Origin of the sequence: Mesorhizobium sp. M0018, assembly GCF_040323955.1 — a bacterium.
Taxonomy (GTDB): domain Bacteria; phylum Pseudomonadota; class Alphaproteobacteria; order Rhizobiales; family Rhizobiaceae; genus Mesorhizobium.
Genome location: NZ_JAMYVL010000003.1, coordinates 1 through 54,560 on the forward strand (window position 1 = coordinate 1; position 54,560 = coordinate 54,560).

Below are 54,560 nucleotides of genomic sequence, written 5' to 3' on the forward strand. Positions count from 1 at the left end.
CTGCGCGAGCACAAGAAGGAGAGCCTGAGGGCCTTGGCCGCCTGAGCACCGTCATGTGTCCGCCGCTCCGCTAAACACGGGGGCTGCGCGGCGGACACGCCGATGTCACCGCAATGCCACGCCATTTTGCAGAACTTGACGCACACAACTTTCCCTCCCCCTTGTGGGGAGGGTTAGGGTGGGGGTCCATCTTCGTAAGAATCCAAATGCGATTGCCCTGCCCCTTGAGGGGGGATGTCCGGCAGGACAGAGGGGGGCGCCGTAGAACGCTACGGAACGACTTCAAGCGGTATTTCGCACAACATCTGCGGTATCTCGCACAGCCTCTACGCGGCGCATGGCCCATCCTCGCCGCTTCCAGGAGGCACCCATGAGCATCGTCGTTTTTGACCCCGACAGCACCGAGGATGTCGACTTCAGGGATCGCATGCGCCATCCGGCGGCGGCGGATCCGGCCGGCGGCATGTGGCTGTCGGACACCGAGCCGTCCTTCATCGACGCCGACGCGCTGCGCAAGGGCCGGCTGGCCAGGCTGCGCGCCTGGATGCGCGAGGCCGGCTATGGCGGCGTCGTTTTGTTCGATCCCTACAACCAGCGCTACGCCACCGGTTCGCGCAACATGTTCGGCTATTTCCTGCGCAACTCGACGCGCTATTTCTTCATACCCACCGAAGGGCCGATCGTGCTGTTCGAATATCCGCAGAGCTACCATGTCTCGATGGTGCTCGACACGATCGACGAGGCGCGTCCGTCCAAGCTGGTCTGGTCGTCGGTGTCAGGCCGCGACGACGAGACCGCCGGCCCGTTCGCCGATGAGATCGCCGAATTGCTCAAGGTGCATGGCGGCGGCTCGATGAAGCTCGGCCTTGACCGCTGCAGTCATCTGCAGGCACTGGCGCTCGAAAAGCGCGGCTGCGAGGTGCGGGATTGCCAGGGCGAGATTTTGGCGGTGCGCGCGGTCAAGACGCCCGAGGAAGTAAAATGCCTGCAGGTGTCGATGGCTGGTGCCGAGGCTGCGGTCTATGCCGTGCGCGAGGCGATCAAACCTGGCGTTTCCGAAAACGAGCTGTTCGCCATCATGTATGGTGAGGTCATCCGGCAAGGCGGCGAGTTCATCGAGACCCGGCTGCTGACCTCGGGCCAGCGCACCAATCCGTGGTTCAACGAGGCGAGCGGCCGCAAGATCAGGCCGGGCGAACTCTTGGCGCTCGATACCGATACGATCGGCTGCTACGGCTATTATTCGGACTTTTCGCGCACCTTCCGTTGCGGACCTGGCAAGCCGACGGATTATCAGAAGTCGCTCTACCGCATGGCGCACGACCAGGTTCAGCACAATATCGGGGTCGTCAAGCCGGGCATGGCGTTTCGCGAGATTGCCGAAAGGGCCTGGAAGATACCGGACCGCTTCGTCGACCAGCGTTATACCTCGGTCATGCACGGCGTCGGCATGCATGGCGAAACGCCGTTCATAGCGCACGCCATGGACTACGAGACCTATGGCCGCGACGGTTTCATCGTGCCCGGCATGGTGGTCAGCGTCGAAAGCTATATCGGCGAGAAGGGCGGCCGCGAGGGCGTCAAGCTGGAAGACGAGATCCTGATCACCGAGACCGGCACCGAGCTCCTGTCGCGCTTCCCCTATGAGGATGATTTCCTTGACAGACACGTTTGAGTGCTGACAGGCAGTTTTGCATGAAAAGCCCGATCTCGATCAAGCGCGGCAAGGCGGCGGCGGTGTTTATCGATCTCCAGGAGGAGCATCGGCGGGACAAGCGCTATCTGGTCGAAGGCTATGGCGATATCCTCGCCAACGTCCAGCGCCTGCAGACAGCAGCACGGGCCAATCATGTGCCTTTGTATCACTGGGCCTATATCGTCGATCTCGCCACGGCGCGGCCGTTCCACCCGGTCGAGGCCAGCGGCAAGTCGGCATTTTCCGACAAGGACGATCCGCTGACTGCGATCTGCGCGGAAGTGGGCCCGGCGACAGGCGAGATGATGTTGGTCAAGACCGATGCCAGCGCCTTCCGCGCGGGGCCTGCCGCCGAGCGGCTGAAGGCCGATGGCATCGAGTGGCTGGTCGTTGCCGGCGTCTGGACCGAGGCCTGCATCGATGCCACCGTCAAGGATGCGGTGGCGCTCGGGTTTCGAGTGCTGCTGGTCAAGGATGCCTGCGGCAGTGGCAGCACGGCGATGCACCAGACGGCCATCCTCAACCTTGCCAACCGGCTCTATGGCGGTGCCGTCACCACCACCGACGGCGCCTGCCGGCTGCTGGCAGGCGAGACGGTCGAAGCCTGGCAGGTCGAGGGCTCGGTGCCGCTGCGCTTCAGCTATGAAAATGCTGCCCGGCTCTACGCCGAGCTCTGAGCGGGATCGCGCAGCGATGATCACCGAGGCCGAGCGACCCGGAACGAGAGGGCGCGGAAAATACCAGACGCTGCTCGATCCGGAGCTGTGGGCCTATATCGATCGGGTCAACGAGTGGTATCCGCCCGAAATCGTCTACATGCCGATCGACAGGCAGCGGGCGGTCTATGATGCCATGTGCCGGGCGTTTCGCGAGCCCTATCCACCCGGCGTCAAGGCCAGCGACAGCGCGGTTCCTGCCGGCGACCGTGCGATCCCGGTCCGGCGTTACCAGATGGCGGGCACGGCGCCGCAGGCGATGGTTGTCTATTATCACGGCGGCGGCTTCGTCCTTGGCGGCCTCGACAGCCATGACGACATCTGCGCCGAGATATGCGCCGGCACCGGCTTTGCCGTGCTGTCCGCCGATTACCGGCTGGCGCCCGAGCATCTGCATCCGGCCGCCTTCGACGATGCGCTGGCCGTATTCGAATGGGCGACGGCGACGGCCGGCCTGCCGATAGTGCTCTGCGGCGAAAGCGCCGGCGGCAATCTGGCCGCTGCGGTGGCACAGGCGACACACCGCCATCCTCGCCATGCGATCGGCCAGGTGCTGATCTATCCCGAGCTCGGCGGCCCGGAACCAGTTGGCAAAGAGAGCGCCGGCTCCTGTGTCGAGCACGCCGAAGCGCCGCTGCTGACGTTGCGCGATATCGAATTCTATCGCAACGTGCGCTCCGCAAAGGCACAGTCGCCCGACGATCCGACCTTTTCGCCACTCCGAGGCAGCAATTTCTCCGGCCTGCCGCCGACCTTCATCATCACGGCCGAGTGCGATCCGCTGTCCTCCGACGGCGAGGCCTATCGCGACTGCATCCTCGCCGCCGGCGGCCGCGCCTGGTGGCGCGAGGAGCCGCGTCTGGTGCACAGTTTCCTGCGCGCCCGCAAAACCGTTCCGCGCGCCGGTGAAGCCTTCGCCCGCATCATTGCGGCCATCGCCGCGCTTGGCAAAGGCGACTGGCCTTACTGAGGTTGCGAAGGCCCCCTCATCCGGCCGCTTCGCGTCCACCTTCTCCCCGCTGGCGAGAAGAGCCTGGCATCAACGCAGGCGACCTCCTCTCCCCCCGGGGGCGAGGTCGGATTGCCCCGAACTGCCCTTCGCAATTCGGTTGGCGATCCGGGTGAGGGGGACCTTCCGCTTGCGGAACAGCGCACAAGAACTGCGGAAGTCCGAACACTCCCCCACGGGCGCTCGCCCTATCATCCCCGAGGCAATGGCGCTCCGGCGATCGCATCCGTCCCCCGCGTTTGGCGATCGGCAGAGGTGCCCAACAACAGGGGAATGACGACAATGAAGTTCATGCTGACCGATCGAAAACTGCATCCGCAGGCCGAGCCCGTCGCCGATGGCTTCAAGAAAGGCCAGATGAACCGGCGCGAATATCTCGCCACCATGGCTGCGCTCGGTGTCAGCGCTGCCGGCGCGCTGGCGCTTGGCGGGCTTGCTCCGTCACCGGCCAGGGCCGAGGAGGCGAAGCGCGGCGGCGTCTTGCGCGTTGCCATGAATGTCAAGGGCTGGAAGGATCCGCGCACCTTCGACGGCGTCGAGATGTCCAACGTCGCCCGCCAGTGCAACGAATATTTGGTGCGCTGGAAGCGCGACTTCACCTTCGAGCCATGGCTGCTCGAGAGCTGGGAGACCAGCGACGACGCCCGCGTCCTGACCCTGCATATCCGCAAGGGCATCACCTGGTCGAACGGCGACACCTTCAACGCCGACGACGTGATCCACAATCTGACGCGCTGGTGTGATGCGTCCGTCGCCGGCAATTCAGTCGCCGCGCGCATGGGCGCACTGGTCAACGCCGATACCAAGAAGCCCGTCGACGGCGGCATCGAGCGCGTCGACGACGTCACCGTGCGGCTCAATTTGCCGAAGCCCGACATTTCGCTGATCGCCGGCATGGCCGACTACCCGGCGCTGATCATGCACCGCAGCTATGAAGGCGACGGCGATCCGCTGAAGGCATTGGCGATCACCACCGGGCCTTGCGAACTCGTGGCATGGGACGCCGAGGTCGGCGCCGAAGTCCGCCGCAAAGACAAGCCATGGTGGAAGGGCGAGTTCTACCTCGACGGCATCAAATGGGTGGACTACGGCTCCGACCCCAATGCGATGCTGTCGGCCTTCGAATCGGGCGAGATCGACACCGATCACGAAACCGCCTCCGACACGGTTGCGCAGACCGACTCCATGGGCCTGAGCAATTCGGAAATCGCCACCGGCTCGACCATCGTCGCGCGGTTCAATATCGGCAATCCGCCCTATGACGACATCAAGGTGCGCCGCGCCGCCCAGCTCGCCGTCGACAACGCCGCCGTGCTGAAGATCGGCATGGACAACCGCGGCAAGCCTGCCGAGAACCATCATGTCGGGCCGATGCATCCCGAATATGCCGATATCGGCCCGGCCGTCCGCAACATTGATCAAGCCAAGGCCCTGCTCGCCGAGGCCGGCAAGGCCGACCACGAATACGAACTCATCTCGGTCGACGTGGACTGGCAGAAGAGCTCCGGCGACGCCATCGCTGCGCAGATGCGCGAGGCCGGGCTGAAGATCAAGCGCACCGTGCTGCCGGCCGCGACCTTCTGGAACGACTGGAGCAAATATCCTTTCTCCTGCACGGAATGGCTCGGCCGGCCGCTCGGCGTCCAGGTGCTGGCGCTCGCTTATAAGTCTGGCGCCGCGTGGAACGAGACCGCCTACGCCGATCCGGAATTCGACAGTCTGCTCGACAAGGCGCTGGCGATGCCCGATCCCGGCGCCCGCAAGGAGCTCATGGCCAAGATCGAACAGAATCTGCGCGATTCCGGCGTCATCATCCAGCCCTACTGGCGCTCGGTCTACCGCACCTACCGCAAGGGCGTGCATGGCTGCGAGCAGCACCAATCGCTCGAGCAGCATTTCGAGAAGGTCTGGCTCGAGGCGTAGCCTTGCAGACGACCAATTGTCGGGGCCAGCGCCGCTCTTTCTTCCTTCTCCCCTTGTGGGAGAAGGTGGATTGGCGCGCAGCGCCAAGACGGTTGAGGGGTGCGGACGGAGTGCCGTCAGTATCAAGCTGGAACACCCCTCATCCGGCCGCTTCGCGTCCACCTTCTCCCGCAAGGGGAGAAGGAAGAGCCACGCCCGGCCTTGAAATCTCCAGTCCAAGCCGCACGGTCTCCCGCACCAGCAGGTCCAGATCGTCGCGCCGGGTGCGGTGGTTGTTGATCGCCACCCTGAGGCTATGCTGGCCATGCACCGTCGTGTCGGAAATGGCGGCGATGCCTTCTTCCTGCAGCCTCAGCATGATCTCGGTATTGAGCGCTTTCAGGCGCTCCCCGCCCAGTCCGTCCGCGCGGTAGCGAAAGCACACGATGTTGATGCTCACCGGCGCTACCAGTTCGAGTGCCGGTTCGGCCGCGATCAGCGCGCCGAGATAATGCCCTTGCGCGATGTTCTGGTCGATCAGCCGGCTCCCAAAATCGCGCAAGCTGTGTGCGCTGCTCGCCTATCTGGCGCTGGCGCCGCATCCGGTCGGCCGCAGCCGCCTCTGCGAGCTTTTGTGGGATGTGCCGCCCCCACTGTGCCTCTATTTGGCACTCCGCAGCGTTGAAAAGTCGGGCAAAGGGCACGTTTCTTTCGGCCCTCGCAAGGGTTGGCTGGGTTCGAAAAAATACCACAATAGATCGCGATTGGGGTGGGTTCGTCGCGCCCTTTTTGTAGAGCTGGCGCAAAATTCACAACAGCATAGAATATTGCTTGTACTAACTCGGCTTAATGAGAACAAACCTAAGGAAGCATTCCGGAATCTTGCTGCTGGTCATATTTCAGTATCTGCTAAGATAGCCCGTGCTGATTCCGAATTATTAAGCATTTGCAAAATTCAATCATGCGATATTGGGATTTGTCCTTGTCATAGGTTGACTTGGATGCATTTCTTGGAAGCACAGCCGCGTCAGCGGATCGTTGAAACATGCTTGGGCGGACGGGGCACTAAGCATGGAGAGGAATATTGACACTCGCTAATGCGGCGGCCCCCGCTGGGAGCGTTCCCTCCCACGTAAGAGATTACGGCAACCGTCGGCTAAGTCGTCGAATGCATCGCCCGCAGCCTGGCTCTCGTTTGATGGCCGGCGAAGCTTTGCCCTCCTCCGATTGGCGCCAGCCTTCGCGGCAAAGGCGGGGATCGCCGCCTGCAATGGCCTTCCGATATGGACGATGTCCGCCGCCAGCCAGTCGGAGGAATGAATCATGAAACTCGTAATCTGTGCGGCCTTGGTCACTGCTTTGATGGCGATCGTCGGTTGTACCACCGACGACTACGATGGTTGTCGCGGAAAGGGCTGCCTAGTTGATCGGTCCCATAAAGGGAGCCGGAAGATAGACGACCGGCCGCAGTTCGACAGGAACGGCAATCCCAACTTCGATACCAGGGGCCGTTACATCGGCTGCCATGGGCTCGGATGTAAAGTCGACGATCCTGATGACAGGGATCAAAGCATCGACGACAGGCCGCAGTACGACAAGGAAGGCAATCCGAACTTCGACACGCAAGGCAACTACCAAGGCTGCCGCGGCATCGGCTGCGAGGTCGATACACCGGACGATGACAATTCATCCGACGATGACGATTCCGATTAAGGGACTCGGGGGCGAACAAGGAGGAAGCCAATCATGTCTGAATTCAGCGGCCTGGTCCGGCGACATGCCAAAATCGTTATGGTCGGCCTTGCGGGGTTGGGAATGGCGCTGACGTCCGCTTTCGCTGCGAATAACGCCTGTGACGGTATAAAGGTCGAAGTGACGAAGGCGCGCAAGCAGGAATATGCCCCTCTCGTCGTCTCGGCGATGACCAATAAGTTCAAGCCCGCTCAGGCAAAGTTCTTCACGATCATGGAGAGCGGCAGCTGGAGCGCCGCCTACGTCTCCACGCCGGTGAGCGACGACGGCGTGATGTTCTTCCAGACAGTCGACGGAAAGAAGCAGTTTCGCGACGTGTGGGGCGGCTATGCCGAGCCGTCGGAAAAACCTGAACTGGTATCCTGGGCGAAGAAGCTCGGAGCGCCGCAAGACCTGGCAAAGTGTTTTGCCGAGGAAGTTACGGAACGACGGTGATGATCGCTGGAAATTGCCGCTGACCGTTGGTGCAGGGGGAGAATGATTGGTGAGCGCTCCGGGGCGCCGGGGCTCTGAGATCGACTCCAATCATCAGCTGCAGGATGTGCAAAATGCAAACCGTTCGAAAATCCAGACTGATAATGCAGCTCGCCCGTGCATTGGCAACTTCAGTGAAAATGACGGCTGTTGTGAGTGTAGCTGTCCCGCACACGATCAATGTTGCGTATGCCAGCAAATATGATCTGCCGAAACCCTATGTTTCCCGGGCTCTTAACGCGGTTCTGATACCGATCAATCACGCCTCTCGGCACCGCTACCAGATCCCGCCCAAGCTTCGCGGCGTGTATGTCCTGGCCGTTGCACCCCACGGTGTTGCCGCGCGGCAAGGCATCCGACCGGGTGACGTGCTTGCCACAGTGCGGCATCAACCGATTTCGACGCCGCGCGATGTCGATAGGTTCGTTTGGGCCGCCCTTGCCGCGAGTGCCACCAGTTTCCTGTTTGGCGTGAATCGCGGGACAGAAGTCGCAGATGTCGTCGAGGTCAACACCAACATCACCGTCAACAACTTCAACACCAACATCTCGGTCAACAATATCTCCCAATGGACGAGCGTCGACAATCGAGAGGAGTGGACGCAGATCGTCGATGAGTATGACGACGAGATGGAGACGGGCCTCAATGACACGAGCTATCGCGAGGACGAGTCGCTGCCCGGCGACGCCAGTCCAGACGCAAATGTGTCTTCTCCCGATGCTGACGACGACGATACCAGCACCCACACTGACGACAATAACCCGGCCGACAGTACCGACGACAACAGTTCCGATCAGGACGATTCGAGCGATCAGAACGACGATGAAAACTCAACAGACGGTGATGATGACAAGAACAGCACCGACACCGACGACGATAGCACGGATGACGATGCGTCGGATGACAGCACTGACAACAATGATTCCGATGATCAGGACGATTCCAGCGATCAGAATGACGATGACGACCCGTCGGCAGATGGTGAAGACGAAAACAGCACCGACAGTAATGACGATACGTCGGATGACAGTAACGACGCTGACGGATCGGACGATGACAATGCCAACTAGCGGCGACCGTGCCGGCAGTTCTAGACCGAGGACATCGATGAAAACCGCGATGCTGACCGCTGCCATCGTTCTGGCCATGCCGGCTTTCGCATTTGCCCAGGACAAGTGCAACGACGCCGCCAAGGATCAGTCCGCCCCGAACGAGTGCGCCGATGCCGCGTCCAGGAAATCCGACAAGAAGCTCAACGAGCTTTACAAGCAGATCGAACCCCGCCTGAACGACGACGCGGATATCAGGACGCTTCTCGTTCAAGCACAGCGGGATTGGGTCAAATTTCGCGACGCAGAGTGCAGTTTCCAGACCGCAGGAGCGGCCGGAGAAAGCGCAATTCCAACGCTCATCGCGGAGTGTATGGACGGCCTGACGCAATCCCGTGTCAAAGATTTCGAGGGTTACCTGCAATGCAGGGAAGGCGATGCGAGCTGCCCCGTTCCGGCAGCGAACACATCACATGCCGTACCTGCCGTGGCCGAGGAGAACGGCCAGACCGGCCTTGCCCAGGCTGCCGACCCGATACCCATTCCATTGCAACATGTTGTTGGGCACCTCGGAACCGGCAGCGATGAAGTCATCTACCACAAACTCGGGATTGCGTTGGGCATCAATGGTGCCAAGCCTCGTCTGTTCGAATTCGACACCGGGTCGGATGAGTTCAACGCTGAGATCGATTCGAGTGTCCCTGGCGTAGAGCCGGTGCGCGGCAGCAAGCCCGAAATGTACCCCTATGGAAACGGCACCTATGGAGGTTGGGTACAACAGGCCCGGGTCGACAGCCTGTCCTATTACGATCCAGATGATCCCTCGGAGCCTGCCGTAACCTTTGACGGCGGCTTTAGCGTAGGTCGGGTGGTGGATTACGTCTTCACCAAGGATTTCGGCGACTTCGAGGATGCGAATGTGACGCAAAAGCCCGTGGGCCACCATGGCGATACGCCGGTTTATGCGGATCTTGATGCGCGCAAGAGCATGAAGAATGGCGAACCCGGTAACGAGGCGCCGTTTTACGGCGTCTTTGGAGCCGGTGATTTTATCGATAAGGGGGACCAGACCGCCGCTCCTGGCAGTCAGACGCAAAGCGGCTATGTGGTCTCCGCCAATGCAAATCTTGGAAAGAGGACGACACCGGGCTGCGCTCCCTGCCTGACGCTGAATTTGTCCCCCAGTCTGAGATCCCAGTTTACGGCCCTGATACCGTGGGGCGAACTGGATTACGAATTCCTCCAGAGACGATTCCCGCGATCAGGCGCGAATGCATCCAGTCAGTACGAAGGGTCTTACCGCTATAAAATTTCCTTTGATCATAAGGGAAAGAAGCAATCGGTTGATTTCAGTGGACCTGTTTTATTGGATACAGGCACGACAAGCTTTATTTATATTACAACAGGATCTATTTTGAATAAGCTTCAGTCGAGAGGATTTCATATTGCTGAATTTGGTGATGAGATAGTCGACTTCAAGTTTTTTGGATTCGATGATGGTATAAATAACCGTGAATATGATGATGTCGACATTCTCCGCCAAAGCGATGAGATGAAAGTCGGCGGTCTCATTCTCGGTCTGCCATTCTTCGAGTCCAATTCCATAATGAATGATCTGGAAAACAGGACGACCGCATATTCACCTTATTTTGTCAGCGCTGCTAACTTTACGACAGACGCGGCTGCCAAGGATCAAGTGCAGCTGAATCGCGCGACCAGCGATGCTGGAAGCAACGGATGGCTCGGACTGGCCGGCATCGTCTCCGGCGCCGGCGACTTCACGATCGAGAAGGACGCGGACGTGCGCATGACCGGGGCCAATACCTACACGGGCACAACCCACATCGCGGCCGATGGCTATCTTACTCTGGCCGGGCCGGGCAGCATCGAGCATTCCTCGCGCGTCATAGTCGACGGTGTGCTCAACATCGATCAGAAAGGAAACCACCTGAAGCCCTGGGGAGTGGCGCACTCCCTGAACGATACGGCCATTCGCAACCTTGGTGGTAAAGGCAATGTGTATCTGGGTGCGGGCAGACTGATCCTGACAGAAGCCGACGGGCAGTTTGATGGAACCATCGCGGACTTTGATGACGCCGGCGACAGCGGCGGCCTCGTTGTTGCCGGTGGCAAGCTGACGCTGAGCGGCAAGAACAAATATTCGGGCATGACGGAAGTGGTGGCGGGAGCGGAGTTGCACGTGACCGGCTCTTTGACCGGTGACGTTTCCGTCTCGGGACTGCTTGTCGTTGACGGAGAGGTCTCCGGCGAAGTCATGGTCAAGGAGGGCGGCACGCTGACCGGCTCAGGAAAGGTCGGCAACGTCACGGTCGCCGAAGGTGGCAAAGCTGATCCAATGAAAACCAGATAATCGGGCCATGGGCCGATCGTGGCAATAACGGACAGCTGACGAGAACATAGGGCGGGGCTGAGCAACTTAAGAGCTTGACTGCAATCGGAAAGGGAAATCGATGAAAATAGCGATATTGACTGCTGCCGTGGTTCTGGCTGCGCCGACATTCGCCCTTGCCAAGGACAAGTGCGCCGATGCCAAGGATCAGGCCACCATGAATCAGTGCTTCGGTGCCGAGTTCCAGAAATCCGACAAGAAGCTCAATGAGCTTTACAAGCAGATCGAAGCCCGCCTGAAGGACGATGCGGATACCAAGAAGCTTCTTGTTCAGGCACAGCGGGATTGGGGCAAGTTTCGCGACGCGGAGTGCAGTTTTCAGACTGCTGGATCGGCCGGAGGAAGCGTAATACCGATGCTCATCGCGCAATGCATGGACGGCCTGACGCAATCCCGTGTCAAAGCCTTCGAGGGTTACCTGAATTGCAAGGAAGGCGATCTGAGTTGCCCCGTTCCGGCCGCGAACTGACACGTGCTGCAACTTATTTGATCATGATGAAGCCGGCTGCGAGCATGACGTCGCTGCCAGATATGAACAATGCGAGGGGCATCATCACTGCGTGGGGACTTGAAGGAGGTGGATTGTGAAACGCTGCGGATCATCGCTCGCAATGGCGATTGCGGCATCTGTGCTGCCGGCATCTGCCGTGCCGGCAACAGCCCAGGATGACCTGGGCTTCGACGTCAACGTCACGCTGTCCAAGAAAGCAGCCGCCAAGCTCGCGGCTGAAAAGGAGGGAATCGTCGTCTTCGCCTCCTATTACGGCGACCCCAAGCCGAGCGCCGCGAAGCACGCCAACGAAGTCGGCCTGATCGATCTCACACCGCACGACGAAGAGGTGGAGATACCGGGCACAGGCGGCCACGCCCGCATCAGCGGCGCCAAGGTCGACGCAAAGCGTCTCGACTGGCTTGCCGGCCCTCCCGATGTCAACGTCAACGTTGCGTCGGCGCGCAAGAGCAGCTCGGTCAATCTGCTCGGCTGCGATTTCATCGACGGTCCACTCAGCAACGTCCAAAGGGCGCCCGTGACGCTTCATTGCGGATTGATCGAAGAACATGTGGACACGAAGTTGAAGCCATAAGGCTCGCAAAAGTCATGCGCGTCCCCGGCGCCAACGGATCGGCGGCACGACCTGACCTACTTCAGGGAGGAGATATTCATGCGCCCACTGTTCGCTATCTGTGTCTGCCTGGCTATCATGTCCTTGTCTGCAGCCGCCCATGCCGAGCGCCGTTGTGGCTGGTACTCCAGCCCGACCCCCGGCAACCTCGTCCTGACCGACAGTGACGGGGATTGGTGGATCCAGATGCAGGGACGCCCGGATCCCAAGGGCATCGACAATGTGCCGGCCTTTGACGAGCGGCAATTCGTCGAGACCAATGTGCCTGGTTCGGGTCACGGCTACGGATGTGCGTGCATGAACGTCGTAACCAACGCCAAGCAACAGAAGATCACCAGAGTGATCTCGGGCCAAATCCTTCCGCTGCTGCGCTGTCGCAACGACAGATCGCTGCCTAACCCGGACGGATAATTGTTGGATATCTTGTGGATACCACGGCTGACGGTAGGCAGCTTAGAGCATTGGATCAAGAAAAAGCCCGGCAAACCGGGCTTTTTCTTGGGTCTCTGAAACCGCATCAATCGGTTCGAAACGGGAATTTGGTGCCCAGAAGAGGACTCGAACCTCCACTCCTTGCGGAACACGGACCTGAACCGTGCGCGTCTACCAATTCCGCCATCTGGGCTGGTGCGCGCTCATTAAGCGGGCGAGGGATGAGTGTCAACGCGCTTTTTTGAAAGCCGCGTTCCTTCTCCGGCTCAATGCTCCAGCACTTCCTTCGACGCCACCGTGGAATCGGCGTTGAGCGTGTAGATGATCGGCACACCGGTGCCGAGCTCGAGCTTGACGATCTCCTCGCCCGATTTGCCGTCCAGCGCCATGATCAGCGCGCGCAGCGAATTGCCGTGCGCCGCCACCAGCACGGTGCCGCCGCGCAGCACATGCGGTTGCAGATCGTGCAGGTAATAGGGCCAGACGCGCGCGCCGGTGTCCTTCAGGCTTTCACCGCCGGGCGGCGGCACGTCATAGGAGCGGCGCCAGACATGCACCTGCTCCTCGCCCCATTTCTTGCGCGCATCATCCTTGTTGAGGCCGGAGAGATCGCCATAGTCGCGCTCGTTCAGCGCCTGGTCGCGAATGGTCTCGAGGTCGCTCTGGCCAACGGCGTCGAGAATATGCTGGCAGGTCTTCTGCGCCCGGATCAGCGACGACGTGAAGGCGATGTCGAACTTCATGCCGCGCGCCCTGAGCTTGGCGCCGGCCGACTTGGCCTCGGCATGGCCCAGTTCGGTCAGGTCGACGTCGCGCCAGCCGGTAAATAGGTTCTTCAGGTTCCATTCGCTCTGGCCGTGGCGCACGAGCACGAGAGTTCTCGACATATTTGCTCCTTCAAATCTTGTGGATCAGCCAAATCTTGTGGATCAGCCAAATCTGTGGATCAGCTTGTCAGGCCGAGCACGTCCCGCATCGAATAGAGGCCCGGCTTGCGGCCGCGCGCCCACAGGGCTGCCTTGACCGCGCCGCGGGCAAAGATCGCCCGGTCCTCGGCATGATGGGCAAGCGTGATGCGCTCGCCGGTACCGGCCAGCACCACACTGTGGTCGCCGACCACCGAGCCGCCGCGCAAGCTGGCGACACCGATCGAGCCTGCCTTGCGCACGCCGGTATGGCCGTCGCGCACGCGAACATCGTTGCCGGCAAGTGCTACGCCGCGCCCGGCAGCGGCGGCCTCGCCGAGCAGCAGCGCCGTGCCCGACGGAGCATCGACCTTGTGCCGGTGGTGCATTTCCAGGATCTCGATGTCGAAATCGTCGGCATCGAGCGCGCGCGCCGCCTGCTCAACCAGCACCGCCAGCAGATTGACGCCGAGGCTCATATTGCCTGACTTGACCACCGTCGCGTGCCGCGCCGCCGCCGCGATCCTGGCATTGTCTTCAGCCGAGCAGCCGGTGGTGCCGATGATATGGACGATGCGCGCCTGCGCCGCATAGCCGGCGAATTCGACGGTCGCTGCCGGCGTGGTGAAATCGAGCACGCCGTCGGCCTTGGCGAAGGCCGGCAGCGGATCGTCGCCGATCGCCACGCCGAGCCTGCCGACGCCGGCCAGCTCGCCGGCATCCTTGCCGAGATGTGGCGAACCGGCCGGCGCGATGGCGCCGGCGACACGCGCGCCCGGTATCGTGTGGATGGCGCGGATCAGCGCCTGGCCCATGCGGCCAGCCGCGCCCACCACCACCAGGCCCATTTCACTCACGGTCGGCGTGTCGCTCATGAATGTCTCCCGACCGCCTTTTTCGCGTGATCATTTTGCGCCGCAGTCTGGATTGGCTTGGCGTCATCGACAAGCCCCAGCCCTTTCCTGCCTTGCACCCGATGGAACCGCGCATAGACGCTGTGCGGGTCGGCCATCAGCGAGGCATGCGTGCCCTGTTCGACCAGCCGGCCCTGCTCCAACACGATGATATGATCGGCATTGACCACCGTCGACAGCCGGTGCGCGATGACAATGGTGGTGCGCCCTTCCATGACATGGGTCAGCGCTTCCTGGACGCGGGCCTCGGCCTCGTTGTCGAGCGCCGAGGTGGCTTCGTCGAGCAGCAGGATCGGCGCCTGCCGAACGATGGCGCGTGCAATCGATACGCGCTGGCGCTGGCCGCCCGACAGCGTCACGCCGTTCTCGCCGACCGGCGTGTCGTAGCCTTGCGGCTGCTGGCGGATGAAATCGTGTGCCGCGGCCTGTTGGGCGGCGCGTTCAATCTCTGCGTCGGTGGCGCTCAGCCTGCCGTAGCGGATGTTGTCACGGATGGTGCCTTCGAACAGATAGGGCTGCTGCGATACATAGGCGATCGAGCCGCGCAGCGAATGCTTGGTGACCTTTGAAATGTCCTGGCCGTCGATTTCGATGCTGCCCGACTCGACGTCATGGAAGCGCTGCAGCAGCGCAACCAGCGTCGTCTTGCCGGCGCCCGAGGCGCCGACGATGGCGGTCACCTTGCCGGCGGCGGCGACAAAGGTCAGATCGTGCAGGACCGGCGCCTCTTCGACATAGCGGAAGGACACGTTGTTGAAGCGCACTTCGCCAGAGGTGAATTTCGCCTCGGCGGCTCCCGGCACGTCACCTTGCTGCGGCTCGAGGTCGAGAAGCTCGTAGATCATGCGCGCATTGACCAGCGACTTTTCCATGCCGACCTGCATACGCGCCAGCCGCCTGGCCGGATCATAGGCAAGCAGCAGGGCGGTGAGGAAGGCAACGATGGCGCCCGGCGGCTGGCCGCCGACGGTCGCCCGGTAGCCGGAATAGGCGATGACGCCGGCGACGGCGAAGCCGGCCAGCATGTCGGAGATCGGCGTCAGCCGTTCCGAGACGCGGGCGATCTTGTTTGCCCGCTGCTCGGCGCCGGCGACGAGGCCGCCGATGCGGCGCGACAGCTCGTCTTCCAGGGTGAAGGCCTTGACGATGACGATGCCTTGCGTCGCTTCCTGCATGGCACCGATCAGCCGCGAGTTGATCTGTACCGATTCGCGGGTGATGCGACGCACCCGGCGCATCAGATAGGTGACACTGTAGATCAAGGGCGGGCCGATCAGCAGCGACATCGCCGAGAGCATCGGGTCCTGCCAGATCATGACGCCGACTAGCGCGACAAGCGATACCGCATCGCGCGCCAGCGATGTCAGCGTCATCGACAGGAGATCGCGGATGCCGTTGACGTTCTCGTTGATCTGCGCGGCGAGCCGGCCCGAGCGGGTGTCATTGAAGAAGCCGACGCCGAGCTTCATCAGATGGTCGAAGATGCGGCGTTGATAGCGCGCCACCAGATTGTTGCCGATCTTGGCCAGCGTCACTGCCTGGCCGTAGCTGGCCAGGCCGCGCAGCATAAAGGCGGCCAGGATGGATACGCTGATCAGCGCGATAAGATCGCCGCGCTGCTTGTAGAAAATCTGATCGACGACGTCCTTCATGATCCAGGCGGTGAAGGCGGTCGTCGCCGCGATCGTCACCAGGCACAGCACGGCAAGAGCATAGTACCAGCGATAATCGCGGCTGTTCTCGGCGATGATGCGGCGGATCACCGCCACGATCTCGCTGGGACGGACTTTCCCTTTGGTTGGTGCTGGAATTGTCACGTTGGAGCGCTTTGTGGTTTCGGTTCGGCCGGACTGCAATTCGGCAACCTCTTAACGCCCCGATGGCGGCTTGCCTATGGCCGGGGACGGCGAAACTTCGTCGCGGCGCAGCTTGTGTCCTAAACCCGCCAGCGCCGCCCCGCCGTCTGCACGCCGAACAGCGACGGATTTCTGGCATAGGCGGCCAGCCCTAAAAGCGCCGCAAGCGGATGGGTGATGACGTAGACCGGCATGCCGCGCATCAGGGCGCTGTGCGGCGCCTTGTCCTCGAAGGCGGCGCGGAAATTGCCGGTGCGCAGCGCCGGCAGGATTTTTTGCGCGATGCCGCCGGTGAGAAACACGCCGCCGCGGCTCATGAACACCAGAGCGAGATCGCCGGCGGTGCGCCCAAGGCAAGTGACGAAGATCGACAGCGCCTCTTCGGCCACCGGATCGTTCTTTGCCAGCGCCGCGGCGGTGACCTCGGCAGGCGTTGTAAAGGGCGACGGCTTGCCGTCCGCCTTGGCCACCGCCCGGTAGGCATTGACCAGGCCGCGTCCGGACAGGATCTGTTCGCCGGAGATGCGGCCCTCGAGCTTCTCGATATGCGGAAACACCTGGAAATCGCGCGGTGAGCGCGGGCCGATATCCATATGGCCGCCCTCGCCGGGCACCGGTATCCAGTGATGCAGCGCATAAACCAGCCCGGCGACACCGAGCCCGGTTCCCGGGCCGAGCACCACCCGCCCGGAATTCGGTTCCGGCTCGTCGCCGCCGATCTTTTCCATATGCTCTTCGCCGAGCGCGACGACAGCCAGCGCCTGTGCCTCGAAGTCGTTGAGCACCACGACGTCGCTGAGACCGAGACTGGCGAACATCTGTCTCGGCTTGACGATCCATGGGCAATTGGTAAGCGGGATCTCGTCGCTTTCGACAGGACCGGCTACCGCCAGCACAGCTGAATTCGGCCGGACCGACGAGCGGTCGAGCACGGCCGACTGGATCGCCTCGTCAATCGTATTGAAGTTGGCGGTCTGGACGATGGTCGGCTCGCCGGCCTCGGAATTCGCGTCTAGTACGATCGAGAAGCGCGCATTGGTGCCGCCTATATCGCCGATCAGGATCGGAAATCGCAACAGAGTGTCGTCGTCGCTTACGCCTGGCATGCTCTCGTCCGTTCCCGACGCGTATCGCCGTTCTCTCGTTGACTAGCGCATGACCGCAAAAAGGGAAATCGGTTTTCGAAGTGGAGATGCACGGATGCAGACAGCGAACACGCTGCCCGCATCAGTGCCCCGGTCGTGGCCGCGGCAGCGGAATGCCGATCTCGGGCGTCGCCACAAAGGCGTTCGCCGAGGCCGGAAGCGCTGCCGCGCCGGCTGCGACCGTCGGCGGCGGCGAAGACTCTGCCGCGGGAGCAGGTACGGCCGCGATCGGCACGCCGTCGCCATAGTAGGTGACTGCTTCCGCCGACGGCGGAGCTGGCGCGTCGAGCACGAACTGGCATTGCCTGGGCAGGTTCGCCATGGTCATCAGGTCGCGTGCCTTCGGCTTGTCCGGGTTCTTGTTGGGGCGCCACGGCTCCTCGGTGAACCACCAGGCCAGCGCCTGGTCGCAGCCATCGCCTGGCGCCGTCGCTTCCTGTGCCTTGCAGTCGGGTGATCCAGCCTGGCAGCCGATGCGAATGTGGAAGTGGTAGTCGTGGCCCCAGAACGGCCTGACCTTGCGCAACCAGCTACGGTCGCCTTTGACCGTGTCGCAGAGCTTCTTCTTGATCCCGGGATTGACCAGGATGCGCTCGACTTCGGGATAGCTCGCGGCGCGCTTCAACAACCGCGTGTGCATCGGCGTCCACAGCCCGTCCTTCACCAAATGGGTCTTTTCATCGACCATCAAGGTAGCGCTGATGTTTTCGCGCTCTTCGGCCGAGAGCTTACGGTCGGGCATCGGCGTCAGCCAGATGTCGGCGTCGAGGCCGATCTGGTGCGAGGCATGGCCGGTCAGCATCGGACCGCCGCGCGGTTGCGAGATGTCGCCGATCAGCAAGCCCGGCCAGCCGTCGGCAGCGGCATCGCGCGACAGTTTCTCGATCAGCGCGATCATTGCCGGATGGCCCCAGCGACGATTGCGCGACGGTCGCATCACCTCCCAGTGCCGGCCGTCCATGGGTAGGGCGACGCCGCCGGAAAAACAGCCTTTGGAATAAAAGCCGATCGATTGCGCTGCTGCGAGTGCCGGCAGCTTTTTGGCGCCGAACAGGTCCTTTGCCCGTTGCTCGGCGCTCCCTGGCTGCGTTGCAAGCGCCGCCAAGCCGGCGATGGCCAGTACTGCCGTCAGCAGCAGCGTTTTGCCCGGCAAAGCTCGCGCTAACGTCTTCCCCAAGCTGGACCCCTCCGCGATTTGAACCGCATCATACCATAGCCCGCGCAACGTATCGATCATGACCGTTTCATCGGGCTGCGCGCCTCGCCGTCGCGCCAGTCGCCGCTCGCCCACATGGCATCGAGCGCCGAGCGATAGTCGGGAAAGCGAAAGCCATAACCGGCCGCCTTGATTGCCGCGTTGGCGACACGCTTGTTCTCGCTGTAGAAAGACCGCGCCATGGGCGAAAGTTGGGCGGTCTCGAACGGAATTTCGGGCGGCGGCTCGATGCCCATCAATTGGGCGGCATAGGCGACGACGTCCTGCGGCGGCGCCGGCAGGTCGTCGGTGACGTTGAAGATGCCGCCGCGATTGCCCTCGGCGAGATGCCAGAGCGCACCGGCAATATCGTCGCAATGGATGCGGTTGAACACCTGGCCCGGCTTGACCAGCCGCCGCGCAGTGCCGTTTTCCAGGTTGACCAGGGCGTTGCGGCCCGGCCCGTAAATGCCGGAAAGCCGCAGGATCGCCACCGGCCGGTGGATGTCATGGCCCAATTGTAGCCAATCCTGCTCGGCTGCAACACGCATCACCGACCGCTTCGACAACGGCCGGCATTCGGCGGCCTCGTCCACCCAATTGCCGCCACGGTCGCCATAGACGCCGACGGTGGAGAGATAGACGATCCATTCGAGCTCCGGCATGTTGGCCGCGATCTCCTCGCGTGCCGCGCCCAGCATCGGGTCGCCGGCCTTGTCCGGCGCGACCGAGACGACGAGATGGGTTGTCTTCCCAAGGGCATCGCCGATTTCGGAGGTCAGCGTGCCATCGAAACGCAGCGGCACGATACCGGCTTGCCGCAGCGCCGCGAATTTTTCCAGCGACCGTGTTGTACCGAAGATCGTTGTGTCGGCATCCCTGTTGGCGCGGGCGAAGGCCCTGCCCGAATAACCGGCGCCGAAGATGAAAATCTGCTTTTTTGTCATGTATGCGCCTCGATCGGCTTTGGCAGGGCCAGAAGCCATTCGCCTCTCACCGCCTCGTCATGTTCTGCTTGCAAAGCGGCTGCGGCACGTTCGGCGAACTCCCGACCCGGCACCAGCCGCGACAGCGCCCATACCGCAGCTCCGCGAACCAGGGGCGAGGCGTCGTCGAGCAGCGCGCGAACGGCGCCGGCCAGCGACAAGTCCTGGGAATTGCCGGCCGCTATCAGCACGTTTCGGATAAAACGGTCGCGGCCGATGCGCTTGATCGGCGAGCCCGAAAAAAGCGTGCGGAAGGCAGTGTCGTCGAGACGCAGCAGCTCGGCGAGCGGCGGTTCGCGCAAGTCCGCGCGGGCGGCAAGCTTTGCCTCCGAAGCGGCTTGGGCGAACTTGTTCCACGGGCAGGCGGCCAGGCAGTCGTCGCAGCCATAGATGCGATTGCCGATCTTTTCCCGGAACTCATGCGGGATCGGTCCTTTGTTCTCGATGGTGAGGTATGAAATGCAGCGCCGCGCATCGAGCCGGTAAGGCGCCGGAAAAGCGTCCGTCGGGCAGGCGTCGAGGCAGGCCCGGCAGGAGCCGCAATGATCGTTCTCAGGCGCGTCCGGCACCAGCTCGGCCGTCGTGAAGATGGTGCCGAGGAACAGCCAGGAGCCATGCGCGCGGCTGACCAGGTTGGTGTGCTTGCCTTGCCAGCCGAGGCCGGCCGCCTCGGCCAGCGGCTTTTCCATCACCGGCGCGGTGTCGACAAACACTTTCACGTCCCCGCCGGCGCGCGCCACGATCTTGCCGGCGATCTCCTTCAGCCGGCCTTTCATCACGTCATGATAGTCGCGGTTCTGCGCATAGGCCGAGATCGCGCCGCGGTCGCGCTTTGCCAGGATGTCGCGTGGGTCGTGGTCGGGCCCGTAATTCATCGCCAGCACGATGATCGAGCGGACCTCTGGCCAAAGCGTTGTCGGTTTGCCTCGCCGCTCGAGCGTTTCGGCAATCCAGCCCATCGAGCCGTGAAAGCCGTCGGCAACGAATTCGGCCAGCCGTTCCGGCGCCTGCGGAATCGCGTCGGGCGTGGTGACGGCAACGGCGTCGAAGCCGGCATTTCGCGCCTCGCGGTCGATCAGCGCGCGCAGCTTTGCCGTATCAGAAATCGAGATCCGCATAATGTGACACCGGCGACAGGCCGCGCACCCGGTCGGACAGAAGCGGCCGGAACGAAGGCCGTGATTTCACCCTTGTATACCATTCGCGCGCGGCGCTGTGTTCGCGCCAGTCGATCTCGCCGAGATAGTCGAGCACCGACAGTGCCGCCGCCGCCGCGAGATCGGCATAGGTGACCTTGTTGCCGGCCAGCCAATGACGGGTGCCGGCCAGCCAGTTGGTGTATTTCATGTGCTGGCGGATATTGGCGCGGGCGGCGCGGATCGCCGCCGAATCGGGCGAGCCGCCGCCTGCCGTTTCCGGCATGACCGGCTTCAGGACGCGCTCGCGCACCAGGTGCCGGGTAACCTCGCTTTCCGCCTTGTTGAGGTACCAGTCGGTCAGCCGGCGGATTTCGGCGCGCTCCATCGGATCCTCGGCGAACAGCCGCTTGTCGCGCTTGAGTACCCCGCGCGTCTCGTCGAGATATTCGGCAATGACCACTGCGCCGACGATCGGCACGTCGCCTTCGGCGAGCAGGATCGGCAGCGTGCCGGCCGGGTTCAGTGCCAGGAACTCCTTGCGCCGCGTCCACGGCTTCTCTTCGATCAGCGCCAGTTCCTCGCCATACTCGCCAAAGGCAAGGCGGACGAAGCGGCAGCTGGCGAACATCGGATGGTGGAAAAGCGTCAGCATGGTCCCGCGATAATAGAGCGCACTGGCAAATCGCCGGCTGCGCCGGTAAGTCTTGGCCGCCCGATTCAGCGGGCTGTCAGGGTGCTGCGTCCTATAGGGGGAGTTCCGCGCCGTGACAAGCAAGCCCTTTTCTCACGCCCTCACTCCAACGCCGAGGTTGCCATGGAAAGCCAGACCGTCGTCGAAGCGCTGCTGCTCGGCATGCTCGAGGGCCTGACCGAGTTTATTCCGGTGTCTTCAACCGGTCATATCCTGCTTGCCGGCCATTTCCTCGGCTTTCATTCGACCGGCAAGGCCTTCGAGATCCTGATCCAGCTCGGCGCCATATTGGCGATTCTCAGCGTCTATTTCCGCCGTCTCTGGAAGATGCTGCTCGAGCTGCCCTACGATCGGCTGACGCGGCATTTCGTCCTTGGCATCCTCATCGCATTCCTGCCGGCGGCCATTATCGGCGCGCTGGCGCACGATTTCATCAAGACGGTGCTGTTCGAATCGCCGCGGCTGATCTGCATCATGCTGATCATCGGCGGTGTCATCCTGCTGCTGGTCGATCGCATGAAGCCGAAGCCCTATTACCACGATGTCGAGCGGTTTCCGACCAGGCTTTATCTGCAGATCGGGCTGTTTCAGTGCCTGTCGCTGATCCCCGGCACGTCGCGCTCGGGTTCGACCATCGTCGGCGCGCTGCTGCTCGGCGTCGACAAACGGGCGGCGGCGGAATTCTCCTTCTTCCTTGCCATCCCGACGATGGTCGGCGCCTTCGCCTTCGACCTGTTCAAGAACCGCAATGTGCTGAGCAGCGCCGACCTGCCCATCATCGCCGTCGGTTTCGTCGCCGCCTTCGTCACCGCGCTAATCGTCGTGCGCTTCCTGCTCGACTACGTCTCGCGCCACGGCTATGCGCTGTTCGGCTGGTGGCGTCTGGTCGTCGGCATCGTTGGCCTGGCGGGGCTGGCCATCTGGGGATGAGCCGGCGCAGCTATAAGACTGAGATTGGCGGTGATTCTAAGCCCCTGTCGGAACGCAATCGATGCGGCACGACAGGAGCCCCGGATTGGGGCCTGCCTAGTTCGCTGGCTGGAACTGGATTTCCCCCTTGTTCAAGAAGCAAGTCTTGTCAAACAGCTGCAAATCCAGAGGGTTCGGTAACCGGACATCTCGAATATCCGGGCACGGCTTCTTCAATGGATCATATGATCGATCGATCTGAGAAATAAAGACGATGATCAGCCCTCGATCCCGCGCAAATACCCTCAGCGCGCGGACCTGCACGGCCAATTCGGGATTTTTGCGCTTCTGGTCGAGCAATTGCAGATAGTCTACGACCATCAGGGTGCCGCGAGGCGCTGACGCGGACGTGTTGACGATGTAATCGGCACTTATGGCGTCGGAGCAGTCGAATTCGAACAGCCTATCGAACTGCGCGTACTCCGCCCCGATTGCTTCGAAGCGCTCAACAACGTCTTTTTTGGTGTATTCCAGCGTGAAGAACATGGCTCGATTGCCGGATTTCATGGCCTCCACGGCGAGTTCGAGGCTCATTAGGGTTTTGCCTTGCCCCGGCCGCGCGCCGAGTAGCACCAGGTCACCGGGCTTCAATCGCGCAATCAGCTTGCCGGCCGGCCTTGCAGCGGACAGTTTCGCGGCAAGGAGGCTCCAATCATTGTAGCCTTCCTGAAGGGCTATGCGGTTAAGCGCTTCATGAAGTGGGATTTTTTCTTCGCGGGATAAGAGCCTGGCCTTGCGCTTCAGATGGTAAATTGGCGCCGACAGCTTCATTCCAACCTCCTATTGCGAGCAGTTTTGGCAATCCCTCCTTATGCTTGGTGCTCGAACAGTCGGTTTGATGACTAGGTAGCCCCGTATGAATTATACTTTCCCGAGCGGAGGGAGGAGGCGTGGGCCGCACCCGAATCGGAAGATAGCGCAATCCCAGCGGGAACTCTATTCTTGCCCGAAGCCGAGCCACACGATCTTGTGGACGTATGGTTGGCAGGGGAATGCATGAGCGAAGTTCTTGACGCCCTCGTTATTGGCGCCGGTCCGGCCGGGACTCGGCGTCAGCTACTTCTTGAAACGGCAGGGCCGCGACCACCGTGTGCTCGATCGAGGCCGGATTGGCGAAACGTGGCGAACGCAGCGGTGGAACTCGTTTCGACTGAATTCGCCGACCATTCGCTCCATCTTACCCGGTGATTCCTACGAGGGGCCCGAGCCGTGGGGCGCGATAACCCACCACGAATTTGTCGCGTATCTCGAAGGCTATGCCGAGCGGCACCGCCTGCCGGTAAGCACCCAAACTCCGGCGCAAGAGCTGACGAGAGACGACGGGATCTTTCGCATCACCACGACGGACGGGGCATTTCTGGCGCGCAATGTGGTGATCGCCACCGGCGACCAGAATCGGCAGGTCCGGCCAGCAGGGTCGGCGGATTTGCCAACCGCAATTCGCCAAGTCGATTCCTCGGCTTATCGCAACCCGGCCGAGTTCGAGAGTGGCGCGGTGCTGGTGGTCGGCAGCGGTCAGTCGGGCGGCCAGATCGCCGAGGATCTGGCGCTGTCCGGACGTGCGGTCTTTTTGGCGACCAGCCGCAACGGCCGTTGGGTGCGGCGCTACCGCGGGGGCAACATACTTAAATGGCTGACGCTGTCCGGTTTTCTCGACGTTCCGCGCAAGGAACTCGTCCTCCCCTCCGGCAAGCTGCAGGCCCGCGCGCTGGTCGGCGCGACCCATACGATCAGCCTGCAATCGCTGAGTGCACAGGGCGTGGTGCTGCTCGGCCGCTTTAGGGGTGTGGAGAACGCCAACCTCGTCTTCGGCGACGAGCTCGACGACCATATGCGATTTGCCGACGAGGTCTCCGCGAATGCCAAGCGCCTGGTTGACGAGTACATCGAGCGCGCCGGCCTCGATGCGCCACTGGCCGAGGATGATCCAGCCGAGACGATTGAACCGCGCTTGCCCGATCCTCCGATCCGCTCCCTCGACTGGACGGCGAGCGGCATCAGATCAGTGATCTGGTGCACGGGCTTCACTGGCGATTTCTCATGGGTTCGGCTTCCCGGCGCGCTCGATGCCGCCGGCCAGCCCGTCCACGAGGATGGCGTCGGCGTTGTTCCAGGTCTCTTTTTCGCCGGCCTCGATTTCGGATCGACGCGGAAGTCGGGCACCATACCGGCCATTCCAGAGGAGGCGGCCGCCGTCGTGGAGCGACTCGTCCAAGCGGGAGCCGACTTGCCACGGAACGACGTCTAAACGAGCCGTCGAACGCGGGTTCTTGAACGTGCAAGAACATGACAGCTCTGGCGCGATCAAGACGACGCACGCTGCCTTTTGTCGAAGCGCACCGACAATTTTCCGTAGTCCGATTGGTGCGACAGCCAGAAATCGCCGGCACCTTCGATACGGCGCTCCGATTCGTGGCCGACTGCATCCATTGCCTCCATCAACGTGCGGCGGCCTTGACCTCGGCGTCTTGACCTCGGCTGGTCGTCGTCGTGCTGACAGCACTGGCAATATGGGGTGAGCCGGCGCAGTCGTTCGGAATGGTCGACCCGGAGACGCCAAAGGAGGTGCATCAAGGCGCGCGATCGGTCAGCGCGTTCGCACCTTCCTCCGCGGCGCAATGTGCGCAGCAGTAGATGATGTCATCCTGTTCGACGCCATGTCCGATGATCCGGCATCCGCAATGCGGACATATCGGAGCAAGTTTCTGGACCGCGCATTCGAAGCTGTCGAACGTGTAGGTCTCCTCGGCCATCGTCACTTTGAAAGCCTTGTCGTAGTCATTCCCGCATTGATCGCATCTGGCCATAGTTCGTTTCCTTCTTTCACGGCTTCAAGCTCGACCAACCTGTCGCGCGGCGATAGGTTCCCGCCAGGATCAGGGGGCCGTCCTAAGGCGGAGACGAGCGCGAGCCTACGCCACGGCGCTGTTCGATCGCACGGATCACCTCGTCGATATCCCGCGGCTCGATGTCGAGTTCCTTCAGGCCAGGCGCGTCGATTGCTGCCACATTGTCCTGACGCATAAGATCGATCTGGTTGCGCGTTATGGGGGCAGCCGGGAGGAGTTCCGCGACGCCAGCCAAGGCGTTCCATACCGCAAACGGCACCGGCATCAGCTTGACGTGCGTATCGAGCTGTCGGGCGATCTCCCGAAGCAGTTCCTTATAGGTATAGATGCGCGGGCCACCGAATTCGAATATGGATGAACCCGTGTGGGTTCGCCCGTCGATCAGCCGGCTCACTGCTTCGGCGACGTCTGCCACATGGACCGGCTGAAGCCGTGTGCCACCATCGCCGAACAGCGGATAGACCGGCAGGAGGCGTATCATCCTCACAATGGTCGTGAGGAAAGCGTCGTCAGGTCCTGTCATGACGGCGGGACGCACAATGAAAGCGCCGGGAAATGCGCTTTCCACGGCACCTTCTCCGCGCCCACGCGCCCTTATGTAATTCGAATCCGATTGAGGATCGGAGCCGATCCCTGAAATCAGGACGAACTGGTCGATCGCGCGGTCGCGCGACGCGGCAGCGAGATCGGCCGCGGCTTTCACATGCACGCGTTCAAAGGTCTGGACGCCGTGCTCGACGTAAAGACTGACAGCATTCACGACCGCCTGTGATCCGGTAATGGCCGACCCGATCGAGGACGCATCCAATATATCCGCCTCGACTGCCTCGGGCATCCTTGTAATCGAGGAAAAGACCAGGGCCACGCGAGCTGGATGGCGAGATGCAGCGCGCACCGTGAAACCTCTTTCCAGGAGCCGCTTCACGATCCTGCGCCCGAGAAAGCCGGTTCCGCCGAACACGGTGACGATCCGTACCGGGTTGAGATCGTCGGGATCCATTTGCCTCGCCATCCCTTTGTCCTCGCATAGCTGCCACGAGGATTGCCCTGGCCGGCATTTGAACCAGCCCGTCGAACATCAGGACGATTGGGGAACAACGCAGGAACGCTTTTGTTCCAGTCAGCGCTGGGCGGATGCTTGACAGATCGGCAAACCATGATCTGAACCGCAGGCGCAGCAAAACGGCCCCACTTCGGGAATAGCCTAGTTCCGCCCGTAGAAAACGTTCTCGACATGCACCGGCCAGCGCCACGGCAGCACCGCCACCATGTCGAAGCGCACCGATAATTTTCCGTAGTCGGATTGGCGCGACAGCCAGAAATCGGCGGCGCCTTCGATGCGGCGATTCACGGCCGACTGCTTCCATTGCCTCCATCAGCGTGCGGCGCGCCTTGACCTCGACGATCAGCACCAGATCGCCGCGCCGCGCGATCAGGTCGATCTCGCCGAACCTGGTGCGGTGGCGGCGGGCCAGAATTCGGTAGCCTTTCAGCATCAGCGCCGCCGCCGCCAGCCATTCGCCGTGATGGCCGCGCCGGTAGGCCTTTTGTCGGCTGGCGCTCGGCCGTTCAGCCATCGCCGTCTCCGCCGGTCCCGTCTCTTCCGGCATTCTTGAGGTCGAGGAGCCGACGATAGAGCGCCTGCTTCTGGCCACCCGTCATCTTGGCGGCTTCCGCCGCTGCCTTGGAGGCCGGCATCTCGGCGGCGAGCGAAAGCAGCAGCCGGTCGATGTCTTCTGGCTCATCAGCGACCGCATCGGCCGGGCCGACGCAGATGACGATTTCACCCTTGGGCGTATCGGCTCCCGCATAATGGCTGGCGAGCGATTGCAGGGTGTCGGTCCGCATCTCCTCGAAGGTCTTGGTCAGCTCGCGGCCGATCGCCGCCTTGCGGGCACCGCCCAGCACCTCGACCATGGCACTGAGCGTCTCGGCCAGCCGGCGCGGCGATTCGAAGAAGATCAACGTTGCCGGCACCGCCTTCAGCGCTTCCAGCCGCGTCAGCCGCTGCCCGGTCTTCACCGGCAGGAAGCCGGCAAACAGAAACGCGTCCGAGGGCAGGCCGGATGCCGTCAACGCGGCAAGTGGCGCCGACGGTCCGGGGATCGGCACGACACGAATGCCGCGATCCAGCGCCTCACCAACCAGCCGGTAGCCGGGGTCGGAGATGAGCGGCGTGCCGGCATCCGAGCTCAGCGCTACGCTTTGGCCGGCCAGCAGCGCCGCGATCAGCTTCGGTCCGGCCTCGCCGGCATTGTGCTCATGGTAGGCGGTGGTGCGGCGGCGGATGCCGTAGCGGTCGAGCAGCACGCGGCTGACACGTGTGTCCTCGCAAGCGACGATATCGGCGGCGGCGAGCGTTTCCAGCGCGCGCAGCGTGATATCGGCGAGATTGCCGATAGGCGTCGCCACCAGGTAGAGCGCCGGCTCGAGCGGCCGGGCGGCGATTTCGGTCTGCCCGACCACATAACTGCGTTTGGCCGATTCGCCGGTCACCTGCACAACTCCGTTCGACCCTGTTTGGCACGGCTCACGCTTGGTTGCAAAAGCCTGGGTTGCAAAGGCCCTGGTTCCAGAAGGGATGCCGACGTGAACCGGCCGCCATGCCTTCGCCACAGTAGGGAACGAAACCGTTGCCGGCGAATTTTACCCCTGATCTCGGGAGGAGTAGGATGGACAGCCTGACGATACAGGACGTTTTCGAACCCTACTATGCCGGCCGCAAACGCTTCGCCGCACCATGCGACAAGAGCCGGCCTGCCGAAGCCGCAGATGGCAGAGCCAAGAAGCCGCTTGCACGCCAGCGATCGGCAGAGAGCAAGCCCGCAAACGAAACCGACCGCACGATGGAGCACTGACCGGACGATGCCCAATCGCTTCGACATTTTCATCACCCGCCTCGAAACAAAAAGCGCCCGCGATGGCGCAGCGTCACATTCCACAGACGACCAGCACCATGCCTCACGCGACAAAAGCGAGATCAAGCCGGTCCGTTCCGGAGAGACCAGCGAAAAAGATCGCGCCAAACACCGCCACAAGCACGAGGCTTGACCCCGCAAACCTTAGCGATCGGTCGAGACAGCTCTCGAAAGCGCGGTTGCGCATGCTCCGCGATGTATCATTCAACCCAGATACTTCGAGACACGCGCCTCCAGCAGGCCCACCAGAGCCGGGTCCACGAATGCATAGTCGTCGGGAATATCGAGGCAGATTACTCGAGCCTTTTTCAGGCTTGTCTTGAATTTCTGCTGCAGTTTGGCGCGGTGCATTTTTTCCATCACGAAGATGATGTCGGCCCAGGCGACGAGTTCATGCGTCAACGGAATGTCGGCATCGTGATTAGTGCCGGCCGAAGCGACCTCGATGTCCCGCCGCTTGGAAAACACCTGCTCCGCCGTCGGGCTGCGCAAGCGATTCTGGCTGCAGATGAAGAGAACGTTCTTCAACGTGCTATCTGGCCAAGTCCGCCACGACCGCATCGAGCACGATCATGCCGGCCGGCGTGGCGCGCAGGCGCGCATTGCCGATCGGCGCCACCAGGCCTTCGTCCTGCAGTACCGACAGCCGTGCCGTCGACAGGCCGCGCCCTGAAAATGCCTCGTAGCGGGAAAGGTCGATGCCTTCCGCCAGCCTCAGCCCCATCAGCAGGAACTCGTCGGCCTCTTCCGACCGCGTCAGGATCTCGCCGCCGGTAACGCCATGGCCCTTGGCCTCGACCAGATTGGCCCAAGTCTCCGGCATTTTCTCGGCGATCGTCACCACGCGCCGGCCATTTTCGACGAACCGGCCATGCGCGCCGGGACCGACGCCGACATATTCGCCATAACGCCAGTAGGTGAGATTGTGCCGGCTTTCGGCGCCGGGCCTGGCATGGTTGGAAATCTCGTAGGCCGGCAGTCCGCGCGCGGCGGTGATCTCCTGTGTCAACGCGTAGAGATCGGCGGCAAGCTCATTGTCTGGAATGATGAACTTGCTTGCCGCATGCAGCGCATGGAACGGCGTGCCTTCCTCGATGGTCAGCTGATAGAGCGACAGATGGTCTGCGGCGTGGCCGATCGCCTGCTCGAGCTCCGCCTGCCACGCTTCCGGCGTCTGACCGGGCCGCGCGTAGATCAGGTCGAACGACAGCCGTGGGAATATCTCGCGCGCCAGGCCGATCGCATGCAGGGCCTCATCGACATTGTGCAAACGGCCGAGGAAGCGCAGATCCTTGTCGTGCAGCGCCTGCACGCCAAGCGATACCCGGTTGACGCCGGCCGCGCGATAGCCGCGAAAGCGCTCGGCCTCGACGGAGGAGGGATTGGCCTCCAGTGTCACCTCGATGCCATCAGGCACCGTCCAGTTCTTCGCCACTGCATCCAGCACCGCCGCCACGGTCTGCGGTTTCATCAGCGATGGCGTGCCGCCGCCAAGAAAGATACTGGTCACCTCGCGCGGCCCGGTGCGGCCGCGCATCGTCGCCAGCTCGGCCTCGAAGGCGCGGGCAAAACGCTCCTGGTCGACCGGCTGGTGGCGGACATGGCTGTTGAAGTCGCAATACGGGCATTTGGCCGCGCAGAATGGCCAGTGGACGTAGACGCCGAAACCAGGCCTGCGGTCGAGCAGCATGGTCATACGGCGGCCAATCGGGCTTGCGCGAATTTCTGGAAGGCGCGGGCACGGTGCGACAATGCGGTTGGCTGGCCGGGCTTCCAGCCATGCTTGTCCTTCGCGCTCATCTCGCCGAAGGTCTTCTCGAACCCATCGGGCAAGAACACCGGATCGTAGCCGAAGCCGAGCTCGCCGCGCGGCGGCCATACCAGCGTGCCCTCGACCTCACCGCGAAAATATTCCGCCTGGCCATCGGGGAAGGCCAGGCAGATGACCGCGACAAAGTGGCCCTTGCGCTGGGCAGGCGTGATCGCGCCAACTTCTTGCAAGGCCACTTCCGTGCGCTGCATGGCCATGCCGAAGTCGCGGGAGCCGTCCGGCGTCTCAGCCCAGTTGGCGGTGTAGACGCCGGGTGCGCCGTCGAGCGCATCGACACACAGGCCGGAATCGTCCGACAGCGCCGGCAATCCAGTGGCCTTGGCGGCGGCCAAGGCTTTTATGAGGGCGTTCTCCTCGAAAGTGGTGCCGGTCTCGTCCGGTTCCGGCAGGCCGTATTCCTTTGCGGACTTCGCTTCAATGCCGAATGGCGCCATCAGATCGGCGAATTCTCGCAATTTGCCGGCGTTGTGGCTTGCGACGATGATCTTATGCCCATCAAGCGAATGAATAGTTGGCGAATGCATCAGATGCCCCAAATTCGTGGCTCGGCGAATTCGATCGAATTGCCGGAGGGATCGCGAATATAGATCGAGCGGCCGCCTTGCGGCCACTCGAACTCGCTTTCGATGGCGATTTTCTTCGCCTCAAGATGCGCTTTCCAGCGTGGGATTTCATCCGCGCTTGCGGCGAAGCAAAGATGGCCCTGGCCGACCGCGCCATGCGGCGGCACGGGCAGCTTGGCGTCGGCCCGCGGCGGCACTTTGGTGGCCTCGGCATTGAAGATAAGCAGCACGCCGTCGCCGCAGCGGAAGAAGAGATGCCTGCCATCGACCTTACCGAGCAGATCGAGCCCGAGCACGCCCGAATAGAACCGTTCCGCGGCAGCAAGGTCGGTCACGTAGAGTGCTGATTCCAGGATTGCGGAAGGAGTCACAGGATCGCCAATCTCATCAATATTGGACCGCAGCTAAGCCACCGCCATTTGCTGCAAGCTGACCAGGCGCTGAATGCCTTTCTTGGCGAGCCCCATCAGCGCCGCGAACTGCTCTTCCGAGAACGGCTCGCCCTCGGCCGTGCCTTGGATCTCGACGATGCCGCCCTTGCCGGTCATGACGAAATTGGCGTCGGTGCCGGCCGAGGAATCCTCGATGTAGTCGAGGTCGATGACCGGCTGGCCATCATGGATTCCGCAGGAGATTGCCGCAACGTGATCCTTCAGCACCTTGCTCAGGCTCGCCATCTGGCGGGCTTCCATCCAGCGCAGGCAGTCGTAGAGCGCCACCCAGCCGCCGGTGATCGAAGCGGTGCGCGTGCCGCCGTCGGCCTGGATCACGTCGCAGTCGACGGTGATCTGCTGCTCGCCGAGCGCCTGCAGATTGACCACGGCGCGCAGGGAGCGGCCGATCAGCCGCTGGATTTCCAGCGTGCGGCCGCCTTGTTTGCCGGACGAAGCCTCGCGGCGCATGCGCTCGCCGGTCGAACGCGGCAGCATGCCGTATTCCGCCGTCACCCAGCCCTTGCCGGAGTTGCGCATCCAGCCCGGCACCTTTTCCTCCAGGCTGGCCGTACACAGCACATGCGTGTCGCCGAACTTCACCAGGCACGAGCCTTCCGCATGCTTGGAGACGCCGCGCTCGAAGGAGATGGGGCGCATTTCGTCGAATTGGCGTTTGGAAGGGCGCATTCAGGCTTCTTTCTTTCTTCGGAATCTTGGCCGGGGAATCTTGGCCGGCTTGTAGCCGCACGGGGCGTGACGCGCAAAGGAAAATGGACCGGTTGCGCCGACACCGCGGAAGTCTATATCTTCGGGGCGGAGGTTTTGGCTCGAAATGACAAAGGCAGTCGATCCCGGTTTGCAGTCGCACGTGCTCCCGTCGCACGCGCTGCAATCGCCCGCGCTTCAATCGCTCGACATGCGTTCGCGCGACATCTTCCGGCGCATCGTCGATTCCTATTTGAGGGATGGCGAGCCGGTCGGTTCGCGCAGCCTGTCGCGCATCCTGCCGTCGTCGCTGTCGCCGGCCACCATCCGCAACGTGATGAGCGACCTTGAGCATCTCGGCCTGATCTATGCGCCGCACATTTCGGCTGGCCGGCTGCCGACCCAGGCAGGCCTGCGCTTCTTCGTCGATGCTTTCATGGAACTTGGTGACCTCTCCGACGAGGAGCGCCGCACCATCGAGGCCCAGGTGCGCGCCTCCGGCTCGGGCGCGACGCTGGAGCATATGCTGACCGAGGCCAGCCAGATGCTGTCCGGCATGTCGCGCGGCGCCGGCCTCGTGCTCGCCGCCAAGAATGAGGCGGCGCTTAAGCACATCGAATTCATCCAGCTCGAGCCGACCAAGGCGCTGGCCGTGCTGGTCTCGCAGAACGGCGACGTCGAAAATCGCGTCATCGATCTGCCCGCCGGCATCACCATCTCGCAATTGCACGAAGCCTCTAACTTCCTCAACGCCCATATCCGCGGTCGCACCCTGGCCGAGGCGCGGGTCGAGATCGCCCGCATCAAGGAAGAGACCAGGGCGGCCCTCGACACGCTGTCGCAGGATCTGGTCGAGAAGGGCCTGGCGGTCTGGGCAGGCGCTGAAAGCGGCGTGCCTGGGCGGCTTATCGTGCGCGGTCGCGCCAATCTCCTGGAAAACGTCACTGCCCAGGCCGACATAGAATTGCTGCGGCATCTGTTTGAGGATCTGGAGACGCAGGATGGGCTGATCCAGCTTCTCGACCTCGCCGAGGCAGGCCCAGGCGTGCGCATATTCATCGGTTCGGAAAACAAGCTGTTTTCGCTGTCTGGCTCCTCGCTGGTGGTGGCACCCTATCGCGACAAGGACGCGCGTGTCGTCGGTGCGCTCGGCGTCATCGGGCCGACGCGGCTGAATTATGCGCGCATAGTACCGATGGTCGACTATACGGCGCAGCTGATTTCGCGCATGCTGAGCTAGGAGCCGCCGCGGGCCTGCCGCAAGGAGGAGAAAAGAATGGCGCTGGAATCGTTCAAGGCCCAGATCAGTCTGCTGCTCGAAGAAATGATCAACCAGCCAGAGGATCAGCACGAGGTACAAGAGCAGTTGCGCGAGAAGCTGCAAGAGATGCGGGCGATGGGTTTACCGCTGCCGGCCGATCTGGTCGCGCTGGAAAAGCGCCTCGACGACGACTTTTACGCCTCTGGCAACTGAACGGGTTCGGCTTCAAATCCTCGTGTGCTGGACGGCCGCTTGGAACGATCAATACCTGATGCCGTTTGCCCCTGTTCGAGGCGAATCCCGGAGGACGTTGATGATCCGATCTGGCGGCTTTGCGGCCTTGGGCGCTGCCCTCCTTGTTGCGACACCGGCAGCCGCCCAGCAGGCGGATCAGAATGTGCTCAAAGGCGAAGCCGCGTTTGGCGATTGGCACGCCGACAGGCCTGGCGTCCGACGCCTGATTGGGCCGCGAGACATGCCGGCAGCCGACCCCGCCCAATCCGCTTCGAACGGCGCCGGCGTGGCGGAACGGCCCGAAAGCGCCAAGCCAGAATTGCCGTCGGGCTTTTCGGCTGAAATGATCGCATCCGGCATCGTCAATCCACGTGTCGTGCGCGTCGCTCCGAATGGCGACCTGTTTGTTGCCAACAGCCATGCCGACCAAATACGCGTCTATCGTCTCGCCGAGGGCAGCGCCAGGCCCATCGAGAAAGCGATCTTCGCCAAGGGGCTCAATTATCCCTACGGCATCGCCTTCTATCCGCCAGGAGACAAACCGCAATGGGTCTATGTCGCGAACAGCGACAGCATCGTCCGGTTCCCCTATCGCGATGGCGACTTGAAGACATCCGGCAAACCAGAAACCATTGTCGCCCAAATCCCGTCGGGTGGTCACACGACCCGCGACATCGCCTTCTCGCAGGACGGCAAAACGCTTTATTTGTCGGTTGGCTCCGCCTCGAACGTCGCCGAGGATATAGGCAAGGAGCCAGATAGCGGCCTCGACGCCTGGGCCAAATCAAAGCCGCTTGGGGCGGCCTGGGGCTCCGAGGACGGCCGTGCCGATGTGCTCGCCTTTGACCCGGATGGGAAAAATCCCCGAACTGTTGCCACCGGCCTGCGCAACTGTACGGGCATGACCGTGCAGCCCGCCACCGGCGCATTGTGGTGCGTCGTCAATGAGCGCGACGAACTCGGCGACAATGTGCCGTTCGAATTTGCAACAGCGGTCAAGGACGGCGGATTCTATGGTTGGCCTTGGTACTACATCGGCAATAACGAGGATCCGCGCCATCAGGGCGAGCGGCCAGACCTCGCCGGCAAGGCCACTGTCCCCGATGTATTGATGCAGGCGCATTCGGCGCCGATGAATATAGCCTTCTACGACGGCAAGAACTTCCCGGCGGATTATCAGGGTGACGCCTTCGTCACCATGCATGGTTCGTGGAACCGTGGCGCCAGGACCGGCTACAAGGTGGTGAGGCTCAAATTCAGGGATGGCAAGCCGACCGGCGAATATGAGGACTTCATGACCGGCTTCGTCATCTCGAACGACGCCGTCTGGGGCCGCCCGGTCGGTGTCGCGATGGCCAAGGACGGCTCGGTGATCGTCACAGAAGACGGTAACGGCACCATCTGGCGCGTTACCTACGAAGACGGCCGTTCCTGAACGGCGGTGTCGCCTGCTGCGCTGGCGCAATCGAATCCGGCCCGAGGGAATTCACCCAACTTCAACATTGTGCGACAAGCGCCAATCATGACACTCACTGGGTTCCTCGCCTATAGTGCTGCCCTCGGCATCGCCGCGGCCATCCCGGGCCCAGGCGTCACCGCGCTTGTTGCGCGTGCGCTGGGTTCCGGCTTCCGCTCGTCGCTGGCCATGTCGTTCGGGCTGATACTCGGGGACCTGACCTATCTCACTGCCGTGGTGCTCGGCCTGGCTTTCGTCGCACAAACTTTCGGCATGGTCTTCCTGGCCATCAAATGGCTGGGCGTCACCTACCTCGCCTTTCTTGGCTGGCGTTTCTGGACGAGCGGCATCACGCCCGAAACGGTAGAGGCGAAGAAAGGCAAGGGCGGCTTGGCATCCAGCTTTGTAGCCGGCCTTGCCGTCACGCTCGGCAATCCGAAGACGATGATCTTCTATCTTGCCATCACCCCGACCATCGTCGATCTGAAGACGATCACGCTGGCCGATTACGGCATCCTCGTCGCGCTCACCATCGTCGTCCTGCTCGTCGTGCTGGTGCCCTATCTGGCGCTGGCGGCCAAGGCGCGCTGGTTCCTGAAGTCGCCGCGGGCGCTGAGGGCACTCAACCGCACCGCCGCCGGCTTCATGGTCGGCGCGGCCGCGGCAATTGCCGCCCGCCAATAGATCTCTTTCGCCAATCCGCCCAAGGATTGCCACGGCTTGCAAGGGCGGGGGTACTCAGCACGAACTTCACTCGGATATTTTTCGATCGACAGCCTATCTTGCGCGGTGGATGGCTCTATCCTATGCCCGCGCGACTCTTGCCGCTTGACCTCTGGGAGGAAATCAATGAACAAGCCCGCCACCCCCACACACGTGCCCGGCCGCGGCCGCATCTACAATTCGATCACCGAGACGATCGGCGACACGCCGCTGGTGCGGCTTGATAAATTCGCCAGGGAGAAGGGTGTCGTCGCCAATCTGCTGGCCAAGCTCGAATTCTTCAACCCGATCGCCTCGGTCAAGGACCGCATCGGCGTGTCGATGATCGAGGCATTGGAGGCTTCGGGCAGGATTACGCCCGGCAAGACCACCCTCATCGAGCCGACCTCGGGCAATACCGGCATCGCACTCGCCTTTGCCGCCGCTGCCAAGGGCTACAAGCTGATCCTGACCATGCCGGAAACCATGTCCGTCGAACGCCGCAAGATGCTGGCTCTGCTCGGTGCCGAACTGGTGCTGACCGAAGGGCCGAAAGGCATGAAGGGCGCCATCGCCAAGGCCGACGAGCTGGCGGCAACGCTGCCCGACGCTGTCATTCCGCAGCAATTCGAAAACCCGGCCAATCCGGAAATCCATCGCCGCACCACCGCCGAGGAAATCTGGAACGACACCCATGGCGAAGTCGATATCTTCGTTGCCGGCATCGGGACCGGCGGCACCATCACCGGCGTCGGCCAGGTGCTGAAGAAGCGTAAGCCCTCGGTGCATGTCGTCGCCGTCGAACCGGAAGCCTCGCCGGTGCTGTCGGGCGGCCAGCCAGGCCCGCACAAGATCCAGGGCATTGGCGCCGGCTTCGCGCCAAAAATCCTCGACACGACGATCTATGACGAGATCGTCAAGGTCTCGAACGAGGATTCGGTTGCTAATGCACGGCTCGTCGCTCGGCTCGAAGGTGTGCCGGTCGGCATCTCGTCGGGGGCCGCCCTGCAAGCGGCGATCGTCGTCGGCTCGCGGCCCGAGAACAAGGGCAAGAACCTCGTCGTCGTCATCCCCTCCTTCGCCGAGCGCTATCTCTCGACGATCCTGTTCGAGGGATTGGGCGCTTAGACACGAGCGTTTTTGACCGGTCAGTAGCGATCCTTCGCGATGCCCTCCGACATCAAATACTCAGTATCACGCGTCGGCGTGGACCGCTGAAAAACCACCTGTGGCGGGCGTCGTTCGCTTGAGCGGCGGGTCACTTCCGTATCAATCGTCGCTGCCCGGCAGGTGGAGGACTTTATGTACAAGCTCTATACGCGTGCCAATACCGGCGGCTTTGTCGTCGAGGCGGCGCTCGCTTTGGCGGGCGTGCCTTTCGACCAGATCGACGTTCCGAAGGGCCGACCCGACCAGGCCTTTTTAGATATCAGCCCCTTGAACCAGGTGCCGGTCCTGATCTTGCCGGACGGACGCTCGATGACCGAATCGGCGGCGATCTGCATCCTGCTGGCCGAGCGCCACCCCGAAGCAGGACTGGCGCCCGCAGCAAGTTCGGCTGACCGCGCCGACTTCCTGCGCTGGATGTTTTTCATGTCCTCCGTCATCTATTCGGCTGACCTGCGGTTCTTCTACGCTCATCGCTACACGACCGATCCCCGGGGCGTGGACGCTGTCAAACAGGCGGCGGTCTCGGAAATGGATCGCAGCCTCGCCATTCTCGATGCCGCCCTCGACGGCCGCGACTGGCTGGCCGGCGACCAACTCTCGCTGGCCGACATCTATCTCGTCATGCTGGTGGCCTGGCATCCGGAGGTCGCGAAGGTTCCAACCGCTTGGCCGAACATCGAACGCCTGTGGGCCAATTTGCGGGAACATCGGGTGATGAAGAGGCTGAATGCTTCCCACGACATGTGGCCGGCCTAAGCACTCCGCCTTGTCTCAGTGTCTTTCCGCGCGGCCGAGCCCTGCCCGTCGTTCCTGCAGGAACCGGCGCACGGCCGGATCTCGTTCGAGGCCGATAGCCCGGTCATAGGCCTCGCTCGCTTGTGGAACTTTGCCGAGTCTGGCCAGCAGGCCCGCGCGGGCGGCCCAGTAAGGTTGATAGTCATACAGCCGCTTGTCGCCGCTGAGTTGATCAAGCGCGCCCAATCCTTCTGAAGCACCTTCGGCCTCGGCAATCGCCACCGCACGGTTGATCGACACCACCGGCGAGCCGGCAATCACCGACAGCGCGTCGTAGAGCTCCTTGATCGCGACCCAGTCGGTACAACCGGTCAGCCGCCGTGTCGTATGGGCGGATTGCACGGCGGCCTCGAGCTGGTAGCGGCCGACAACACCCTCGGCGGCCGCGCGCCCGAGCAGCGCCTCCGCTTCATCGATCAGGGTATCGTCCCACAATGCAAGATCCTGCTCGGCCAGCGGCACATAGTCACCCGCCGCATTGCGCCGGGCTGCACGCCGCGCCTCGGCGAACAGCATCAGCGCCAGCAGACCGAGTGCTTCCGGCTCATCCGGCATCAGCGAGGCGATCAAACGGCCGAGCCAGATGCCTTCGGTCGCGAGATTGCGGCGCCGCGTTTCGGTGCCGGCCGGGTCGGACCAACCTTCGGCAAACGCCGCGTAGATCGCTTCCAGAACGGTGCCCAGCCGCTCGCCGAGCTCGGCCCGCTCCGGCACGCGGAACGGAATGCCTGTCTCGCGAATTCGCGTCTTGGCGCGCACCAGGCGCTGGCTCATCGTGGCTGGCGAGACAAGAAAAGCCGAGGCGATGGTCGCTGCGTCGAAGCCCAGGACCGTCTGCAGGATCAGCGGTGCTCGCACGCCGGCCTCAATCGCGGGATGGGCGCAGGCAAACATGAGCCTGAGCCGCTCGTCCGGCAGGTCTTCCTCGGCCATGCGCGCCTCCATCTCCTCGGCGATCAGTCTGAGGTGGTCGCGGCCCGCCTCGCGTGTCAGCCGCCGTCTGACCGCGTCGACGCGGCGCTTGCGTGCCACCGCCAGCAGCCAGGCTTCCGGCTTGTCGGGCACGCCCGCCTGTGGCCAACGCTCGAGCGCCGCTGCAAAGGCATCGGCCAATGCGTCCTCGGCAGCGGCCACGTCGCGCGTGCGTGCGGCGAGATAAGCGACCAGCTTGCCGTAGCTTTGCCGGGCGGCCGCTTCCGCCGCCGCCCGCGCAGTATCGGGCAATTCCGGCATCACATGGTGAGTTCCCAGATCGGCCGCACCTCTACCGTGCCGGTGCTGGCGCCCGGGCAGCGCGCCGCCCAGGCAATGGCGGCGTCGACGTCCTCCGCTTCGATCATATAGAAGCCGGCAAGCTGCTCCTTGGTGTCGGCATAGGGGCCGTCGAGCACGTTGGTCTTGCCATTGGCCATCCGCACCGAGGTAGCGGATTGCGTCGGCTTCAGCCGGTCGCCGGCGAGCCAGGCGCCGGATTTCTTCAGCGCTTCGGTGTAGGCCACGTACGCGCTCGACATCTGTGTCACCGCATCTGCTGGCGCGGCTGCCATCCCGGCTTCGTTTCCATAGATCAAAAGCATGTATCGCATGGTCTTCTCCCGTTTCTCGAAGGCCGCATCGTTGCGAGCCGGACTTATGTCGCGCGGCCCTGCCGGATTTCGACAAGCGCTGGAAAAATCTTTCTGCCGCGATGCGACCTTGCGCAAGCGCCAACGTGTTGCGGCACTGCTTAGTCGTTCGTCTAGTCGCTGCTATTGCGGGTTGGCATTTCCCGCCCGCTGTCTAAACTCGCTTCGTGCCGCCGAGGAGGGCACGGCGGCGAATTTTCAGGGAGGAAATCGCATGCTCAATTTCAGGACGAAATTTGTTGCAGCCGGCGTGCTGGCGCTGTCGCTTGGCCTTGGCGCGGTATCGGTCAAGGCACAGGAATTCATCAACGTGCTGACCGGCGGCACGTCCGGCGTCTACTATCCGCTCGGCGTCGCGCTGTCGGAAATCTACGGCAAGGGCATCGAAGGCGCGCGTACTCAGGTGCAGGCGACGAAAGCGTCGGTCGAAAACCTCAACCTGCTTCAGCAGGGCAAGGGCGAGATCGCCTTTGCGCTCGGCGATTCCGTCAAGCTGGCCGCCGAAGGCAATACCGAAGCAGGCTTCCCAGGCAAGCTCGACAAGCTGCGCGGCATTGCCGCCATCTATCCCAACTACATCCAGATCGTCGCCAGCAAGGAATCCGGCATCAAGACGCTCGCCGATCTCAAGGGCAAGAGCCTTTCGGTCGGCGCGCCGGCCTCAGGCACCGAGCTCAACGCCCGCACGATATTTGCCGCTGCCGGGCTGAAATACGAAGACCTCGGGCGGATCGAATATCTGCCCTTCGCCGAATCGGTGGAGCTGATCAAGAACCGCCAGCTCGACGCCACGCTTCAGTCGGCTGGCCTTGGGGTCGCGTCGATCCGTGACCTCGCCACCTCATTGCCGGTAAACATCGTTGCCGTGCCGGCGGAGGACGTCGCTAAGATCGGCTCGCCCTATCTTTCCGTGGTCATCCCCAAGGGCACCTACGAGGGCCAGACCGAGGATGTTGCGACCGCCGCCGTCGGCAATTTCCTGATCACCAGCGCCGATGTCTCCGACGAGACCGCCTACCAGATGACAAAACTGCTGTTCGAGCATCTCGACCAGCTCACCGCTGCCCACGCCGCCGCCAAGGCGATCGACCCGGCCAAGGCGCTCGACGGCATGCCGGTGCCGCTGCATCCAGGCGCCGAGAGGTATTACAAGGAAAAGGGATTGGTGAAGTAAGGAGCCATCCCTCCCCCTTGAGGAGAAGGTGAACTGCTGCCGAAGGCGAATGGACGGGTAGGGTCGGTTGAGGCCGTACACTGCCGCACCGACCCCACCCGCCTAGCTTCGCTCGCACCCTCCCTCGGGGAGGGGAGCGCCCCGCCAGGAACCCCGCTAATGACCGCAACCCCGACCGTTCTTTCCCCCACAGCGGAAGCTCCTGTCGAAGGATTGCCGCCTGGCTTCGGCGAAGGCATCGCTGGCAAGGCGGCTTTTTTTATCGCCATCGCCTTCTCCATCTTCCAAATCTACATCGCCGCCTACGGCAGCCTGCCGAGCCAGGTCATACGCGCCATGCATGTCGGCTTCCTGCTGCTGCTCGGCTTTGCCCTAATCGCCAATCTGCGCGCCAAAAGCGTCCCGGCGAAAGCAGTGTTCTGGACGCTCGGCCTGCTTGGTTTCGCCACCGGTCTGTACAATTGGGTGTTCTATGCCGACCTCATCCGCCGCTCCGGCTTTCTCACCACGCCTGACCTGATCGTCGGCGCGGTGCTGGTCGTGCTGGTCTTCGAGGCGGCGCGGCGGTTAATGGGGCTGCCGCTTGCCGTCATTGCCTTTATCTTTCTCGCCTACGCATTCGCCGGCAATCATCTGCCGCCGCCGTTCATCCATCGCGGTTATGATTTCGCCCAGCTCGTCGACACTTTCGCCTACGGTACCGAAGGCATCTACGGCACGCCGATCTATGTCTCGGCCGCCTACATCTTCATCTTCGTCGTTTTCGCCGCCTTTCTTGAGCGCGCCGGCATGATCGCGCTGTTCAACGATTTTGCGCTTGGCCTGGTCGGCTCATGGCGCGGCGGCCCGGCGCAAGTCTGCGTGCTGTCCTCGGCGCTGATGGGCACCATTTCCGGCTCCGGCGTCGCCAATGTGGTGGCCAGCGGCCAGTTCACCATCCCGCTGATGAAGCGCTTCGGTTTCCGCTCGGCTTTCGCCGGCGCCGTCGAGGCGACCTCGTCGATGGGCGGTCAGATCATGCCGCCGGTGATGGGAGCGGTTGCCTTTATCATGGCCGAGACCCTGAACATCCCCTATGCCGCTGTGGTCAAGGCGGCGATCATTCCGGCGCTGCTCTATTTCGGCGCCTGTTTCTGGCAGGTGCACCTGGAAGCCGGCAAGGCCGGCCTGCACGGCATGGCCAAGGCCGACCTGCCCAACCCGTGGGATGCGGTGAGACAACATTGGCCGCTGGTACTGCCTCTCGCAGCACTGATCTACCTGCTGTTTGCCGGCTACACACCGGTGTTCGCCGGCACCATGGGCCTGGCGTTGACCATTGTGCTTATCCTCGGCACGCCGCTGGCAGCATCGATCGGGCCGCTCGCCTTCCGCATCGTCTTCTGGCTGGCGCTCGGGCTTGCCGCGGCTTCCTTCATGAAATTCGGCGTCAACATCCTCAGCCTGGTCATCGCAGTGCTGGTCGCCGCCTGCCTCACCTTCAAGGGCGGGCGCGAGACGCTGCGCATATGCGTGGATTCCCTTGCCGAAGGAGCAAAGAACGCGCTGCCGGTCGGCATTGCCTGCGCCATTGTCGGCATCGTCATCGGCACGTTGACGCTTACCGGCATCGCCTCGACCTTCATCGGCTGGATCATCTCGATCGGCGAGAACAATCTGTTCCTGTCGCTGCTTTTGACCATGCTCACCTGCCTGGTGCTCGGCATGGGCATACCGACCATTCCCAACTACATCATCACTTCGTCGCTGGCCGGGCCAGCGCTGCTGTCGCTCGGCGTGCCGTTGGTGGTCAGCCATATGTTCGTCTTCTATTTCGGCATCATGGCCGATCTCACCCCGCCTGTGGCGCTGGCCGCCTTCGCCGCCGCGCCCATGGCCAAGGAAAGCGGCCTCAAGATCGGCGTCCAGGCCACCAAGCTTGCCATTGCCGGCTTCGTTGTGCCGTTCATGGCGGTCTATACCCCGGCGCTGATGCTGCAGGACCCCGGCCCGATCGCCGCCCAGTTCGGCTATCCCGTCGAGGTCGCCTATATCGTCATCAAAGCCTGCATGGGTATCGTCCTGTGGGGCGCCGCGGCCGTCGGATTTCTCGCCCGGCGCATGGCCTGGTGGGAACGCCTCGTCGCCTTCGCCGCCGGCGTGCTGCTGGTTGCGGCGCTGCCGCTCACTGACGAGGCGGGCTGGGCGCTGTCCCTTGTCTGGATCGGCTGGCACTGCTGGCGCGCGCGGCAGGCTTCGCTGGCTAATTCAGCATGAGCCTCTGCATCGTCGCGGCCGGCAAGACGGTAACGCTCGCGGTCGCTGCCTTCACGCTCTCCTGGGTGCATTCGGTGGAGAAGACCCAGTGGCAGGAAGACTGGAAGGTGCTGCCGTCCGGCCTGCAGCTCGTCGAGGCCCGCATCAAGGGATCGGGCGCCGGGATGGAGCCGCCGCAAGGCTCGGTGCTGAGAAACGGCTGGTGGGTCTATGCGCCCAAGGTCGGGCCACAGCGGCGCCTCGCGCTCGCCGCCTCGGGCGCCACGGGTCAGGGCTGGACGCTGTGCACGGCGCAGGACTGTCGCGAATTGGCCAAGCTGGCAGGCGGCACGATCTCGCTGGAGCCGTGCGGGCCGGAGGGCTCCAGCCAGCCGCGGTAGCGGACGATCATGCCGGCAAGCGGATGCGAGATCTCGACATGGAAGCGGAAGCGGCCATCCTTCACCGTTTCGTAGGAAGTCGAGCGTGGACCGAGCCACATCGGAAGCGGCAGGCCAAAAAAACTCCAGCGGCGCAAGACCAGCGCCAGCCGGCCGTCTTCTGCAACCAGCGCCATCGCGAAGGTCAGCGGGCCGAAGCGTTCGCACAGCAGGCGCTGCGATCGACCCCGGCCCGCGGACTGTAGGCTCGAAAAACTGTGCTTGCCGAATGTCCGGGTCCAGGTCTCGCCGTCCTTGTCGGTGTCGAAGCGGACATGAACCGGGATGTCCTCGCTTGCCCCGGGGAAGCCGACCGTCCAGGCCATTAGCCGGCCAAGAACATTGCGCCCGCGTTCGACGCACGCGCGGCCTGCCGCCGTGATCGTACGGTCATGCATTGAACGAATTGCGTCGGGCAGGTCTTGCCAGGCATTGCCGAGCAGCTCGGCATAAAGCGGCTCGCTCTCGTCGCTGGGCTCGTCCCTGAACCCGGTGCAGATCGTTTTGCCAGCGAACAGGGCTTCGTAATCCCGGAGTTCCAGATCGCGCACGGCAGCCCGTGCGCCCGGCGCGGGCTGATCTCCGGCCAATGCTTTGCGGGCCAGTGCTTCGACCGCCATCGACGGGATCAGCGGCCCGTCATTGCCCTCCGCCAAGAGATGCCACGAGCGCTTGACGGTGGCGCCCGCCCGGTCCGATCCCTCCACCTCGACGAGCATGCCGCCGCGATGCTCGCCCCAGCACAGCCGGTTCGTTGCCTGATGCATCAGCGGCGCCAGCGGCGAAAGCGAACCGATCAATCCGGCGCGCACCAGCCAGGCGAGGCCGATCAGGGCGCGGTGCAGCGTCTCGGGAACCGGCCCGGCGCCCATCCAGATGGTCTTCGCCTCCGGCCAAAGCTTGGCCAGAGCGCGCAGGTCCGGAACGTCGACCAGAGAAAACAGCGTGTTTCGAAGCGGCAGCCGGCCCGGCGGCGCGATAGTGTAGCGCAGCTGCTCGGTAAACGGATGGCCTTGTTCGGGACGGCCATTACGAACAAGCCGCACCGGCTGACCGGCGTAACCGGCGATAGCCCGAATGACGTTCTCGCCGACTCCGGCAAAGGGCGACGGCGCCATGCCGCCGCGAATGCCGTCGACCCGCGTCAGGTCCGAAGACAGGCGACGCACCACTGCCGCCGTCAGCACCGGAAAGCTCGACACGCCGGACAGCACGAAGACGCCGGCGTTTCGCGCCGCCTCGTCGAACGCAGAGACACCGGCGACGAAATCCGAGCCGTCGGCTAGATCGAGATAGTTGATGCGCCGGGCGATGCAGCCCTCGATCAGGCGATAGCGTCCCTCGCCATAGGCCTGGAACGGACCGCTCGCGTCGACTACAATATCAGGCTCTAATGCAGCGAGTTGCGCGGCGAGATCGCCGTCACGGTCGAACAGTGCCGGCACCAGCTGGGCTGCTGTCGGGGCGCGCTTCTTGCAATACGCGTCAGCCTTGGCGAGCGAGCGCCCGGCGACAAAGAGGATCAGATGCGGCTCGCCCTCCAAAAGCTCGACAGTGCGACCGCCAAAGGTGCCATAGCCGCCGACGACAAGAACCTTCATCCGCAGTTCCCCCAACAGTTCCCCCAAAATGCCCCGCCCGCTCCCGGCCACGGCAACGAATCTAGCCGATCAATCTTGCCCTCACCTCGGCGGAAGGGATTTCGCAATTGTCTTTCTTGCCGAACAGGGCGTAGCGGTTCTTTGCGATGCGGCCGTAGAGCCAGTCGCGAAGCGGGCGCGGCAACAGCAGCAGGATCCGCGCCGACCGACACGGCCAGCCGAGTTCGGCCATGACGGCAACGAAACTGTCCAGGCGGGTGAAAGCCGCGCCATCGACGATGACGAGATTGGTCTCGTAGCGATCCGTCCGCAGCCCGTATTTCTTGAACAGCACCTCGCCGAACGGTGACTGCGCCGTTACGAAATGGAAGTGGCCCTTGCGGTCGAGCTTCACCACCATGCGCACAAAGCCCGAGCACAACACGCAGACGCCGTCGAACACGATCAACGGGCGACTTGCATCGAATTCCGGCGGTTCAGGAGAATGGTTCGGCTTGACGGTCACGTGGCGCCTGACAGCTGGTGTCAGATGAAACTAGGCCTGCCGGCGGCTGGATCAAAGCCCGGAATGTCAGGGCCTTGGCGTTGTCGCACGCCGTCTGTCGGTCAGCGCAGGGCGCTCGGCGCGATAGGTCGTTGACCGGTTGTCGGCGTCGGGCCGGCAGATCCGGCTGTCGTGACGGCTTTCCGTGGTCATCATCAGTGCACGCTGATCCCAAGCGTGTTGCCACGGCGCGCGCAGGCGGGGCCTGGGCCGCGCATATAATAGCGCTCAGGCCGATAGGTCGGAGCGACGAATTCGCGGATGGCGGCGGCATAGCCGGCGATTTGATTCCAGAAGCTCATTTTACTCGGTCCCTGTCCCGCTTCGGATGTCCCTTCCGAATTGCGGGGATCATAGCGTCCAGGCGTGAATAGTCGGTGAACGCGATGTTAATCTCTGGTCGAAAATGCCTTTGTTCATGGCTGGAATGCGGCTGATTCGCGGTGTTTCCATGCAATCCGTCGGCATTTCGTCCAGTGTGACTTTTGCATCACATATGTTTCGCCTGAATGTCGCAGAGGCGCGGTTTTGTTTCAGGTTTTGCCGGACCGCGAAATTTCCGTGCACGCGGCCGGAAAACCAGGAACCGGCCCGTCAGCCGCACGTTGATTTCCCAGTGCCGGGACGAACCGGCTCCGCAGGCTGTGGTGCTCGGGTGGGCCGCAGCCAAAAAATCCGAAACTGCAAGAGCAATGGAAAGGCAAAGGCCATGGGTTTCTTTTCGAAGGATATCAAAACCCTCGACGACCTCTTCGTGCACACGCTGCGCGACATCTATTACGCTGAAAAACAGATCGCGAAATCGCTGCCGAAGATGATCGACAAGGCGAGTGATCCGCAGCTGAAAGCCGGCTTTGAGAAACATCTCGCTCAGACCAAGGGTCATATCCAGCGTGTCGAGCAGGTGTTCGAACTGCACGGCGTGAAGGCCAAGCAGGTCGACTGCCCAGCCATCGACGGCATTCTCGAAGAAGCCGACGACGTCAGCGGCGACATCGCCGACAAGGAGGTCCTCGACGCTGCGCTGATCGCCTCCGCCCAGGCGGTCGAGCATTATGAGATGACCCGTTACGGCACCCTGATTGCCTGGGCCAAGCAACTGGGCCGCAGCGACTGCGCCAATGTGTTGGCCAACAACCTCAAGGAGGAGCAGGCAACCGACCGCAAGCTTACCGAGATAGCGGAAAGCAAGGTCAACCTGCAAGCCGCCGAGTAGCCCAGTGAGCGAGAACAAGGCAAGGCTGGGTTGAAAGCCCGGACTTGCCTTTTGCGCCGCCGGAACCGGAACGGACTTTGCCCGTTCTCGGTTCAACATTGTCGTGCAGGGAGTTTGTCATGGCGCCGCGCCCGGCCTGGAGAGGGTATCTCAAGCTTTCGCTGGTCACTTGCGCCGTCGAACTGACCAATGTCGTCACTCAGGCGGAGAAAGTCTCATTCCGCGTGCTCAACCGCAAGACCGGCAATACCGTCAAGCGCGTCTATGTCGATTCGGCAAGCGGCAAGCCGCTCGATGAAGGCGACGAGATCAAGGGCTACGAAATCGGCGACGGCGACTTCGTCCAAATCGAGGAGGAGGAGATCGAAGCCGTGCAGATCGAATCCTCGCACACGATGAGCCTCGATGGTTTCATCGAAAAATCCTCGATCCAGCAGATCTATCTCGACGCGCCCTATTATGTGACGCCTGCGGACGAGGTCTCGGAAGAGGCCTTCGCCGTCATCCGCGACGCCATGGCCGCCAAGAAGACGGCGGGGCTAGCCCGCATTGTGCTCTATCGCCGCGAACGTCCGGTGGTCATCGAGCCGTTGGGCAAGGGTCTGCTGCTGACGACCTTGCGCTATGGCGATACGGTTCGCAGGCCCGAGATAGTGTTCGGCGACATCAAGACGGTGAAGACCGACGCCGAGATGATCAGGCTGGCCGAACACATCGTCGATGAGAAACAGGCGGCGTTCGATCCTTCCGAATTCGAGGACAAATACGAAAATGCCCTGATCGAGCTGGTCCGCGCCAAGAAGGCCGGCAAGAAGGCACCGAAGGCCAAGGCGGAACCACGGCCCTCCAACGTCGTCAACCTCTTCGATGCGCTGAAGAAGAGCCTTTCGTCGGAAGCCGGTGCGCCGGCAAAGACCGGACGCCCGGGAAAAGGCGCCAAGTCCAAAGCCGCCCGGCGCAAATCTGCTTAGGATCCGCCCATGGCCAGCCTCGAGCAGTATCACGCCAAGCGCAATTTCAAGAAGACGGCCGAACCAGCCGGCAAGGTTTCGCGCGGCAAGAAAGCCGTGGCGGGTGGCATCTTCGTCATCCACAAGCATGCCGCCACCAGGCTTCACTACGACCTTCGTCTCGAGCATGGTGGCGTGCTGTGGAGCTGGGCCGTGACGCGAGGCCCGAGCCTCGACCCGCACGAAAAGCGGCTCGCCGTGCACGTCGAGGACCACCCGATCGACTATGCGCCGTTTGAAGGCACTATCCCGAAGGACCAATATGGCGGCGGCTCGGTCATTGTCTGGGACGAGGGAACTTGGGCCCCCGATGGCGACCCGGCAAGGGCGATGAAGAAAGGCCATATCAGTTTCGAACTGCATGGCCACAAATTGCATGGCGCCTGGCATCTGTTGCGGCTGAAGCCGCGTCCGGGCGAAAAGCGTGACAACTGGTTGCTGATCAAATCCGACGATGCCGCCGCGCGTCCGGGCGAGGACATTTTGCAGGAGGCGCCGCAATCGGTGAAATCCGGCCTGACCATCGAGGAGGTCGGCGAAGCCAAGACCGCCGACGGCAAGAAGCCAAGCGTCTGGCAGTCCGACAGGCCGGCCGCCAGCAAAGCGAAGGCCGTCGCGGCAAGGCGGCTGGAATTCATCGAACCGGCGCTCGCAACGCTGGAGCGGGACGCCCCGCCCGGCAAGGACTGGCTGCATGAGGTGAAGTTCGACGGCTATCGCATGCAGGCGCAGCTTGCCGGCACCGAGGTGCGGCTTTTGACACGCGCCGGCCTCGACTGGACCGACAAATTCGGTGGCGCAATTGTCGCGGCACTTGGCGGCCTGAAATGCACCGATGCTATCATCGACGGCGAAATCGTCGTGCTGGCGGATAATGGCGTGTCGTCATTCTCGCTGCTGCAGCAAGATCTGTCGGCGGGCCGTACGGACCGTTTCATCTACTATGTCTTCGACCTGTTGCGTCTCAACGGTGAGGATATCCGTTCAGAGCCGCTGGTCGAGCGCAAGGAAAGGCTGCGCACTTTGCTCGCCGGACAGGCCGAGGATCAGGCCGTGCGCTTCAGCGACCACTTTGCCGAGCCCGGCAAGATCATGCTGGAGCATGCTTGCCGGCTGGGGCTCGAAGGCGTCGTCTCCAAGCGCGCCGATGCGCCCTACCGCAGCGGCCGTGTCCCGTCCTGGGTGAAGTCGAAATGTACGGCACGCCAGGAATTCGTCATCGGCGGCTACATGCCGTCGGACAAGACCGGGCGGGGCCTGCGCTCGCTGCTGGTCGGCTATCACGAGGGCGGCAAGCTGCGCTATGCCGGCCGCGTCGGCACCGGCTTCACGGCCAAAAGCACCAACGAGCTGAAGAGGAGGCTTGATGCGCTGAAGACGACAACCTCGCCCTTCGACAGGGCGGTGCCAAGGGGCAAGGGGCTGGTCTGGGTCAAGCCCGAACTTGTCGGCGAAGTGGAGTTTCGCAGTTGGACGTCGGACCGTATAATACGCCACGCGTCGTTCCAGGGATTGCGCGAGGACAAGCCGGCGGAGGAAGTCGTGCAGGAGAAACCGAAAGCACGCTCAGCTCCGGCAGAGTCGAAGCCAAAGCCCGCCAAACCCGCCGGCGCGGCGAAAACCTCGGTTATGCTGTCCCGCCCCGACAAGCTTCTGTGGCCGCAGGAGAACGTATCGAAGCAGGATCTGGTCGATCACTACGCGCTGGTCTGGCCGCGCATGAAGCAATTCGTCATCAACCGGCCGCTCAGCCTCGTGCGGGCGCCGGACGGTGTTGGCGGCCAACGGTTCTTCCAGAAGCATGCCTCGGCCGGCATGCACGACAAGATCGCCGTGATGAAGGACCCCACCGACGGCGAGGAGATATTGTTCATCCGCGATTTCGACGGTGTCGTGGCCCTCGTTCAACTCGGCGTCGTCGAGATCCACATCTGGGGCTCGACCACGGACGAGCTGGAAAAACCAGACCAGATCATCTTCGATCTCGATCCCGACGAGGGTGTCGACGTGAAGGCGGTTCGTGCCGCGGCGCTCGATATCCGCAGCCGGCTCGACGAACTGTCCCTGCCTAATTTCGTCAAGACCTCGGGCGGCAAGGGCTATCATGTCCTCGTCCCGCTGAAGCCGTCGGCGGACTGGGACGAGGTCAAAGGCTTCGCCCATGAGTTCGCCCGAGCGCTCGAGCAAGCCGCACCCGACCGCTACACGGCGACGCTGTCTAAGAAGGCGCGCACCGGCAGGATATTCGTCGATTATCTGCGCAATGGCCGTGGCGCGACCACGGTCGCGCCCTATTCGTCGCGCGCCAAAAAAGGCGCCACGGTATCAATGCCGGTGACCTGGGCGGAAATCGAGGCCGGATTGCCGCCGAACGCCTTTCCGATCGGCGACAAGACGACGCTGAAGCGGCTTGGGCAAGCCGATCCCTGGGAGGATTTTTTCAAGCAGGCCAAGCCGCTCAAGCGCGGCTAGAGCAATTCCAGGAAAAGTGTGGAACGGTTTTCCGTCTGGGATTGCGTCAAAACAAAAAAGATAGAGCGGTTCGGTGTTTCCGTGAAACGACGAGCCGTTCTAGTGCGTCGAAGCGAGCCGTCAGGCGAGAAACGTCTTCTCGAACGCCTGCTTGCCTGTCGGCGAGAAAATCACCGCACGGCTGTCCTTCTCGCGCCGCGCCCATTTCTCGGCGAGGATCTTGTCGAGAATGGCGGCGCCCAGCGTGCCGGCGAGGTGCGAACGCCGCACGCTCCAGTCGAGGCAGGCCCGGCACACCGGTCGCCGCGCCTTGCCCTCGACATCGATGCCGATCGCGGCGAAATGCGAGGCGGCCGACGGCCCAAGCTGAATCTCCTCATCATCTCGCAGGAGCACTTGTCGAGCGACGAGACGGTCCAGCATCGCCACCGCCTGCTCGCCGGCGAGGTGGTCGTAGCAGACCCGCGCCACGCGCATGGCCGCGTCGCGTGGGCCAGGCCGCACTCGTTGCGGCCCGGCCGCAGCGGCAACACCTGTGATCGCCTCGATCATGCCTGCTACCTGCGGGCCGGCGAGGCCGTAGTAGCGATGCCGTCCCTGGCTTGCCAGCGTCAGCAGCCCGCCTTCCATCAGCTTCGACAGATGGGAGCTCGCTGTCGGAAGCGACACCCCGGCCTCGAGTGCCAGTTCACTCGCCGTCAGTGCCGTGCCGCCCATCAGTGCGGACAGCATGTTTGCCCGCGCTGGATCGCCCACCAGGCTGGCAATGCGGGCTATGTCAGGTCCTTCGCGCATGGTTCGTTCCTCATCGAAGCATCCTCGTCAGAAAAGCATTAGTCTCGATGCAAATCAAGGAGACAACGATGCCTGCAAGGACCATTCTCGGCGCCGCGCCTGCTCGCCGGCCGTTCCCGTTCATTGTCTTGCGGCGCTTGCGGCGGCGGCTCCTGAAGCGGTGGTACGACCGTCATCTGCAGCGTCTCGACCTCGCCGAGATCGACGATCATCTGCTGCGGGACCTTGGCCTGACACCTGAAGACGTCCGCCGCGAATGCGCGAAATCGTTCTGGCAGGCATGATCAGCGAAGGATTTGCCTAGCATATCGATCTTCGGAACGTTTCGATCCGGCTCGAACTGTGACCGCAAGAAAACATCCACCGCCAAGGAGGCGAAAATGACCATCACCTGCTTCATCCGCTACGAGAGCGATCCGTTCGGCAAGGCGGCGTTCGAGGAATATGCACGCAATTGGGGGCAGGCGATCCCGCGCTGCGGCGCCGATCTGATCGGCTATTTCGCGCCGCACGAAGGCTCGGCCACCACGGCTTATGCCGCCTACAACATCGACAGTCTTGCGGCCTACGAAGCCTACCGCGCCCGGCTCGCCGCCGATCCCGCCGGTAAGGCGAATTACGAGTTCGCCCGGCGGGAAAAATTCATCCTGAAGGAGGACCGCACCTTCCTCAAGCTCGCCTCCGGGCCACATGCTCCTTTGGTAAAACCATGATCACCGTCATCTTCGAGGTCGAGCCGGCGGCGGGCATGCGCGATGCCTATCTCGGCATCGCCGCCGATCTGCGCCCACTGCTCGACGGCATCGACGGTTTCCTGTCGATCGAGCGCTTCCAGAGCCTTGCCGATCCGAACCGCATCCTGTCGCTGTCCTTCTGGCGCGACGAGGATGCGGTGAAGGCCTGGCGCAACACGCAGGAACATCGGCAGGCGCAGAAGGCCGGGCGCGGCGGTATCTTTGCGGACTATCGTTTGCGCATCGCTCATGTCGTGCGCGACTACGGCCTGACCGAACGCGCCGAGGCGCCTCAGGACAGCCAGGCGGTGAATGGTTAAGGACTGTTAAGCATTCCCGATCAGCACCCCTGCCGCAAACACCAGCGCGCCACCCAGCACCACCTGGAAGGCGGCGCGCCAGAATGGGGTCTGCATGTAGCGGTTCTGCACGAAGGCGATCGCCCACAGCTCGAAGAAAACCACCACGGCGGCGACAATGGTCGCCGTCCAAAAAAGCGGGATGAGATAGGGCAGCGCATGGCCGAGCCCGCCCAGCGTCGTCATGACGCCGACGGTCAGCCCGCGTTTTGCCGGCGAGCCGCGGCCAGATAATTTGCCGTCGTCGGAAGCCACCTCGGTGAAACCCATCGAGATGCCAGCGCCGATCGAGGCGGCAAGCCCGACCAGAAAGGTCTGGAACGTATCATGCGTGGCAAAGGCGGCGGCAAAGATCGGCGCCAGCGTCGACACCGAGCCATCCATCAGCCCGGCCAGCCCCGGTTGCACATAGGTCAGGATGAACTGGCGCTGCTCGGCCGCCGCCTCTTCGTCCTTGACCGCGCCCGGCACATGCTTTTGCTCCAGCCGCTGCGCCAGTGTCTCGTGGCCCTGTTCTGCGATCGCCAGGTCGTCGAGCAGCTTTCGCGTCGACGCATCGCCTGTGCGTTTGGCCGCCTCGATATAGAACAGGTAGGCTTGGCGCTCCATGGCCTCGGCCTGGCTGCGCACATGATCGATGCCGAGCGGCCTCACCAGCCAGTCCGGCTTGCGCTCGTAATAGCCCTTCACATGTTCGCGCCGGATCAGCGGTATGCGCTCGCCGAAGCGCTTGCGGTAAAGCTCGATCAGCGAATCGCGATGGCCGTCCTCCTCCTCCGCCATCTCCTCGAACACCTTGGCCGATTGGGGAAAGCTCTCCGCCAGCCCGTCGGCATAGGCGCGATAGATGCGCCCGTCATCCTCCTCAGAGGAGATGGCGAGCGCCAGGATCTCCTGTTCCGAGAGCGATTCAAAGGGACGGCGGCCGAAGCCGAAAACGCGGGAAAGCATGAGAAATTCACCCTAGTTTAGAACGGTTCTAAACTAGAGCTTCGCACATCCTCGGTCAATCGTGCCCGCTCCACTCATGCTCAAAGGTACAGGCTTCAAAATCCCGAACACATTGCCGTTGCTATCGGCAAACGTTCACCTATATAACCGAATCTCAACCAAGAGAAAGGAACCCGCAGATGCTGGAAAAACAGCAGCCGTTTGACCCCAAGCCGGTTCTCGACCTGATCGCTAACATCGAGGCGGACTTGCAGCGCCTGAAAGGGCTGGTCGAGCAGCAGGTCGAAAAATTTGATCCCGCCAATCCGCATAACAAGGCTCCCGACGGCAAGTTGACCGAGGAGGGCGTCGAGTGCTGCTATCGCCTGTTCGACGAAGGCAAGTCGCGCTATTCGGTCGCTCAGCAGATGAAGATCTCCTTCGCCGCTGCCACCCATCGCTTCAACACCTGGCGCAAGATCGGCGGCCCCAAACGGCAAAAGACGCTGTTGGGGTGAGGGGCGGCCGGCAATGCCGGTAAATCGGCAGCGATTTGTCGAAATGACGAATGCATGGCGGAGGGCGGAGGAGAGGCGGGTGACAGTCACGCCCACTCCTGCCTCCAAGTCGAATTGTAACGGTCACATTTTTTCATTGGTGCGCGGCTTCCCTTTCCGTGCACCATAGGCCGTCTCATCTCTTGCAGGACCCAGCCATGATCACCCCTCCCGGCATCGCCGATATTCACAGTGCAGCAGCGCGATTGTCCGGACTGATCGTCGAAACGCCGCTGATCGAATCGCCGGAGTTGAACAATCGCTTCGGCGCCAGGATCCTGTTCAAGCCGGAGACGTTGCAGCGCACCGGCTCGTTCAAGTTCCGCGGTGCATACAACAAGCTCTCCTCGCTCTCGGCGGAAGAACGCGCCCGCGGCGTCGTCGCCTTCTCGTCGGGTAATCACGCGCAAGGCGTTGCCGCCGCAGCGGCGATGTTCGGCGTCAAGGCCGTCATCGCCATGCCCGCCGATGCGCCGGCGATGAAAGTCGGCAATGTCAGGAAGATGGGCGCGGAAGTGATCACCTTCGACCGGGTCCGCGACGATCGCACTGCCGTCGTCCGTTCTTACGTGGAAAAGGGCATGGTCCTGGTGCCGCCCTACGACGATCCGGCCATCATCGCCGGCCAGGGCACGATCGGCCTCGAATTGATGCGCCAAGCAAGAGCGCTTGGCGTCAGCCTCGATGCGGTAGTGGTTCCCTGCGGCGGCGGCGGGTTGAGCAGCGGCATTTCGATCGCGGTCAAGGATGCCCCGCCGGGCACCGCCGTCTGGGCCGTGGAACCTGAGCATTTCGACGACACACGCCGCTCGCTGATCAAAGGCGCCAGGGTGTCGAACGCGCCCGGCCACACCTCGATCTGCGATGCCCTTCTCGTCGCCGAGCCGGGCGCCATCACTTTCGAGATTAACCGCAAGAATCTCGCGGGCGCCATCGCCGTTTCCAACAAGGCGGTGGCACAGGCGATGCGCGATGCGATGGCTTGTCTGAAGCTGGTGGTCGAACCCGGCGGTTGCGTCGGCTTGGCCGCGCTGTCGTCAGGCGAGATCGACCTTGCCGGGAAATGCATTGCCGTGGTGCTCTCCGGCGGCAATGTCGATCTCAGCACCTATGCCGAGATCATTGCTGCCAGCTAAGATAGCAACCAATTCCAGGTCATGTGCCGGTTCGAGGCGCTCGAGCCTCCGTTGCGCCCAGCCGAACCGGTACCCTTCAAAGACTGAGATCAATGAAACTGTTCTTCAGCCGCAATCCCAATCCTCGCCTCGCGGTCGCGGTGGCACGGTATCTCAACGCCAAGGTCGAGTTTGAATTCGCCTCTCCCTTCGCTCCGGGCCAGGCCGAGCGATTTCGGCCGCTCAATCCAAATCTTTCATTGCCCATCCTTATAGGTTCGGGAAAAAGCCTATGGGAGGCCGACGCCATAGCCTGTCGGCTTTCGCGCGATATGCATTCGGATTTCTGGCGCGCTGGCGACGACGAGCCCGAGATGATCCGATGGCTGAGTTGGGGGAAAGAGAACTTCGCAAGAGCCTGCGATGTCGTGCATTTCGAACGCGGGACCAAACAGCGCTATGGGCTCGGCC

The 54,560-nt window shown here is 62.7% G+C and carries 59 protein-coding genes, 1 tRNA gene and 1 pseudogene (1 of these 61 running past the window's edge); 33 read left to right on the plus strand and 28 right to left on the minus strand.

Annotated elements, in window-relative coordinates; genetic code table 11:
- Nucleotides 1-370: 370 nt before the first annotated feature.
- From NKJ81_RS04500 to NKJ81_RS04515, 4 genes are all read left to right on the plus strand, one after another.
- Entirely contained in the window at nucleotides 371-1,675 is a 1,305-nt protein-coding gene (locus tag NKJ81_RS04500) for a M24 family metallopeptidase (RefSeq protein ID WP_352539769.1), read from the plus strand.
- Nucleotides 1,676-1,695: 20 nt separating this feature from the next.
- Nucleotides 1,696-2,373, plus strand: coding sequence for an isochorismatase family protein (locus tag NKJ81_RS04505; protein WP_352539770.1), 678 nt, complete (start codon nucleotides 1,696-1,698; stop codon nucleotides 2,371-2,373).
- 16 nt (nucleotides 2,374-2,389) lie between these two features.
- Nucleotides 2,390-3,382, plus strand: coding sequence for an alpha/beta hydrolase (locus NKJ81_RS04510; RefSeq protein WP_352539771.1), 993 nt, complete (start codon nucleotides 2,390-2,392; stop codon nucleotides 3,380-3,382).
- Nucleotides 3,383-3,703: 321 nt separating this feature from the next.
- Entirely contained in the window at nucleotides 3,704-5,344 is a 1,641-nt protein-coding gene (locus NKJ81_RS04515; protein ID WP_352539772.1) for an ABC transporter substrate-binding protein, read from the plus strand.
- 139 nt (nucleotides 5,345-5,483) lie between these two features.
- On the opposite strand, the gene NKJ81_RS04520 is transcribed toward NKJ81_RS04515, so the two are convergent.
- Nucleotides 5,484-5,885 carry a hypothetical protein gene (locus NKJ81_RS04520; protein ID WP_352539773.1) on the minus strand — a complete coding sequence of 134 codons (402 nt, stop codon included), beginning with the start codon at nucleotides 5,883-5,885 and terminating at the stop codon, nucleotides 5,484-5,486.
- A 761-nt stretch (nucleotides 5,886-6,646) separates the two neighbouring features.
- Between NKJ81_RS04520 and NKJ81_RS04525 the strand changes: the two genes are divergently transcribed.
- The 7 genes from NKJ81_RS04525 (at nucleotide 6,647) to NKJ81_RS04555 (ending at nucleotide 12,543) form a co-directional block, all read left to right on the plus strand.
- The gene (locus NKJ81_RS04525; RefSeq protein ID WP_352539774.1) at nucleotides 6,647-7,036 is read left to right on the plus strand and encodes a hypothetical protein; all 390 of its coding nucleotides are present in this window, start codon (nucleotides 6,647-6,649) and stop codon (nucleotides 7,034-7,036) included.
- A gap of 33 nt (nucleotides 7,037-7,069) precedes the next feature.
- Nucleotides 7,070-7,510 carry a hypothetical protein gene (locus NKJ81_RS04530; protein WP_352473549.1) on the plus strand — a complete coding sequence of 147 codons (441 nt, stop codon included), beginning with the start codon at nucleotides 7,070-7,072 and terminating at the stop codon, nucleotides 7,508-7,510.
- 113 nt (nucleotides 7,511-7,623) lie between these two features.
- Nucleotides 7,624-8,619, plus strand: a complete 996-nt coding sequence (locus tag NKJ81_RS04535) for a Do family serine endopeptidase (RefSeq protein WP_352539775.1) — start codon at nucleotides 7,624-7,626, stop codon at nucleotides 8,617-8,619.
- A 37-nt stretch (nucleotides 8,620-8,656) separates the two neighbouring features.
- Nucleotides 8,657-10,969 (plus strand): lysozyme inhibitor LprI family protein, encoded by a 2,313-nt coding sequence (locus tag NKJ81_RS04540; RefSeq protein ID WP_352539776.1) that lies wholly within the window; start codon nucleotides 8,657-8,659, stop codon nucleotides 10,967-10,969.
- A 100-nt stretch (nucleotides 10,970-11,069) separates the two neighbouring features.
- Nucleotides 11,070-11,477, plus strand: coding sequence for a lysozyme inhibitor LprI family protein (locus NKJ81_RS04545; protein WP_352473552.1), 408 nt, complete (start codon nucleotides 11,070-11,072; stop codon nucleotides 11,475-11,477).
- 115 nt (nucleotides 11,478-11,592) lie between these two features.
- Nucleotides 11,593-12,093, plus strand: a complete 501-nt coding sequence (locus tag NKJ81_RS04550; RefSeq protein WP_352539777.1) for a hypothetical protein — start codon at nucleotides 11,593-11,595, stop codon at nucleotides 12,091-12,093.
- 78 nt (nucleotides 12,094-12,171) lie between these two features.
- Entirely contained in the window at nucleotides 12,172-12,543 is a 372-nt protein-coding gene (locus NKJ81_RS04555) for a DUF4087 domain-containing protein (RefSeq protein WP_352473554.1), read from the plus strand.
- Nucleotides 12,544-12,672: 129 nt separating this feature from the next.
- Here NKJ81_RS04555 and NKJ81_RS04560 read toward each other — a convergent pair.
- From NKJ81_RS04560 to NKJ81_RS04600, 9 genes are all read right to left on the minus strand, one after another.
- Nucleotides 12,673-12,757, minus strand: a tRNA-Leu gene (locus NKJ81_RS04560).
- 73 nt (nucleotides 12,758-12,830) lie between these two features.
- Complete coding sequence (locus NKJ81_RS04565) at nucleotides 12,831-13,451, minus strand: 2,3-bisphosphoglycerate-dependent phosphoglycerate mutase (protein ID WP_352473555.1); 621 nt, start codon at nucleotides 13,449-13,451, stop codon at nucleotides 12,831-12,833.
- A 59-nt stretch (nucleotides 13,452-13,510) separates the two neighbouring features.
- A complete protein-coding gene (dapB, locus tag NKJ81_RS04570) occupies nucleotides 13,511-14,344 on the minus strand; it encodes a 4-hydroxy-tetrahydrodipicolinate reductase (protein WP_352539778.1) in 834 nt (277 codons plus the stop codon).
- Nucleotides 14,341-16,200 (minus strand): ABC transporter ATP-binding protein, encoded by a 1,860-nt coding sequence (locus tag NKJ81_RS04575; protein ID WP_352539779.1) that lies wholly within the window; start codon nucleotides 16,198-16,200, stop codon nucleotides 14,341-14,343. Before NKJ81_RS04575 ends, dapB begins: the two co-directional genes overlap by 4 nt.
- 119 nt (nucleotides 16,201-16,319) lie before the next feature.
- Nucleotides 16,320-17,345, minus strand: a complete 1,026-nt coding sequence (locus NKJ81_RS04580; RefSeq protein ID WP_352473558.1) for a glucokinase — start codon at nucleotides 17,343-17,345, stop codon at nucleotides 16,320-16,322.
- A gap of 121 nt (nucleotides 17,346-17,466) precedes the next feature.
- Entirely contained in the window at nucleotides 17,467-18,561 is a 1,095-nt protein-coding gene (gene mepA / locus NKJ81_RS04585; RefSeq protein ID WP_502895684.1) for a penicillin-insensitive murein endopeptidase, read from the minus strand.
- Between the two features lie 56 nt (nucleotides 18,562-18,617).
- Nucleotides 18,618-19,526, minus strand: coding sequence for an SDR family oxidoreductase (locus tag NKJ81_RS04590; RefSeq protein ID WP_352539781.1), 909 nt, complete (start codon nucleotides 19,524-19,526; stop codon nucleotides 18,618-18,620).
- Nucleotides 19,523-20,683 carry a tRNA epoxyqueuosine(34) reductase QueG gene (queG, locus tag NKJ81_RS04595; protein WP_352473562.1) on the minus strand — a complete coding sequence of 387 codons (1,161 nt, stop codon included), beginning with the start codon at nucleotides 20,681-20,683 and terminating at the stop codon, nucleotides 19,523-19,525. Before queG ends, NKJ81_RS04590 begins: the two co-directional genes overlap by 4 nt.
- Nucleotides 20,664-21,356, minus strand: coding sequence for a glutathione S-transferase family protein (locus NKJ81_RS04600; protein ID WP_023678968.1), 693 nt, complete (start codon nucleotides 21,354-21,356; stop codon nucleotides 20,664-20,666). The genes queG and NKJ81_RS04600 overlap by 20 nt, the downstream gene beginning before the upstream one ends.
- Before the next feature lie 162 nt (nucleotides 21,357-21,518).
- On the opposite strand from NKJ81_RS04600, the gene NKJ81_RS04605 reads away from it, so the two are divergent.
- Nucleotides 21,519-22,325: an undecaprenyl-diphosphate phosphatase gene (locus NKJ81_RS04605; RefSeq protein WP_352473563.1), complete on the plus strand. Its 807-nt coding sequence runs from the start codon at nucleotides 21,519-21,521 to the stop codon at nucleotides 22,323-22,325.
- A gap of 96 nt (nucleotides 22,326-22,421) precedes the next feature.
- Here NKJ81_RS04605 and NKJ81_RS04610 read toward each other — a convergent pair whose 3' ends face one another.
- Nucleotides 22,422-23,135: a DNA helicase gene (locus NKJ81_RS04610; RefSeq protein WP_352539782.1), complete on the minus strand. Its 714-nt coding sequence runs from the start codon at nucleotides 23,133-23,135 to the stop codon at nucleotides 22,422-22,424.
- A gap of 253 nt (nucleotides 23,136-23,388) precedes the next feature.
- On the opposite strand from NKJ81_RS04610, the gene NKJ81_RS04615 reads away from it, so the two are divergent.
- Complete coding sequence (locus NKJ81_RS04615; RefSeq protein WP_352539783.1) at nucleotides 23,389-24,612, plus strand: flavin-containing monooxygenase; 1,224 nt, start codon at nucleotides 23,389-23,391, stop codon at nucleotides 24,610-24,612.
- 56 nt (nucleotides 24,613-24,668) lie between these two features.
- Here the strand turns inward: NKJ81_RS04615 and NKJ81_RS04620 are convergent, their stop codons facing one another.
- The 5 genes and pseudogenes from NKJ81_RS04620 to rsmI all read right to left on the minus strand — a co-directional run bounded on the left by NKJ81_RS04620 (nucleotide 24,669) and on the right by rsmI (nucleotide 27,709).
- The gene (locus NKJ81_RS04620) at nucleotides 24,669-24,794 is read right to left on the minus strand and encodes a PDDEXK family nuclease (protein ID WP_352502686.1); all 126 of its coding nucleotides are present in this window, start codon (nucleotides 24,792-24,794) and stop codon (nucleotides 24,669-24,671) included.
- A gap of 140 nt (nucleotides 24,795-24,934) precedes the next feature.
- A complete protein-coding gene (locus NKJ81_RS04625; protein WP_352926009.1) occupies nucleotides 24,935-25,171 on the minus strand; it encodes a metallothionein in 237 nt (78 codons plus the stop codon).
- Nucleotides 25,172-25,253: 82 nt separating this feature from the next.
- A complete protein-coding gene (locus NKJ81_RS04630) occupies nucleotides 25,254-26,225 on the minus strand; it encodes a complex I NDUFA9 subunit family protein (RefSeq protein ID WP_352539784.1) in 972 nt (323 codons plus the stop codon).
- A gap of 192 nt (nucleotides 26,226-26,417) precedes the next feature.
- Nucleotides 26,418-26,790, minus strand: a pseudogene (locus NKJ81_RS04635) (YraN family protein).
- The gene (gene rsmI / locus NKJ81_RS04640; RefSeq protein WP_352539785.1) at nucleotides 26,783-27,709 is read right to left on the minus strand and encodes a 16S rRNA (cytidine(1402)-2'-O)-methyltransferase; all 927 of its coding nucleotides are present in this window, start codon (nucleotides 27,707-27,709) and stop codon (nucleotides 26,783-26,785) included. The pseudogene NKJ81_RS04635 and the gene rsmI overlap by 8 nt, the downstream one beginning before the upstream one ends.
- A gap of 176 nt (nucleotides 27,710-27,885) precedes the next feature.
- Here rsmI and NKJ81_RS04645 point away from each other — a divergent pair, with 176 nt between their 5' ends.
- Both NKJ81_RS04645 and NKJ81_RS04650 read left to right on the plus strand, forming a co-directional pair.
- Entirely contained in the window at nucleotides 27,886-28,071 is a 186-nt protein-coding gene (locus NKJ81_RS04645; RefSeq protein WP_352539786.1) for a hypothetical protein, read from the plus strand.
- Between the two features lie 7 nt (nucleotides 28,072-28,078).
- Nucleotides 28,079-28,264: a hypothetical protein gene (locus tag NKJ81_RS04650; RefSeq protein ID WP_352539787.1), complete on the plus strand. Its 186-nt coding sequence runs from the start codon at nucleotides 28,079-28,081 to the stop codon at nucleotides 28,262-28,264.
- 71 nt (nucleotides 28,265-28,335) lie between these two features.
- Here NKJ81_RS04650 and NKJ81_RS04655 read toward each other — a convergent pair whose 3' ends face one another.
- From NKJ81_RS04655 to rph, 5 genes are read right to left on the minus strand one after another with little or no spacing between them, the layout of a single operon-like run.
- On the minus strand, nucleotides 28,336-28,659 hold the full coding sequence (locus NKJ81_RS04655) for a low molecular weight protein tyrosine phosphatase family protein (protein ID WP_352539788.1): 324 nt from the start codon (nucleotides 28,657-28,659) through the stop codon (nucleotides 28,336-28,338).
- 4 nt (nucleotides 28,660-28,663) lie between these two features.
- Nucleotides 28,664-29,827, minus strand: a complete 1,164-nt coding sequence (gene hemW / locus NKJ81_RS04660) for a radical SAM family heme chaperone HemW (protein WP_352539789.1) — start codon at nucleotides 29,825-29,827, stop codon at nucleotides 28,664-28,666.
- Nucleotides 29,824-30,471, minus strand: a complete 648-nt coding sequence (rdgB, locus tag NKJ81_RS04665) for an RdgB/HAM1 family non-canonical purine NTP pyrophosphatase (RefSeq protein WP_352473611.1) — start codon at nucleotides 30,469-30,471, stop codon at nucleotides 29,824-29,826. Before rdgB ends, hemW begins: the two co-directional genes overlap by 4 nt.
- A 14-nt stretch (nucleotides 30,472-30,485) precedes the next feature.
- Nucleotides 30,486-30,896 carry a VOC family protein gene (locus tag NKJ81_RS04670; RefSeq protein WP_352473571.1) on the minus strand — a complete coding sequence of 137 codons (411 nt, stop codon included), beginning with the start codon at nucleotides 30,894-30,896 and terminating at the stop codon, nucleotides 30,486-30,488.
- 33 nt (nucleotides 30,897-30,929) lie between these two features.
- Nucleotides 30,930-31,646, minus strand: coding sequence for a ribonuclease PH (gene rph, locus NKJ81_RS04675; protein WP_352473573.1), 717 nt, complete (start codon nucleotides 31,644-31,646; stop codon nucleotides 30,930-30,932).
- 145 nt (nucleotides 31,647-31,791) lie between these two features.
- On the opposite strand from rph, the gene hrcA reads away from it, so the two are divergent.
- The 6 genes from hrcA to NKJ81_RS04705 all read left to right on the plus strand — a co-directional run bounded on the left by hrcA (nucleotide 31,792) and on the right by NKJ81_RS04705 (nucleotide 37,243).
- Nucleotides 31,792-32,904, plus strand: coding sequence for a heat-inducible transcriptional repressor HrcA (gene hrcA, locus NKJ81_RS04680; RefSeq protein ID WP_502893799.1), 1,113 nt, complete (start codon nucleotides 31,792-31,794; stop codon nucleotides 32,902-32,904).
- 36 nt (nucleotides 32,905-32,940) lie between these two features.
- Nucleotides 32,941-33,138 carry a hypothetical protein gene (locus NKJ81_RS04685; RefSeq protein ID WP_023678983.1) on the plus strand — a complete coding sequence of 66 codons (198 nt, stop codon included), beginning with the start codon at nucleotides 32,941-32,943 and terminating at the stop codon, nucleotides 33,136-33,138.
- Nucleotides 33,139-33,238: 100 nt separating this feature from the next.
- Complete coding sequence (locus NKJ81_RS04690) at nucleotides 33,239-34,594, plus strand: PQQ-dependent sugar dehydrogenase (protein ID WP_352539790.1); 1,356 nt, start codon at nucleotides 33,239-33,241, stop codon at nucleotides 34,592-34,594.
- Nucleotides 34,595-34,681: 87 nt separating this feature from the next.
- Nucleotides 34,682-35,299, plus strand: coding sequence for a LysE family translocator (locus NKJ81_RS04695; RefSeq protein WP_352539791.1), 618 nt, complete (start codon nucleotides 34,682-34,684; stop codon nucleotides 35,297-35,299).
- Between the two features lie 165 nt (nucleotides 35,300-35,464).
- A complete protein-coding gene (gene cysK, locus NKJ81_RS04700; protein WP_023718844.1) occupies nucleotides 35,465-36,445 on the plus strand; it encodes a cysteine synthase A in 981 nt (326 codons plus the stop codon).
- 174 nt (nucleotides 36,446-36,619) lie between these two features.
- Nucleotides 36,620-37,243, plus strand: a complete 624-nt coding sequence (locus NKJ81_RS04705; protein ID WP_352539792.1) for a glutathione S-transferase family protein — start codon at nucleotides 36,620-36,622, stop codon at nucleotides 37,241-37,243.
- A 15-nt stretch (nucleotides 37,244-37,258) separates the two neighbouring features.
- Here the strand turns inward: NKJ81_RS04705 and NKJ81_RS04710 are convergent, their stop codons facing one another.
- Nucleotides 37,259-38,515 (minus strand): RNA polymerase sigma factor, encoded by a 1,257-nt coding sequence (locus NKJ81_RS04710; RefSeq protein ID WP_352473579.1) that lies wholly within the window; start codon nucleotides 38,513-38,515, stop codon nucleotides 37,259-37,261.
- Nucleotides 38,515-38,868, minus strand: coding sequence for a YciI family protein (locus NKJ81_RS04715; protein WP_023718846.1), 354 nt, complete (start codon nucleotides 38,866-38,868; stop codon nucleotides 38,515-38,517). Before NKJ81_RS04715 ends, NKJ81_RS04710 begins: the two co-directional genes overlap by 1 nt.
- 253 nt (nucleotides 38,869-39,121) lie before the next feature.
- Here NKJ81_RS04715 and NKJ81_RS04720 point away from each other — a divergent pair, with 253 nt between their 5' ends.
- From NKJ81_RS04720 to NKJ81_RS04730, 3 genes are all read left to right on the plus strand, one after another.
- Nucleotides 39,122-40,081: a TAXI family TRAP transporter solute-binding subunit gene (locus NKJ81_RS04720; RefSeq protein ID WP_352539793.1), complete on the plus strand. Its 960-nt coding sequence runs from the start codon at nucleotides 39,122-39,124 to the stop codon at nucleotides 40,079-40,081.
- 159 nt (nucleotides 40,082-40,240) lie between these two features.
- Complete coding sequence (locus NKJ81_RS04725) at nucleotides 40,241-42,337, plus strand: TRAP transporter permease (RefSeq protein WP_352473581.1); 2,097 nt, start codon at nucleotides 40,241-40,243, stop codon at nucleotides 42,335-42,337.
- Nucleotides 42,334-42,717, plus strand: a complete 384-nt coding sequence (locus NKJ81_RS04730; RefSeq protein WP_352451865.1) for a DUF1850 domain-containing protein — start codon at nucleotides 42,334-42,336, stop codon at nucleotides 42,715-42,717. Before NKJ81_RS04725 ends, NKJ81_RS04730 begins: the two co-directional genes overlap by 4 nt.
- Here NKJ81_RS04730 and NKJ81_RS04735 read toward each other — a convergent pair.
- The 3 genes from NKJ81_RS04735 to NKJ81_RS04745 all read right to left on the minus strand — a co-directional run bounded on the left by NKJ81_RS04735 (nucleotide 42,606) and on the right by NKJ81_RS04745 (nucleotide 45,203).
- Complete coding sequence (locus NKJ81_RS04735; RefSeq protein WP_352539794.1) at nucleotides 42,606-44,357, minus strand: saccharopine dehydrogenase family protein; 1,752 nt, start codon at nucleotides 44,355-44,357, stop codon at nucleotides 42,606-42,608. The genes NKJ81_RS04730 and NKJ81_RS04735 overlap by 112 nt on opposite strands.
- 61 nt (nucleotides 44,358-44,418) lie before the next feature.
- Nucleotides 44,419-44,862: a thiol-disulfide oxidoreductase DCC family protein gene (locus NKJ81_RS04740; RefSeq protein WP_352473583.1), complete on the minus strand. Its 444-nt coding sequence runs from the start codon at nucleotides 44,860-44,862 to the stop codon at nucleotides 44,419-44,421.
- A gap of 194 nt (nucleotides 44,863-45,056) precedes the next feature.
- Entirely contained in the window at nucleotides 45,057-45,203 is a 147-nt protein-coding gene (locus NKJ81_RS04745) for a hypothetical protein (RefSeq protein WP_023718851.1), read from the minus strand.
- Nucleotides 45,204-45,610: 407 nt separating this feature from the next.
- On the opposite strand from NKJ81_RS04745, the gene NKJ81_RS04750 reads away from it, so the two are divergent.
- The 3 genes from NKJ81_RS04750 to ligD all read left to right on the plus strand — a co-directional run bounded on the left by NKJ81_RS04750 (nucleotide 45,611) and on the right by ligD (nucleotide 49,599).
- Nucleotides 45,611-46,117 (plus strand): YciE/YciF ferroxidase family protein, encoded by a 507-nt coding sequence (locus tag NKJ81_RS04750; protein ID WP_352540023.1) that lies wholly within the window; start codon nucleotides 45,611-45,613, stop codon nucleotides 46,115-46,117.
- A 119-nt stretch (nucleotides 46,118-46,236) separates the two neighbouring features.
- A complete protein-coding gene (gene ku / locus NKJ81_RS04755) occupies nucleotides 46,237-47,088 on the plus strand; it encodes a non-homologous end joining protein Ku (RefSeq protein WP_352539795.1) in 852 nt (283 codons plus the stop codon).
- Nucleotides 47,089-47,097: 9 nt separating this feature from the next.
- On the plus strand, nucleotides 47,098-49,599 hold the full coding sequence (ligD, locus tag NKJ81_RS04760) for a DNA ligase D (protein WP_352539796.1): 2,502 nt from the start codon (nucleotides 47,098-47,100) through the stop codon (nucleotides 49,597-49,599).
- 120 nt (nucleotides 49,600-49,719) lie between these two features.
- Here the strand turns inward: ligD and NKJ81_RS04765 are convergent, their stop codons facing one another.
- Nucleotides 49,720-50,394, minus strand: a complete 675-nt coding sequence (locus NKJ81_RS04765) for an ArsR/SmtB family transcription factor (protein WP_352539797.1) — start codon at nucleotides 50,392-50,394, stop codon at nucleotides 49,720-49,722.
- A gap of 68 nt (nucleotides 50,395-50,462) precedes the next feature.
- On the opposite strand from NKJ81_RS04765, the gene NKJ81_RS04770 reads away from it, so the two are divergent.
- From NKJ81_RS04770 to NKJ81_RS04780, 3 genes are all read left to right on the plus strand, one after another.
- Nucleotides 50,463-50,678 (plus strand): DUF1127 domain-containing protein, encoded by a 216-nt coding sequence (locus tag NKJ81_RS04770; RefSeq protein ID WP_352539798.1) that lies wholly within the window; start codon nucleotides 50,463-50,465, stop codon nucleotides 50,676-50,678.
- A 96-nt stretch (nucleotides 50,679-50,774) separates the two neighbouring features.
- A complete protein-coding gene (locus tag NKJ81_RS04775) occupies nucleotides 50,775-51,107 on the plus strand; it encodes an NIPSNAP family protein (RefSeq protein ID WP_352539799.1) in 333 nt (110 codons plus the stop codon).
- A complete protein-coding gene (locus NKJ81_RS04780; RefSeq protein ID WP_352539800.1) occupies nucleotides 51,104-51,448 on the plus strand; it encodes an antibiotic biosynthesis monooxygenase family protein in 345 nt (114 codons plus the stop codon). Before NKJ81_RS04775 ends, NKJ81_RS04780 begins: the two co-directional genes overlap by 4 nt.
- Before the next feature lie 6 nt (nucleotides 51,449-51,454).
- Here the strand turns inward: NKJ81_RS04780 and mbfA are convergent, their stop codons facing one another.
- On the minus strand, nucleotides 51,455-52,438 hold the full coding sequence (gene mbfA, locus NKJ81_RS04785) for an iron exporter MbfA (protein ID WP_352473594.1): 984 nt from the start codon (nucleotides 52,436-52,438) through the stop codon (nucleotides 51,455-51,457).
- A gap of 179 nt (nucleotides 52,439-52,617) precedes the next feature.
- On the opposite strand from mbfA, the gene NKJ81_RS04790 reads away from it, so the two are divergent.
- The 3 genes from NKJ81_RS04790 to NKJ81_RS04800 all read left to right on the plus strand — a co-directional run.
- The gene (locus tag NKJ81_RS04790; protein WP_352451855.1) at nucleotides 52,618-52,935 is read left to right on the plus strand and encodes a hypothetical protein; all 318 of its coding nucleotides are present in this window, start codon (nucleotides 52,618-52,620) and stop codon (nucleotides 52,933-52,935) included.
- A 197-nt stretch (nucleotides 52,936-53,132) separates the two neighbouring features.
- A complete protein-coding gene (locus NKJ81_RS04795; RefSeq protein ID WP_352539801.1) occupies nucleotides 53,133-54,110 on the plus strand; it encodes a threonine/serine dehydratase family protein in 978 nt (325 codons plus the stop codon).
- Nucleotides 54,111-54,202: 92 nt separating this feature from the next.
- Nucleotides 54,203-54,560, plus strand: the 5' portion of a protein-coding gene (locus tag NKJ81_RS04800; protein WP_352473598.1) for a glutathione S-transferase family protein. The gene runs 296 nt beyond the window's last position; only the first 358 of its 654 coding nucleotides appear in the window; the start codon lies at nucleotides 54,203-54,205; the stop codon falls past the right edge of the window.

Coding starts and splice junctions, on each gene's coding strand:
- NKJ81_RS04500 (WP_352539769.1), top strand. CDS start 371: ATGAGCATCGTCGTTTTTGACCCCGACAGCACCGAGGATGTCGACTTC.
- NKJ81_RS04505 (WP_352539770.1), top strand. CDS start 1,696: ATGAAAAGCCCGATCTCGATCAAGCGCGGCAAGGCGGCGGCGGTGTTT.
- NKJ81_RS04510 (WP_352539771.1), top strand. CDS start 2,390: ATGATCACCGAGGCCGAGCGACCCGGAACGAGAGGGCGCGGAAAATAC.
- NKJ81_RS04515 (WP_352539772.1), top strand. CDS start 3,704: ATGAAGTTCATGCTGACCGATCGAAAACTGCATCCGCAGGCCGAGCCC.
- NKJ81_RS04525 (WP_352539774.1), top strand. CDS start 6,647: ATGAAACTCGTAATCTGTGCGGCCTTGGTCACTGCTTTGATGGCGATC.
- NKJ81_RS04530 (WP_352473549.1), top strand. CDS start 7,070: ATGTCTGAATTCAGCGGCCTGGTCCGGCGACATGCCAAAATCGTTATG.
- NKJ81_RS04535 (WP_352539775.1), top strand. CDS start 7,624: ATGCAAACCGTTCGAAAATCCAGACTGATAATGCAGCTCGCCCGTGCA.
- NKJ81_RS04540 (WP_352539776.1), top strand. CDS start 8,657: ATGAAAACCGCGATGCTGACCGCTGCCATCGTTCTGGCCATGCCGGCT.
- NKJ81_RS04545 (WP_352473552.1), top strand. CDS start 11,070: ATGAAAATAGCGATATTGACTGCTGCCGTGGTTCTGGCTGCGCCGACA.
- NKJ81_RS04555 (WP_352473554.1), top strand. CDS start 12,172: ATGCGCCCACTGTTCGCTATCTGTGTCTGCCTGGCTATCATGTCCTTG.
- NKJ81_RS04565 (WP_352473555.1), bottom strand. CDS start 13,451: ATGTCGAGAACTCTCGTGCTCGTGCGCCACGGCCAGAGCGAATGGAAC.
- dapB (WP_352539778.1), bottom strand. CDS start 14,344: ATGAGCGACACGCCGACCGTGAGTGAAATGGGCCTGGTGGTGGTGGGC.
- NKJ81_RS04580 (WP_352473558.1), bottom strand. CDS start 17,345: ATGCCAGGCGTAAGCGACGACGACACTCTGTTGCGATTTCCGATCCTG.
- NKJ81_RS04590 (WP_352539781.1), bottom strand. CDS start 19,526: ATGACAAAAAAGCAGATTTTCATCTTCGGCGCCGGTTATTCGGGCAGG.
- queG (WP_352473562.1), bottom strand. CDS start 20,683: ATGCGGATCTCGATTTCTGATACGGCAAAGCTGCGCGCGCTGATCGAC.
- NKJ81_RS04600 (WP_023678968.1), bottom strand. CDS start 21,356: ATGCTGACGCTTTTCCACCATCCGATGTTCGCCAGCTGCCGCTTCGTC.
- NKJ81_RS04605 (WP_352473563.1), top strand. CDS start 21,519: ATGGAAAGCCAGACCGTCGTCGAAGCGCTGCTGCTCGGCATGCTCGAG.
- NKJ81_RS04610 (WP_352539782.1), bottom strand. CDS start 23,135: ATGAAGCTGTCGGCGCCAATTTACCATCTGAAGCGCAAGGCCAGGCTC.
- NKJ81_RS04620 (WP_352502686.1), bottom strand. CDS start 24,794: ATGGATGCAGTCGGCCACGAATCGGAGCGCCGTATCGAAGGTGCCGGC.
- NKJ81_RS04625 (WP_352926009.1), bottom strand. CDS start 25,171: ATGGCCAGATGCGATCAATGCGGGAATGACTACGACAAGGCTTTCAAA.
- NKJ81_RS04630 (WP_352539784.1), bottom strand. CDS start 26,225: ATGGCGAGGCAAATGGATCCCGACGATCTCAACCCGGTACGGATCGTC.
- NKJ81_RS04645 (WP_352539786.1), top strand. CDS start 27,886: ATGGACAGCCTGACGATACAGGACGTTTTCGAACCCTACTATGCCGGC.
- NKJ81_RS04650 (WP_352539787.1), top strand. CDS start 28,079: ATGCCCAATCGCTTCGACATTTTCATCACCCGCCTCGAAACAAAAAGC.
- hemW (WP_352539789.1), bottom strand. CDS start 29,827: ATGACCATGCTGCTCGACCGCAGGCCTGGTTTCGGCGTCTACGTCCAC.
- rph (WP_352473573.1), bottom strand. CDS start 31,646: ATGCGCCCTTCCAAACGCCAATTCGACGAAATGCGCCCCATCTCCTTC.
- hrcA (WP_502893799.1), top strand. CDS start 31,792: ATGACAAAGGCAGTCGATCCCGGTTTGCAGTCGCACGTGCTCCCGTCG.
- NKJ81_RS04685 (WP_023678983.1), top strand. CDS start 32,941: ATGGCGCTGGAATCGTTCAAGGCCCAGATCAGTCTGCTGCTCGAAGAA.
- NKJ81_RS04690 (WP_352539790.1), top strand. CDS start 33,239: ATGATCCGATCTGGCGGCTTTGCGGCCTTGGGCGCTGCCCTCCTTGTT.
- NKJ81_RS04695 (WP_352539791.1), top strand. CDS start 34,682: ATGACACTCACTGGGTTCCTCGCCTATAGTGCTGCCCTCGGCATCGCC.
- cysK (WP_023718844.1), top strand. CDS start 35,465: ATGAACAAGCCCGCCACCCCCACACACGTGCCCGGCCGCGGCCGCATC.
- NKJ81_RS04705 (WP_352539792.1), top strand. CDS start 36,620: ATGTACAAGCTCTATACGCGTGCCAATACCGGCGGCTTTGTCGTCGAG.
- NKJ81_RS04710 (WP_352473579.1), bottom strand. CDS start 38,515: ATGCCGGAATTGCCCGATACTGCGCGGGCGGCGGCGGAAGCGGCCGCC.
- NKJ81_RS04715 (WP_023718846.1), bottom strand. CDS start 38,868: ATGCGATACATGCTTTTGATCTATGGAAACGAAGCCGGGATGGCAGCC.
- NKJ81_RS04720 (WP_352539793.1), top strand. CDS start 39,122: ATGCTCAATTTCAGGACGAAATTTGTTGCAGCCGGCGTGCTGGCGCTG.
- NKJ81_RS04725 (WP_352473581.1), top strand. CDS start 40,241: ATGACCGCAACCCCGACCGTTCTTTCCCCCACAGCGGAAGCTCCTGTC.
- NKJ81_RS04730 (WP_352451865.1), top strand. CDS start 42,334: ATGAGCCTCTGCATCGTCGCGGCCGGCAAGACGGTAACGCTCGCGGTC.
- NKJ81_RS04735 (WP_352539794.1), bottom strand. CDS start 44,357: ATGAAGGTTCTTGTCGTCGGCGGCTATGGCACCTTTGGCGGTCGCACT.
- NKJ81_RS04745 (WP_023718851.1), bottom strand. CDS start 45,203: ATGAGCTTCTGGAATCAAATCGCCGGCTATGCCGCCGCCATCCGCGAA.
- NKJ81_RS04750 (WP_352540023.1), top strand. CDS start 45,611: ATGGGTTTCTTTTCGAAGGATATCAAAACCCTCGACGACCTCTTCGTG.
- ku (WP_352539795.1), top strand. CDS start 46,237: ATGGCGCCGCGCCCGGCCTGGAGAGGGTATCTCAAGCTTTCGCTGGTC.
- ligD (WP_352539796.1), top strand. CDS start 47,098: ATGGCCAGCCTCGAGCAGTATCACGCCAAGCGCAATTTCAAGAAGACG.
- NKJ81_RS04765 (WP_352539797.1), bottom strand. CDS start 50,394: ATGCGCGAAGGACCTGACATAGCCCGCATTGCCAGCCTGGTGGGCGAT.
- NKJ81_RS04770 (WP_352539798.1), top strand. CDS start 50,463: ATGCCTGCAAGGACCATTCTCGGCGCCGCGCCTGCTCGCCGGCCGTTC.
- NKJ81_RS04775 (WP_352539799.1), top strand. CDS start 50,775: ATGACCATCACCTGCTTCATCCGCTACGAGAGCGATCCGTTCGGCAAG.
- NKJ81_RS04780 (WP_352539800.1), top strand. CDS start 51,104: ATGATCACCGTCATCTTCGAGGTCGAGCCGGCGGCGGGCATGCGCGAT.
- mbfA (WP_352473594.1), bottom strand. CDS start 52,438: ATGCTTTCCCGCGTTTTCGGCTTCGGCCGCCGTCCCTTTGAATCGCTC.
- NKJ81_RS04790 (WP_352451855.1), top strand. CDS start 52,618: ATGCTGGAAAAACAGCAGCCGTTTGACCCCAAGCCGGTTCTCGACCTG.
- NKJ81_RS04795 (WP_352539801.1), top strand. CDS start 53,133: ATGATCACCCCTCCCGGCATCGCCGATATTCACAGTGCAGCAGCGCGA.